Below are 56,025 nucleotides of genomic sequence, written 5' to 3'. Positions count from 1 at the left end.
GCCGGTGCGCTGCGACGGCTTCGCGACGAGGTTCGCGAAGACCTGCACGATCAGGATGCCGACGACCAGGGCGACGAGCACCTGCCAGCTGGCGATCCCGAGCGCGAAGAGCGAGCCGGCGGTGACGTACCCGCCGACGGAGTGGACGTCCGACATCCAGAACGCGAACACGTTGTAGCTGGTCCAGGTCTGCTTCCGCAGCGGGGCGAGGTCCTCGTTCGTGAGGGCCGGGTCGTACCCGGGCTTGATCAGGCCGGCGCCCGCCGGGGCGGTCGGCGTGAGGGGGGCGTGGGGCGCTGCGACGGGTGTCGCGACTTCTGTTGCCATGACGTCCTCCGGAGTGGGAGAGGGTGAGGTCGGCGTCTGCCTGGGCACGAAGCTACGGACCTCGGTCGCGCCGCCCGTTTCCCCTGTGTGACGACCGTGTGACATCACCCCCGCCTTGGAACGATCGTTCCGAAGTGGCGGGAGGGTTCGGCGCAGGACACCGGTGTTCGTCCGTCGCCGACGGGAGGCGCTCGGCAGGATCACGAGGCAGGTCGCGATCTCCGCCTCCAGGGGGAGGCGGCCGGCTCCGGCGTCCCCGTACGGTGGGCGGCGATGATCGAAGTACAGCACCTCTCCAAGCGCTACGGCCCCAAACTCGCGGTCGACGACGTCTCGTTCGTCGTGCACCCCGGCAGCGTCACCGGCTTCCTCGGCCCGAACGGCGCCGGCAAGTCGACGACCATGCGCATGATCATGGGGCTCGACGAGCCGACCTCCGGTACGGCGACGGTGAACGGCCGCCCGTACCAGAGCTACCGCGACCCGCTCCGGCAGGTCGGCGCACTGCTCGAGGCGAAGGCGGTGCACTCCGGTCGGAGCGCGTACAACCACCTCCTCGCGCTCGCCGCGACGCACGGCATCCCGAAGCGGCGGGTGCACGAGGTCATGGACATGACCGGCATCGAGTCCGTCGCCCGCAAGCGGGTCGGCGGCTTCTCGCTCGGCATGGGGCAGCGGCTCGGGATCGCCGCAGCGCTGCTCGGCGACCCGCAGACCCTGATCCTCGACGAGCCCGTGAACGGCCTGGACCCCGACGGGGTCCTCTGGGTCCGACAGCTCGCCCGTCGGATGGCCGGAGAGGGCCGGACCGTGTTCCTCTCCAGCCACCTGATGAGCGAAATGGCCCAGACCGCCGACCGCGTGGTCGTGCTCGGTCGTGGCAAGGTGCTCGCCGACGCCCCGATCGCCGAGTTCGTCGCCGGTGCCGGTGACCACGCGGGCAACGTGAGCCTGGCGCGCGTCGTCGTCCGCACCCCGATGCCGGACCAGTTGTTCACCGCCATCGGCCCGAACGCGACGGTCACCCAGCGCGAGGACGGCTCGTTCCTCGTCGTCGGACCGGACGCACCGACCGTCGGCGACATCGCCGCCCGCGCCGGCGTCGTCCTGCACGAACTCACCCCGACCGGCGCGAGCCTGGAAGAGGCCTACATGGCCCTCACCCGCGACGACGTCGAGTACCGATCGGAGGGAGCCCGATGAGCGCCCCGCAGAAGACCGACCAGCCGACGACCCAGCAGCACCGCCACCGTGGGGACCTGTCCTCGCGCGACGTGCACCTCGGCTACACCCGACTCGTCCGCAGCGAGTGGATCAAGTTCCGGAGCATCCGGTCGACGTTCTGGTGCTACGCCGTCATCGCCGTCCTGACCCTCGGCCTGGCCGTCCTGCTCGGGTCCGCCTTCGAACCGGGACGGGCCGAGCAGAGCACCGTCGGCGCGAACGCCATGATCGTCAGCATCAACACGATCAGCGTCTACCTGACCGCCCTGGTCGTGGGCGTGCTCGGTGTGCTCATCATCACCGGCGAGTACGCCACCGGACAGATCCGGTCGACCTTCACCGCCGACCCCGGTCGGCTCGGCGCCCTGGTCGCGAAGGCGACCGTCCTCGCGGTCACCACCTTCGTCGTCAGCGCGGTGGCGAACTGGATCGGCGTCGCGATCTCGACGGCCCTGCAGGTCGGCAAGGGACTCGAACCCGACCTGGCCGACCCGTCCGTCTGGATGCCGATCCTCGGTGCGTCGGTGGACGTCACCCTGCTGGCACTGCTCGCCTTCGGTATCGGCCTGCTCGTCCGTTCGAGCGCGGGCGGCATCGCGATCACGCTCGGCATCCTGCTGGTCCTGCCCGTGGTCATCAGCCTCGTCGCCGGGCTGGCGAACCTCGACTGGCTGAACGACGTGACCCAGTTCCTGCCCGACGCGGCCGGTGCCCACCTGTACCAGTTCGACTCGGGTGCCCCCGCGCCGAAGGGCATCACGCTCAACGGCTGGAGCGGTGCCGGTGTGCTCCTGGCCGAGGTCGTCGTCGTGAACGCCCTGGCGATGACCGTCGCCAAGCGCCGCGACGTCTGACCCGGACGACACCGGCAGCACCACACCAGCAGCACCAGCAGCACGGGAGGCCCGTGGCGACTCCGCCACGGGCCTCCCGTGTCCCTGCCCTCCCCGTCCGGCATCGTCACACCGGCCCGGTCGGCACCTGTCCCGCCCGGAGCATCGCGCGCTCCAGCAACTCGACGTCGATCCCCACGTGCTGCCGTGCGATGCGCCCGGCGTCCGCCACCCGTCCCGCACAGACTGCCTCGACCAGTTCCTCGTGGTCCCGCAGCGCCCGGGCCTCCATCGCCGCCATCCCGTCGACGGTCCCCCAGAGGTGCGCCGGAGCCGCGATCGAGATCTGCGACTCGAGCGACGCGAGCGTGGTGCGGAGCACGTCGTTCTGCGCTGCGTCGATGATGCTGCGGTGCAGGACCGCGTCGGCCTGCTGCTTGGCGAACCCCGAGGTCGCGGTGCGGAAGGCCTCGAGTCGTTCCCGGAGTCCGGCCGCCTGGTCCGCGGTGATCCGTTCGGCGGCGGCTGCGGCGAGCGCACCGTGCAGGATCGCGATCGCGTCGGCCGTGTCCTGGATCCCCGCCCACCGTGCCAGGAGCGTGCGCCCCACCGAGTCCGAGGCGGCGCCGGCCTCCTGGTCGCGGACGAAGGTCCCGCCGCCCCGGCCGCGTCGGGTCTCGAGCAACCCGCGGTCGACGAGCCGGGCGAGCGCGCCGCGGACCGTGACGCGGGCGACCCCGAGCAGGCCGGCGAGTTCGCGTTCGGGTGGCAGCCGGGAGCCGGGGAGGTACTCACCGACGGCAACCGCGGTCACGAGCCGGTCCTCGACCTCGTCGACCCGGGTCTCCGTCGCGCGATCGGTCACCGGCACCCCTTCCGCCCTCCACCCTGACCCCGGTCGCCCGGGTGTCCTGTTACGGCCACGTTAAACGAGCGGAAAAGGTCTTGCCTGGGACCTTTGGACGGGCCATGCTCACCCCATGTCCCGCATCACCGAGAGCACGATGCCGTTCCAGGACGGCGAGACCTGGTACCGGATCACCGAACCCGACCGCCCCGTCCCGGGTGCGCTGCCCCTCGTCGTGCTGCACGGCGGCCCGGGGATGGCCCACGACTACCTCCGGAACCTCGAGGCCTTCGCCGACGAGACGGGTCGGACGGTGGTGCACCACGACCAGTTCGGTTGCGGCCGGAGCAGCCACCGCCCCGACGCCCCCGCCGACCTCTGGCAGCCGCAGCTCTTCGTCGACGAGTACCTCGCGCTCGTCGCACACCTGGACCTCGGCGAGCACCACGTCCTCGGGCAGTCGTGGGGCGGCATGCTCGGAGCCGAGATCGCCGTCCGACGACCGGGCGGCATCGCGAGCCTGTCGATCTGCAACTCCCCCGCATCCATGCAGCTGTGGGTCGACGGGGCGGCGGAACTCCGTGCGCAGCTGCCCGACGACGTGCAGGACGCCCTCACCCGGCACGAGGCCGCGGGCACCGTCGAGGACCCGGAGTACCTCGCCGCCACCCAGGTCTTCTACGAGCGCCACGTCTGCCGAGTGGTCCCGATGCCCGCGGACTTCGTGGCCTCCGAGGAGCAGATGGAAGCGGAGCCGACCGTCTACCACACGATGAACGGGCCGAACGAGTTCCACGTCATCGGCTCGCTGCGGGACTGGTCCGTCATCGACCGCCTCGACCAGGTGGACGTCCCGACCCTCGTCGTCGCCGGTGAGCACGACGAAGCGACCCCCGCCACCTGGCAGCCGTTCGTGCAGCACATCACGGACGCACGCCAGCACGTCTTCCCCGGCGCCAGCCACTGCACCCACCTGGAGCAGCCGCAGGAGTTCCGTCGCGTCATCGGCGCCTTCCTGGCCGAGCACGACGCCCAGCCCACCGGCTGACCCGCCCATCCCTGCACCGTCCCTCCTCCCCGAAACGGAACCCGACATGTCGCAGCAGCACAGCGAGCTCTCCGCACAGCAGCAGCTCGAGGCCTACGGCTACAAGCAGGAGCTCAAACGCTCCGTCTCCACCACCGACCTGCTCGTCTACGGGCTCGTCTTCATGGTGCCGATCGCCCCGTGGGCGATCTTCGGCACCGTCTACAACGCGTCGTCCGGCATGGTGCCGCTCGTCTACCTGGTCGGCCTCGTCGCGATGATCTTCACGGCCCTGGCCTACGCCCAGATGGCGAAGTCGATCCCCCTGGCCGGCAGCGTCTTCTCGTACGTCGGCCGTGGTATCCACCCGACGGCGGGCTTCTTCGCCGGCTGGGCGATCCTGCTCGACTACCTGCTCGTCCCGACCCTGCTCTACGTGTTCGCGGCCGAGAGCATGGTCGGCATCTTCCCGGGCACCCCGCGGTGGCTGTGGGCGCTCGTCTTCGTGGCGATCAACACCGTCATCAACCTGGCCGGGGTGTCGTCCCTGAAGCTGGCGAACCGGATCTTCCTGCTCATCGAGCTCGTGTTCGTGGTCGTCTTCGTCGTCATCGCGATCGTCGCCCTGACCGGTGGCACGGTTCCGGGAGCGTCCTTCAGCACCGACCAGGTGTTCGACCCGGCGAAGGTGTCGGCTCCACTGATCGCCTCCGCGCTGTCGATCGCGGTGCTGAGCTTCCTGGGCTTCGACGGCATCTCCACGCTGTCCGAGGAGTCCACCGGCCGCCGCGGCGGCGCCGGTCTCGCGATGATCCTGGCGCTCGTCATCGTCGCGTTCCTGTTCGTCGTGCAGACCTGGCTCGCCAGCGCCCTCGCCGCCGGCCGTGACTCCTTCTCGGACAGCGAGGCGGGCAACGCGTTCTTCACGATCGTCGAGCAGGCGTCGTCGAGCGGGTGGGCGACGGCGTTCTTCGCGGTCAACGTCCTGGCCGTGGGCATCGCGAACGCCATGGCCGCGCAGGCTGCGACGAGCCGCCTGCTGTTCTCGATGAGCCGTGACCGGCAGCTGCCCGCCTTCCTGCACAAGCTCAACGGCCGTCAGGTCCCGCAGAACGCGATCCTCGTCGTCTCGGTGCTGTCCGCGATCCTGGTGCTGTTCTTCGTCGGGCAGATCGACACGATCTCGTCGCTGGTGAACTTCGGTGCCCTGTTCGGCTTCATGCTCCTGCACGTGTCGGTGTTCGTGCACCACATCGTGAAGGGGAAGTCGCGCAACTGGCTGCAGCACCTGGTCGTGCCGCTGATCGGGTTCCTGATCATCGGGTACGTGCTGCTCAACGCGGCCGTCGAGGCGAAGGTCGGCGGCATCGTCTGGCTCATCGTCGGCGCCGGCGTCTTCCTGTACTACCGCTCCACCGGCCGTTCCACCGATGTCGGTTCCGAGGAGCCGGGCACCCTGGGTGAAGGCGACCCCACCGGCGCGCCCGCCAGCAGCACGACCGCCAGCCCGATCTCGACGGACGAGGACCACCGATGACCGCCGACCACCACCTGCCGAACACGCTCGGCCGTCCCGGGTACTCCGCCGACCGGGAGCCCGTGCTGACGATCGCCCCCGGCACCGGCGAGACGATCGGCTTCGAGACGACCGACGCCGTCTACGCCGAACTCGACGAGCACCACGACATGGCCCAGCTGCAGGCACCGATCAACCCGGTGACGGGTCCGGTGTACGTCGAGGGCGCTGAACCGGGCGACACCCTCGCGGTGACGATCCACGACATCGAGCTGACCACGCACGGCTGGTCGGTCTCGCTGCCCGGCTCCGGAGCGTTGCAGCACGTGATGGGCGACCGGGTGTTCACCCGCCGCTGCCCGATCGAGGACGGCGTCGTACGGGTCTCGAACAGGCACGCCTTCCCGGTCCGGCCGATGATCGGCTGCATCGGCACCGCACCGGCAGAGGGCGAGAACTCCACGATCATGCCCGCGTACGCCGAGGGCGGGAACATGGACGTCACCGAGGCCCGCCCCGGCTCGACGGTGTACCTGCCGGTCCGGGTACCGGGCGCGCTGCTGTCGATCGGCGACATCCACGCGATCATGGCCGAGGGCGAGTCCTCGTTCGTCGCGATCGAAGCGCAGGGCACCGCCGTCGTCTCCGTCGACCTGGTCAAGGGCGGCCCCGCGCTCCGCGCGCCACGCATCGAGACCGACGACGAGTGGCTCTTCGTCGGGCTCGGCGAGCCGGTGCAGGAGAGCATCCGCCGCGGGTACGAGGACGCCTTCGCGTTCCTCGTCGACGAGCACGGCTGGACCCCGGACGACGCCTACGCGGTGCTCAGCGCCGTGGGCGACTCGAAGCTCGGCGGGCCGACGGGGTCCGGCGCTCCGGACCCGCTGCACCCGTTCGATGCGGTCGGTGCCGTCACGCTGCACCGGGTGCCGAAGGCGGTGCTGACCGCCGCGGACTGACCCGGCGCCGTGCCGGACGGGAGGCCCGGATCACGTGACCGACGTCGGTCACGCGGTCCGGGCCTCCCGTCCGTCGGCGCGCTACCGCACCCACGTCCCACCTCACCGCCGCGCGTCACGTGATGTCGCAACTCACCGCACGCAGATCGTCCGGGTGCCGAGATGCTGGCGTCTCGACCCGCGAGATGCCGGCATTTCGGCATCTCGGGCCGGACCCACGCGCACGACGCGAGGCGACGTGCGCGACGCGACGCGACCCGCCCGTCGAGCGCCGCGCACGCGCGTCAGGACACGTGTGCCCCGAGCAGGGTCCCGGCGCCGTAGGTGGCAGCGAGTGCGAGTGCTCCCCCGAGCACGACGCGGACGGTCGCCCGACCGCGGGGTGCGCCACCGAGGGTCGCGCCGGTGGTGCCGGTGACGGCGAGCGCGATGAGGACGGCGACGACGGTGACGAGGATCTGGCTCGACGCCGGGGCGAGCAGCATCGCGAGGAACGGCAGGGCGGCACCGACGGTGAAGGTCGCGGCGGAGACCCAGGCGGCGCGCCAGGGGCTGACGACCTCGTCCTCGGCGTCGCGGAGGGCGGCGGCGGCACGGCGGCCCCGGACCTCGGGGCGCACGAGTTCGGCGGCGACGGTGTCGGCGACGTCCGGGGAGACCCCGAGCCCGCGGTAGTGCGCGGCGATGGTGGCCTGGTCCTCGGACTCGGCCTCGAGCTGTGCCTGGTGTGCGGCCTGCCCGGTGCGCTGGGCGTCACGGGCGCCGCTGACGGACACGTACTCGCCGAGCGCCATCGACACGGCGCCACCGACGAGGGCAGCAGTACCCGCGGCCAGGACCGGTCCGGCGGCCGCGCCGGTCCCGGCGACACCGACGAGGACGGCGGCGACGGACACGATGCCGTCGTTGGCGCCCAGGACCCCGGCGCGCAACCAGTTCAGGCGGGCGGCGCTCGTGGCGTCGTCGTGCCCGGTGACGGGGAGCGCGAGGTCAGCAGCGGTCGACATGAGGAAAGGAAAGCACTTGTCAGCTGATCGCACCAGCAAGGGAAGGCTGCCCTGACCGGGCATTTCGTGGTGAGGGCAGCCTTCCCTCAGCACGGCCTGCGCATGAGGAGCACGATGGATGACGCCACGACCGAGTCTCACCGAGGAGGACCATGTCCGCCGTGCCCGCCCGCACCGATCCCGTCCGCTACGTCGCCATCGGGGACAGCTTCTCCGAGGGTGTCGGCGACGACGGGGACGTCCCGTTCCCCGGCTGGGCGGGGCGCCTGGCAGTCGGCCTGGCGGACCACCTGTCCCGGCCGGTGTCGTACGCCAACCTGGCGATCCGCGGTCGTCTGCTCGCGGGGGTCCTCGACGGGCAGCTGGACGCCGCCCTCGCCCTCGACCCGGCACCGACGCTCATCACCTTCTGCGGCGGCGGCAACGACATGCTCCGCCCCGGCTACGACGTCGACGTGCTGCTCGGACGCCTGGCCGAGGCCGCGGACGTCGTCGCCGCCCATGGGATCCGGCTCGCACTGCTCAGCCCCGCGGACCCGAGTGCACGGCTGCCCCTCGGACGGCTCATCAACGCCCGCGGTGACGCCTGGGCCGAGGCGCTGACCGGGTTCAGTCGCGAGCGCGGGCTGCCGTTCGTCGACGTCTCACGCGACGCGCACCTCGGCCGCGCCGAGTTCTGGTCCGAGGACCGCCTGCACATGAACCCGCTCGGACACCAGCGGGTCGCCGACCTGGCACTGCACGCGATCGCCGACGGTCCGGAGGCCGCGGTCCCGCGCGTGCCGGACCCGACGAAGACGTCGGTGGGCGAGGAACTCCGGTACTACCGCGACCACGTCGTCCCGTGGGTCCGGCGTCGAGTGACGGGTCGGTCCTCCGGGGACGGTCGGGCCGCCGGGCAGGGCGACTGGGCGCCGGTCGTGCCGTCCCGGCCGGGAGGCGCGGGTCAGACCACGTAGGTCCGCGTCGGTCGGCCGCTCAGCGCGTGCGGGAACGGCTCGCCGACCGGCCGGAACCCCGCGCTGCGGTAGAGGCGGAGGGCGGGGGCGTTGTCCTCGAGCGCGTGCAGCATGCAGTGCTCGTGTCCGGCGGCGCGGGCTTCCTGCACCGCGGCGACGAGGAGCGCCCGGCCGAGACCGCTGCCCTGCGCCGACGGATCGACGGCGAGCAGGCTCAGGTACGCGGCGTCCGACGGGCTCGCTCCCCCACCGCTGCCCGGTGTCGTGACGAGGGCGAAACCACGGACCGCGCCGTCTGCCCCCGGCGCGACCACGAAGGCGACGCGTCCGGCGGCGAACTTCTCCGCCGCTCGTGCCCGGACTGCCGGGTCCTCGGGGCGACCGTCACGTGCGGCGACCGCCGCCACCCAGAGGTCGATGCAGGCGGCATCGAACTCCCGCGACCCTGGCTCGGCGACCCGCACGGCTGTCGTCGACTCCATCACCCGCCCACCCTACGACCGAGCCCCTGCGTGGCCTCGCCGGTCAGCCCTGCGTGCCCTCGCCGGTCGGCGGGGCGCCGGCCGGACCTCCGGCGGTCAGTCCGTCACGCCGACGCGGGCTCCCGCACCCGGAACGACGCTCCGCGGTGCTCCTCCGGCAGCCGGTCCCCGCGCCCGGACAGCTTGTTCCGCAGTGACCCCTCGCGGTACCCCTCGGGGTAGGCACCGCGGGCCCGGAGCTCCGGGATGACGAACCCGATGACGTCCTCCCACGTGCCCGGAGTCACCGCGTACGCCAGGTTGAACCCGTCGACGTCGGTCTGCTCCTGGATGTCGACGAGCCGCTGCGCGATCGTCGCCCCGCTGCCGACCTCGACCGGGCCGAGGCCGCCGATCGCCGTCTGACGCGCGATGTCGCGGACCGTCCAGGTGGTGCCGTCCTCACCCGTCGCGGCGGACAGGTTCGCGGCGGCCGACTGGATGGCGTTGGACTCGATGTTGCCGAGCGGTTCGTCCAGGTCGTACTGCGACAGGTCGACGCCCATCCAGCCGGAGTTGAGCACGAGCGCGCCCTCCTCGGACGCGTACGAGAGGTAGTCGCGGTACTTCGCCTGCGCGAGCTCGTCGGTCTCGTCGGTGATCACGGTGAGCAGCGTGTAGACCTTGGCGGCGTACCGGTCGCGACCAGCAGCCTCCAGTGCGTCCCGGATCTTGCCGACGGTCACCGCGAGCTGCGGCAGGGTGGGCGCCCCGACGAACACGGCTTCGGCGTTCTCGGCCGCGAAGCGGATGCCGCGCGGTGACGCACCGGCCTGGTAGATGACGGGTGAACGCTGCACGGAGGGCTCGGACAAGTGGATGCCCGGCACGTCGAAGTGCTTGCCGTGGTGTTCGATCGGGTGCACCTTCGCCGGATCGGTGAAGACGCCGGTCTCGCGGTCCTCGATGACGGCGTCGTCCTCCCACGAGCCCTCCCACAGCTTGTAGAGGACCTCGAGGTACTCGTCGGCGACGTCGTACCGGTCGTCGTGGCTGAGCTGGTCGGTCTGCCCCATGTTGCGTGCGGCGCTCGGCAGGTACCCGGTGACGACGTTCCAGCCGACGCGGCCCTTCGTCAGGTGGTCGAGTGTCGAGATGCGTCGGGCGAACGGGTACGGGTGCTCGTAGGCGGTGCCGGCGGTGATCCCGAACCCCAGGTGCTCGGTCACGGCCGCCATCGCCGACACGAGCAGGATCGGGTCGTTCACCGGCACCTGCGACCCTGTACGGAGCGCCGCTTCGTTCGTGCCGCCGTACACGTCGTACGTGCCCAGGACGTCGGCGATGAAGATGCCGTCGAACGCACCGCGCTCGAGCGTCTTCGCCAGGTCGGTCCAGTAGGACAGGTCGTTGTAGTGCCGGGAACGGTCGCGCGGGTGGCGCCACAGTCCGGAGGACTGGTGGGCGACGCAGTTCATGTCGAACGCGTTGAAGCGGATCTGCCGGGGCTCGCGGTTCGTGGTCACGACGCGACCGTACGACGGGTACCGGGGGTGCGTCACGGACCGTGACGCCCCGTGACGCCGACGTCCGCCGCCCCGCGCTCGGTGCGCTGCGCGCGGGGCCGACGACCGCGTCAGGCCTTGTCGTGCAGCGTCACGTGGTAGCCGTCCGGGTCGGCGAAGGTGAACGTCCGACCGAACGGCCCGTCGATCGGCGCGGCGACGATGCGGTGGCCGTCGGCCTGCAGAGCGTCGTGCATCGCCTGGACCTCGGTGCCGTGCAGCCAGAGCGCGACGCCGACGCCGGGCTGGTCCGCCGCGGCGAGGTCGGTTCCGGGGACGATGTCCCGCAGCGCGAAGGCGACCGGTGTCGTGGTGAAGACCACGGCGTGCGGGGGGCCGGCGGGCGAGCGGACCAGGCCGAGGTACCGCTCGTAGAACGCCTGCGACGCGTCGAGGTCGCGGACCTGCAGGGAGACGAAGTCGGGGCCGGTGACGGGCATGGGGTTGCTCCTTCTGTTGATGTCAGGCTTCTGACATGGACGAGCGTATGTCAGACTTCTGACATGAGTCAAGACGGACACGGCGTTGACCTGCCGACCTCGATCGGGTACCTCCTCAAGGAGACCGCGAGCGCGCTCCGTGCGTCGATGGAGGCCGTCCTCAGGCCGCTCGGCATGACCGTGACGCACTACGCCTGCCTGGAACTGCTCGCCCAGCGCCCGGGTTCGTCGAACTCCGAACTGGCCCGCGGCACGTTCGTGACCCGGCAGTCGATGAACGTCCTCCTGCGGACACTGGAGCGGGACGGAGTCGTCACGAGGCCCACCGAGGCCCGTGCCGGCAGGGTCATGCCGGCACGACTGACCGATCGTGGGCGGCGGGACCTGGCCGCGGCGACCGCTGCCGTCCGCTCCGTCGAGGACCGGATGCTCGGCGACCTCGACGAGGACGACCGCGCAGCCGCCAGACGACTCCTGCGGAGCATGGTCCGGTCGCTCCGCAGCGATGGAGCCGACCGGCAGCCCGACCCGGCTGACGTCGCCGACGTCGCCGACTGACCGGCGTCGGAGGCGGGCGCGTCAGACGGGAGACACGGCGACGGGAGGCACGGCACCCGCTGGCACCGCACCTCCCGTCCGGTGGGCTGCCGCCGATCCGCGCCCTCGGCGCGGGACGCGCCTCAGCGCGCCGCGACCGCCTGCTGCGCCGCCGTCTCGGCGGCGACCCAGGCGAGCATCCCGCACTTGACGCGCATGACGAACTTCGAGACACCGTGGAACGCGACGAGGTCCTCGAGCACGTCCTCGTCCGGCTCGCCGGCACCGCGGGAGCGCATCATCGTGCGGAACTCCTCGGTCAGGGCGAGGAGCTCCGGAACGGTCCGCCCGACGGCCATGTCGGTCAGGACCGAAGCGGACGCCATCGAGATCGAGCACCCGTCCCCCTGCCAGGCGACCTCGGCGATGCGGTCGGTGCCGGGCTCCAGACGCAGCCGCACGGTGATCTCGTCCCCGCACGTCGGGTTCCGTTCGAAGTGCTCGGCGTCGGCGTGCTCGAGCGGGCCGTCACCGTGCCGGGCCTTGGCGTGGTCCAGGATGACCTGCTGGTACAGGCTGTCGAGGCTGCTCACGAGGCGTCCTCCGCGTCGGCGCCGAAGTACCCGCGGATCTCGCTGACGGCGGTGACGAAGCGGTCGACGTCCTGCTCGGTCGTGTAGACGTAGGTGCTCGCCCGGCTGGTGGCGGTCAGGCCGAGCCGGCGGTGCAGCGGCTGGGCGCAGTGGTGGCCCGACCGGACGGCGATGCCCTGCGCGTCGAGGTACTGCGACACGTCGTGGGCGTGCACCCCGTCGACGACGAACGAGGCCAGGCCGCTGCGCGCGACCCCGGCGGGCGGCCCGACGACGGTGATGCCCGGCACCGCGGTGAGCCCGGTGAGCATCCGCTGCGCCAGGTGCTCCTCGTGCGCCTGCACCCGCTGCATGCCGATCCGTTCCAGGTACCGGACGGCCTCGGCGAGCGCCACGGCCTGGGACACGGGTTGGGTCCCGGCCTCGAAGCGCTCGGGTGCCGGCATGAAGTCGGTGTGCTCCATCGTCACGGTCGTGATCATGGACCCACCGGTGCGGAACGGCGGCAGCGCGTCGAGCAGGGCCTGGCGCCCCCACAGCACGCCGATGCCGTTCGGTCCGAGCATCTTGTGCCCGGAGAACGCGGCGAAGTCGACGTCCAGTGCGCGCACGTCGAGCGGACGGTGCGGCGCGGACTGGCAGGCGTCCAGGACGACGAGGGCCCCGACCGCGTGCGCCGCGGCGACGACCTCGGCGACCGGGGCGATCATGCCGGTGACGTTCGAGACGTGGGCGATCGCGACGACCCGGGTGCGGTCGGTGACGTGCGCGAGTGCGTCGGCGGCGCTCCAGCAGCCGGTGTCGTCCACCGGCACCCAGCGGAGCGTCGCACCGGTGGCCGCGGCGAGCTCCTGCCATGGCACGAGGTTGGCGTGGTGCTCGGCCTCGGTGACCAGGATCTCGTCCCCGGCACCGATCCTGAACCGGTCGGCCTCGGGACCACCGCGGCCGGCGCTGGCGTTCCGGATGCCGTACGCGACGAGGTTGAGGGCGTCGGTGGCGTTCGCCGTCCAGACCACTTCGGACGGGTTCGCGGCGCCGATGAAGCGGGCGACGGTGGCCCGGGCGTCCTCGTAGGCGTCGGTGCTCAGCGCGGCGAGGGTGTGTGCGCCGCGGTGCACGGCGGCGTTGTCGTGCTCGAGGAAGCGGCGTTCGGCGTCGAGGACCTGCACGGGTCGCTCAGCCGTGGCCCCGGAGTCGAGGTAGGCGAGCGGCTGCCCGTTCACCTCGTGCTGCAGGATCGGGAAGTCGGCCCGGATGCGGGCGACCTCGTCCTCGGTGAGCGGCTCGACGGAGTCGTCCGTCGGCGCTGGTGCAACGATCGTCACGGTGCTGGCCCTCCTGTGCGTCTCCGGCAGACAACCCGTCAATCGTGGTCGTTCTTCCCGGTGCAGTCCAGTCGGGCCAGCGCCGCGCCGGGCTACTCGTTGCCGACGCGCTTGTCCGCCTCGTCGCGGGCCTTGTCGATCTTGTCGTCGTACTTGCCGCCGGTGGCCTTCTTCACGGCGTCGGCGACACCGTCGAACACCTTGTCGCTGACGCCCTCGGCCTTCTCGCTCTTGAGCGCGTCCTGGACCTTGCCGTCCCGCAGGAAGGACTGGGCCTTCTTCGTGATGTCGTCGAATCCCGCCATGACCGGCTCCTCACCTCGCCGCGGTGCCTGGTGCTCCGCGTCCTGGCGCCGATGCTAACCACGGCACGACCGGTCGGTCCGGCTCGTCCACCGGATGCCCAGCAGCGTCCCCGCGAGGGCCGACGGCCGGGTCGTCAGGCCATCTGGGCGCTGCGGCGGCGGGCCAGCACGTACCCGACGGCGACCGATCCGCTGACGGCCAGGAGGGACGGGATGAGGATGTCGGTCCCCTGCTGCGTGAACTCGACGACGAGCACGAGCGCCGTGAACGGTGCGCGCATCGTCGTCGCCAGGAACGCGGCCGCCCCGATGAACGCGAACGAGGCGATGCTGCCGCCGTCCACCGGCCAGAGCAGCAGCCAGGCGGCACCGAGGAACCCGCCGAGTGCCGAGCCGATCGCGATCGACGGCGTCAGGGTGCCACCGACCGCGCCGGCGCCGATCGTCGCGGCCGTGGTGACCGTCTTCAGCAGGCCGAGCACCAGCAGCGCCAGGAGTGGTGTCATGCCGAGCAGGGTCGGACCGTCGAGGTCGGCGTTCATGGCCGCGATGCCGAGTGCCCGGCCGTTGCCCATCACCTCGGGGAACGGCACCGCGACCAGGCCGACGAGTGCGAAGACGACCGGCAGCACCACGAGGAGCTTCCACCCGGTCGGGGCGATGCCCTGCAGCCGGTTCGTCGTCTTGACGAACCCGACACCGGCGAAGCCGAGCAGCGGCCCGACGACGACCGCCCAGACGAGCAGCGACGGCGAGAGGTGCATCGCGGGCACGTGGTAGAGCACCTCGTCCGGGATCACCAGCCGCGCGACGAACGCCGCCACCGCACTCGTCACGAACGCGGGCAGCGCGGTGGCGAGGGTGAGCTCGCCGAGCAGGACCTCCACCGCGAACAGCGCCCCACCGAGCGGGACGTCGTACACCGCCGCCAGGCCGGCCGCCGCTCCGCAGGCCACCAGCACCTTGGTCTCTCGCCGGCTCAGACCGGCCCGGACCGTGAGCAGCTGGGCGGCCCAGGCGCCGATCTCCCGCGGTGCGACCTCTTTGCCGATCGAGGCGCCGAGCCCCACCGCCAGGATCTGCACGCCCGCGTTGCCGAGCGTCACGAGCGACGGCATCCGCTTGCCGGCGACCGCCGCGGGTACGCCGACGACGGGTCGTCCCCAGCGTCGGATCGCCCACCACGCGACCGCGGTCAGGACCCCGGCGGCCAGGATCGCCAGGAACCGGTTCAGGCCCGACGGTGCATCGGCGGCCTCGTGGTGGCCGGCGAAGGGGTACCCGAACGCGACGAACTGGATGAGCTGGAGCGCGAGCCACACGGCGATCCCCGCGGCCCCGCCGGCGACCCCGACGAGCCCGGTGACCACGGCGAGCTTCAGCACCCAGGCCGGGCTGGCGTGACCGTTGTGTGGCATGTCGGCAAGCGTAGTGGGAGCGCTCCGCCGGGACGGCCGGGAGGCTCGGCTCGCCCCCGCGGTCCGGTCCCGACCTGCGGATGGTGATGGGCCTCCCGGCCTACTGGTGGCGCCCTGCCGGCCGACGCGCTGTCGCGGTCAGAACCAGCGTTTGACCTTGAACACCGTGTACAGGACCGCCGCGAACAGGACCATCGCGAGGATCGACAGCGGGTAGCCCCACGTCCACGACAGCTCCGGCATGTGGGTGAAGTTCATGCCGTAGATCGCCGCGATGAGCGTCGGGGCGAACAGGATCGCCGCCCACCCGGAGATGCGCTTCGTGTCGTCGTTCTGCTTCTGCGCGGCCAGGGTCGAGTCGACCGTCAGCGCGTTCTGCAGCAGCTGCCGGAAGGTGTCGAGACGCTCGACGACCCGGATGACGTGGTCCAGGACGTCGCGGAACCGCCGCTGCAACTCGACCGGCAGGTGGTACTTCTCGGCGCCGCGGTGCAGGTCCTCGATCATCCGGATGAGCGGGCGCGCTGCCCGCTGGAAGTCGACGACCTCGCCGAACAGCTCGTAGACGCGGCGGGACACCCCGGCGCTGCCCGAGAACAGCTGGCCTTCGATCTGGTTGATGTCCTCCTCGAGACCGTCGATGACCGGGCGGTAGTCGTCGACGATCGAGTCCATCAGCGCCCAGAGCTGCGCCTGCGACCCGGCGGTGACCAGGCCCGGCTTGCCGCTCATCCGCTGCAGGGCGCGCGGCACGGTCCTGGGTCCGCGCGGGTCCGCCTGCACGACGGCCAGGAAGAAGTCCTCACCGACGAAGGCGTGCACCTCGCCGAACTCGACCTCTTCCTCGGCGTCCCGGTACACGGCGGGCTTGAGCACGGCGAAGAGGGTCGAACCGTAGCGCTCGAGCTTCGGCCGCTGGTGCCCCTCGGCGGAGTCCTCGACGGCCAGCTCGTGCAGCCCGAGGGCCACCGCGACGTCCCCGAGCTCGACGGCGTCGGGCCGGTCGAGCACGATGCACGCCGAGGCACCGTGCTCCTCGATCATCCGGAAGCTGTCGTCGAGCGTGCCGCTCGCCGTCGGCGCGATGCGGTCCACGTACACGGTGTTCAACTCGACGGTCACGGCACCACCGTACGCACCCTGGGCAACCGGTGGGCGAACGGCAGCGGGACGGCGTAGCGTCCGGAGCTGCTCGACGCGGCGTGGATCCTGTCCGTGCAGTTCGGGTACCTGTGGCTCAGCGAACCGGTCATCGTCGCGCTGCCCGGCGTGCTCGCCTGGGCGTTCGTGGTGCTGGGGCGCACGACGCCGTCCGGCCGAGTCGAGGCGATCGTCACCGACGGGACGTTCGGGCTCCACCTCGGCTGGGTGTGCGTGGCGACGGCGGCGAACACGGCCGCGGTCCTGTCGGCAGCGGGCTTCCGGGGTCTCGGCCTGGGCCAGGACGTCTGGGGTGTCGTCGTCGCCGCGGTCGCTGGGCTCGTCGGCGTCCTCGTGGCCGTCACCGGACGTCGGCGCATCTCGCCGACGCTCACGCTCGGCTGGGGGCTCGCGTGGGTCGCGGTCGCCCGACTGGACGGGCCCCTGGCGCGGCCCGCCCGGCGCGGCCCCGCCCGACGCAGACGCGAAAGCGACAGATCGACACGAGAGATCTGCGCCGATCTGTCGCTTTCGCGTCGCTGACGGGCCCGGCAGGACTGGAGGCGCGGCCCACCCCGCCCCGCCGGCGGGCCCCGGTGGGCTCAGCGTGCGGCGGCCACCAGCCCGTGCGCAGCGGCGACGGCTCCGTTCGTCACCCGGCCCGCGTGCACGTTGAGCCCGAGCGCGAGGGCGGGATCGGACTCGAGCGCGCGCTCCCACCCCTGGTCCGCGATCGCCACCGCGTAGGGCAGTGTCGCGTTCGTCAGCGAGATCGTGCTGGTGCGGGGTACCGCGCCCGGCATGTTCGCCACGCAGTAGTAGACGGCGTCGTGCACCGCGAACGTCGGGTCGTCGTGGGTGGTCGGCCGCGAGCCCTCGAAGCAGCCGCCCTGGTCGATGGCGATGTCGACCAGGACCGATCCGGGTCGCATGTCGGCGACCATCGCGTCGGTCACGAGCTTCGGTGCCGAGGCACCCGGGATCAGCACCGACCCGATGACCAGGTCGGCGTCCGCCACGGCCGCGGCGATCGCGAGCGGGCTCGAACGAAGGGTCGTCACCCGTCCGTCGAAGCGCGCGTCGAGGGCACGGAGGCGCGGCAGGCTGATGTCGAAGACCGTCACCTCGGCGCCCATCCCGAGGGCGATCGTCGCGGCGTGCTCACCGGCGACGCCGCCGCCGATCACCACGACACGGCCCTTCGGTGTCCCCGGGACGCCACCGAGGAGCAGGCCACGTCCGCCGTTCGCGCGCATCAGGTGGTTCGCACCGACCTGCGCGGCGAGCCGGCCGGCGATCTCGGACATCGGCGAGAGCAGCGGCAGGGAGCGGTCCGGCAGCTGCACGGTCTCGTACGCGATCGCGGTCGCGCCGGACTCGACGAGCGCCGAGGTCAACGGGCGGTCGGCTGCCAGGTGCAGGTAGGTGAAGAGCACCTGGCCCTCGCGGATCAGCGGGTACTCGGCGGCGACGGGCTCCTTGACCTTCAGGACCATCTCCGCCTGGTCCCAGACCCGACGGGCGTCGGGCACCACGGTGGCGCCGGCGCCGGTGTACTCGTCGTCATCGAAGGCCGATCCCGTCCCTGCTCCGGCCTGCACGAGCACCTCGTGTCCGTGCATCGTCAACTCGGCGACCCCGGCGGGGGTGACGGCGACGCGGAACTCGTTGTTCTTGATCTCGGTGGGGGTGCCGATGCGCATGACGGACTCCTTCGTGGGCAGTTGCTCGGTCCCCACTATTCAGCCGCGTGTTCGTTGCTGGTGCGGTCAGGCCGAACGATCGCCCGGGTCGAAGGTGTTCGGTGTCACGATGTTCGGCGAGGCGGCGCTCGGGAGCGCTCCCACCGAATGCTGCTCAGTGACGCGGTCGCGATCGCAGCGTGTCGCTCGGCAGCTCGCCGAAGCGGGACCGGAACGCCGCCGAGAACCGCCCGAGGTGCCCGAAGCCCCACCCGCGGGCGATGTCGGCCACCGAGGTCTCGTCCCGCTCGGCACGCCGCAGGTCTTCGCGCGCACCGTCGAGTCGCACGGACCGGAGCAGTTCACCCGGGGTCTGGTCGAGGTGGCGGCGGAGCGACTGCTGCAGACCGCGCGGACTGAGACCGGCGGCCGCGGCGATCTCGGGAGTCCCGATCGACTCGCGGGCGTGGGCGTGCACGTAGTCGAGAGCACGACGGAGGCGCTGGTGCTCCGGCCCGGTGCCGGAGACCGCGGCGCGCCAGCTGCTGCGACGCGGGAACGCGCGGACGGCGGCGGTCGCGAAGGCCTCGGCGATGTCCCGGCGGGCGATGGCGGACAGCTCGGTGTCGACCTGCAGCCACGTCGAGGAGTGTCGGCGGACGGTCTCCTGCCAGACGCGCAGGCCGTCCTGGTCCGGGCGCTCGAGCGGTTCGAACGCGAAGGTCTCGTCGCCGACCAGATCGGTCAGGAACTTCCGGTCCAGGTGCACGAGGTTCAGGCCGATGTCACGGTGGTGCAGGTCGTAGGTCTCCGACGGCAGGACCATCGGCACTCCCTGCACCAGGTCGACGGAGCGTCCGTTGAACGTGATGGTGCTGCTGCCGCTGCGGAGCCACGCGACGATGACGTCGTCGGACTGGCTCTGGCTGCGCAGGTCGACGCCGAACCGAGAGGTCCGGAGCGACATCCGCTCGTCGGTGACACCGGCGAAGTCCCACAGCGTCTCGGGGCGGGTGCGGCGGATCACCGGCGCCTTCAGGTCGTAGTCGGACGTGAAGAACGCCATCGCCTGGTCGATGTCCGTCCCGGCCAGTCGTCGGTAGGAGCGGGTGTCCTGCCGTTCGACGGGTCGTTGCCGCGTGGTGCCGGAGGAGCGGACGGCGGACGGACCGGCTTCGGGAGGGAGCACCATGCTCCGACCGTAGATCAGACCACCGACAGCCGGACCGGGACGCTCACCCCGGAGCGAGGGCACCGACCTCCGGACCGGGTGTCAGTTCTGCAGGATCGCCTGCCCCACGCTCTCGTCGAGGATGAGGTCCGTCACGAGCCCCGCCGCCAGCGCTCCGCGCAGCGACGCGGCCTTCTCCCGCCCGGCGACCACGCAGATCCGCCGCGGTGCGCGCTTGATCGTGTCGAGGTCGGGGGCACCGGCCCGGGCGTTCACCCCGATGTCCTTCCACGACCCGTCCGCCCGGTAGAACACCGTGGAGACGTCGCCCACGACCTGCGCGGTGACGAGCTCGTCCTGGTCGGCCGGGTCCAGGTACCCGCCGGAGTACACGTGCGACGGCACCGGTGCCTGCGGGGCGCCGACACCGAACACGACGACGTCCATCCGTTCGTGCAGGTCGAGCACGCGGCGGATCGAGCGTTCCCGGAAGAGCGCGGCCTTCGTGGCGGGGTCGTCGAAGAACGCGGGCACCGGGAACTGCTGCACGAGGGCGCCGTACGCCTCACCGAAGCGCCGGAGGATCTCCGAGGCGTAGACGATGCCGGTCGTGCGGGTGTTCGCCGCACCGTTCACCTGCACGATCGTGGAGCCGTGCGTCGTCTTCGGCACGAGGTACCGGCTGACGGCGCTGACCGTCGAGCCCCACGAGATGCCGATCACCATGTTCGACTCGATGTACTGCGTCAGGATCCGGGCAGCAGACAGGGCCACACGCTCCAGCCGGTCCACGTCGCTCGTGTGGTCCGGCACCGGGACGACGTGCGCGTGCACGCCGAAGCGTGCGCGGATGCTGCGGCTGAGCGCGGCGGCCTGGTCGAGTGGCGAGCGGATCTGGATGTCGACCAGTCCGGTGTCCCGTGCGTACTTCAGCAGTCGGGACACCGACGAGCGGGACGTGCCGAGCTCGTCGGCGATGGCGTCCATCGTCAGGTCCTGCAGGTAGTAGAGGTGCGCGGCCCGCAGGGCCTGCTGGGTGCGCACGGGCTGGGCGGCATCGCTCATGGATCCGAGCATGCACGGACGTGCACGCCGTCTGCAACCCCGTCCGTGCCTCCAGTCGGCGCTGGCGCACCACGGGACGGAGGCGCGACAACCGTTCTGCACGTCCGTGCACGCAGGTTGCCCAAGCGTTCCGACGAGCGCACGATCGATGGAGTACCAACGGAATCGACCCCAGAAAGCGATGCGAACGACGATGTCGAAGAAGACGCAGCCCAGGAACACGGTCACCGCCCTCACCGGACGCCCGAACGCACAGGTCCTCATCGTCGGGGGCGGGATCAACGGCATCGCCACCTTCCGCGACCTCGCCCTGCAGGGTGTCGACGTCGCCATCGTCGAGCGCAGCGACTACGGCTCCGGCGCCTCCGCAGCATCGAGCCACATGATCCACGGCGGCATCCGCTACCTGGAGAACGGCGAGTTCCGCCTCGTGCGCGAGAGCGTGCAGGAGCGCAACGGCCTGATCCGCATCGCCCCGCACTACGTCAAGCCGCTGCAGACGACCATGCCGGTCTTCTCCACCTTCTCCGGGATCATGAACGCCCCGCTGCGCATGCTCACGCACAAGCAGCGCTCCACCAAGGAGCGCGGCGCGATGCTGATCAAGATCGGCATGACGATCTACGACTCCTTCTCGCGTGACGGTGGATCCGTGCCGAAGCACGTCTTCCGCACCAAGAAGGCCGCGCTCGAGGACATGCCCGCGCTGAACCGCGACCTGAAGTACACCGGCACCTACTACGACGCCTCCGTGCACGAGCCGGAGCGCCTGGCGCTCGACGTCCTCAAGGACGGTCTGGCCGCCGGCACCGGCACCGGTGCCGACGCGACCGCCCGTGCGACGAACTACGTCGAGGCGGTCGGCGCCCGCGACGGCGGTGTCCTGCTCCGCGACCGCGAGACCGGCGAGGAGTTCGTGTTCACCGCGGACGTCGTCGTGAACGCGTCCGGCCCCTGGACCGACCTGACCAACGAGGCGTTCGGCGGCGGCACGAAGTACATGGGCGGTACGAAGGGCTCCCACATCGTCGTCGACAACCCCGAGCTGCTCGAGGCGACGAAGGGCCGCGAGCTGTTCTTCGAGAACAACGACGGCCGCATCGTCCTCATCTACCCGCTCAAGGGCCGGGTCCTCATCGGCACGACCGACATCGACGCCGACCCGTCACAGCCGGTCGTCACGACCGACGAGGAGATCGACTACTTCTTCGGGCTCGTGAAGCACGTGTTCCCGCAGATCGAGGTCACGCGCGACCACATCGTCTACAGCTACTCGGGCATCCGGCCGCTCCCCCGCCACGAGGACACCGCCCCCGGCTTCGTGTCCCGCGACTACCGGATCGTCGACACCCCGATCGCCGGCCTGCCGGACACCACCGTGCTGTCGCTCGTGGGCGGCAAGTGGACGACCTTCCGTGCCCTCGCCGCACACCTGTCGACCGACGTCACGACGAAGCTCGGCATCACCCGCAAGGTCGACACGACCGGCATGCCGATCGGCGGTGGCAAGGACTTCCCCACCACCGACGGGCAGCGAGCCCTGTGGATCAAGTCGCACCGCGACGGCCTCGCATCCGAGACCGTCGACCGTCTGCTCGACCGCTACGGCACCCGTGCCGCCGAGGTCGTCGACGCGCTGGTCACCGGTCCGGTCGAGCCGCTCGAGTCCGACGCCACGCTCACCCGCGCCGAGGTCCGGTACTTCGCCGAGCACGAGCAGGCCGTGCACCTGGTCGACGTGGTGCTGCGCCGCACGAACCTCGCGTTCGTCGGTGGCGTCACGATCGACCTGCTCGACGAGCTCGCTGACGTCATGGCCGAGACCCTCGGCTGGACGGCGGAGGACCGCGCCGACGAGGTCCAGCGCACCCTCGACGTGCTGCGCGAGTCGCACCGCGTCATCGTGCCGTTGACGTCGGCGTCGCAGCTCGCCTGACCGTTCCGCAACACGTGGACCCGGACGGGAGGCTCGGACCGGCCCCGTCAGAACCGCTCGCCGGTCGGGTCCTGCGCGCTCAGGTCCGCCAGGTCGTCGCCGCCGATCGGCTCGCCCGCCCAGTCCACGAGGCGCCACCCGTCCGTCGTCGAGCCCTCGAGCTCGACGACGCCGGTGTTCTCCAGGTGCCGGTTCCGGCCGAGGTCATTCGGGACGTTCTGCGCCGTCACCGCGGCCCAGATCCGGATCGCGGCACCGTGGCTGAAGGCCGCCGCGACCTCGGCGCCGGTCGCCTCGATCTGCCGGACGGCGTCGTCGTAGCGGCCGAAGAAGGCGTGGCCGTCCTCGGCGCCGGGCATCCGCTCGTCGAGGTCCCCCGCGGCCCAGGCGTACGCCGCGGCGAGGTAGGTCTGCACCGACACGGTGTCGCGCTTGCCCTGCAGCTCGCCGGCCTCGATCTCACGGAGGCCCGGCAGCACCACGGGCTCCAGGCCGAGCGCACGCGCGAGCGGTGCGGCGGTGATCTGCGTCCGGACCATGGTCGAGGCGAAGAGCCGCTCGATCACCCGGTCGCCGAGGGCTGCGGGCAGCGCGTCCGCCTGCTCCTGCCCGAGGTCGGTCAGGCCGGGCCCGGGGACTTCGGCGTCGAGCAGGCCGGTCACGTTGGCGGGGGTCTGTCCGTGGCGGACGAGCAGCAGTCGCATGGCCTCACCCTACGGACCGCCCTGCCGGGTCCGGTGACTGCTACGGTCTGGCCGTGGCGATCGAACCGGACACGAAGAACTGGACCTGGGTCATCGAGTCGGCCTGCCCGGACTGCGGCTTCGACGGCGGCACGACGACGATCCGCGGCGTGCCCGAGCTCATCGACGCGAACACCGCAGGGTGGCCGGAGCGGTTGCGCCGCGACGACGTCCGGCAGCGCCCGGACGACGCGACCTGGTCACCGCTCGAGTACGGCGCCCACGTCCGCGACGTGCACCGGAAGATGACCGAGCGCCTCGAGCTGATGCTCACCGAGGACGACCCGCTCTTCCCGAACTGGGACCAGGACGCCACCGCCGTCGCCGAGCGCTACGGCGAGCAGGACCCCGCGGCGGTCACCGAGGAACTGACGGCCGCCGCCCGTCGGGCCGCCCGGGCGTTCGCCGCCGTCCGTGACGACCAGCTCGACCGCACCGGACGTCGTTCCGACGGCAGCGGCTTCACGGTCGCGACCCTCGCGGTGTACTACGCGCACGACCCGGTCCACCACCTGTGGGACGTGCGGCACGCGCGCTGAGTGATCCGGGCCTCCCGGCCGGCCAGGACCACTGACGGACCGGGCCGCCGACGGGTCAGGCCAGCGCGTCGAGCAGCGCCCTGGCCGTCGCTGCGTCCGTGACCAGCTCGTTGACCAGACGGCCGCGCACGGCGCTGATGATGCTCGGCACCTTGACCGCGCCGACGGCGACGCCGACCGCGTGGGGCACGGCGGCGAGCACCTCGCGAGAGGTCCGCACCATGCGGTCGCTGCCGGGGAACTCGATGGGTTCACCGTCCGGGCCGGTGAAGTTGAGGCAGACGTCGCCGGTCGCCCGGTCGAACACGTCGTCGTCGACCGGCAGCCCGCGGGCCATCGCGTCCCGCGTCACGACCGGCGCGCCGATCCCCAGGATCGCGCCCTTCGCTCGGCTCCACAGCCCGACGACGTGCTGGAACGCGGGGTCCTCGTCCAGGGAGGCCCGGAGCGCCTCCGACGGCAGGGCCTGCGCGAACAGGAACGTCGGGATCGCACCGGACCGCTCCGCGGCCGCGCGGGTGATCTCATTGGTCTGGAACCACTGGTTCGGGTCGGCCTGACCACCGACGGTCGGGACGAGCTGCACGCCGGGCATCGCCGGCATCGCTCCGCGCGCGATCGCGTGCACGGTGCTGCCGGACGACATCAGCACGGCGTCGCCCGGGGCCAGGCGCATCCCCTCGACGGCGGCGGCGACCGGTTCGGCGAGGTCCACGCCCAGGGTCGCGGTGTGCGTGACGGCGGCGAGGTGCACGGCCTGGAGCCCGAGCACCACCTGCAGTCGCTCGGCCAGGGCGACGGTCTCGTCCTGGAACGGGTCGACGACCTCGATCCGGACCAGGCCGGCACGGCGGGCCTCGGACACGAGTCGGCTCACCGTGGGGCGGGACACCCCGAGACGCGTGGCGATCTCGTTCTGCGTGGCGTCCTCGAGGTAGTACATCCGCGCGGCCTGGTAGACGGTGTCGAGCGGGAACCGGGACCGCTGGCCCTCAGGGGCGGGCGTCGCCGACCCGGGCCGGTCCGGACTGACCGGAGTGGGAACGGCCGGCGCCGATGCGGACGGGGTTCTGTCAGACATCGAGCGCGGGCCTCCCGGGTGCGGTGCCGTCGGGCGTGCGGACGGCACCGCGATCGTAACGCCGCCCGCGCTACCGGATCGTGAAACCACCGTCGACCCGGAGGTCCGCACCGTTCACCATCGCTGCGGACTGGCCCGCGAGGAAGAGCACGGCCGACGCGATCTCGGCCGGGGTGGCGAACCGCCCGGTCGGGATCTCGTCCTGGTGGCGCAGGCCCGCGTCGTTCGCCCACGCCGAGCGCCCGAGCGCGGTGAGCACGACGGTCGGCGACACCGTGTTGACCGTCACTCCCCGACGTCCCCACTCGAGCGCGAGCACCCGGGTGAGGCCGAGGACGCCGGCCTTGGACGCGCAGTACGCGGCGTGTCCGTCGAGCCCGACGTGCGCAGCCTGCGACGCGATGTTCACGATGCGCCCGTACCCGGCGTCGAGCATGTGCCGCCCCACCGCCTGCGCCACCCGGTGGGTGCCGGTGAGGTTGACGTCGAGCGTCCGTGCCCAGGCGTCGGCGCCCAGGTCCTCGGCCGCTCCGAGGGCCACGATGCCCGCACTGTTGACGAGGACGTCGACACGGCCGGTGGCGGCCATCACGGTCGCGACCGCGGCATCCACCGAAGCCTGGTCGGTCACGTCGCAGGCCGCACCGAGGTGCCCGGTACCGACGAGGTCGGCCGCGACGGCGGCAGCAGCCTCCGCGCGGACGTCGACGACGGCGACACGGGCGCCGCGCTCGGCGAGCGCGTGGGCGATGGCCTCGCCGATGCCGGAGGCGCCACCGGTCACCACCGCCACCCGGCCGGCGAAGGCGTTGGTGTGGTCGACGCGGACCGGGCCGGAGCGGAGGGCCGCGGCGATGTCGTCTGCTGCAGGGTCGTGGTTCGAGGAGTGGGACATGAGTGGGTAACATACCCGATGTCACATAGTCCCGCGATCGAGAGCGAACATGTCAACGTCGACGGAACCCCTCCTCCCTCGCGCGCGTCCGACCGATCCGGGCGGGCTCGACCGCCTCGGGACACCCCGTCCCCTGGCCGCTGGGCTCCTCGGGGTCCTCGTCGCGGGGTGTTCCTTCGGCTGCTCGCTCGCCGGCTTCGTCCCGATGGGTGCCATCAGGCCGGCGCTCGCACCGCGGCACCGGGGCGCCGCGGTCACATGGACCTTCGTCGGCCTCTACGCCTGCGCCTTCGTCCTGGTCGGCCGACTCCGCGTGCCGCCGGCCCCGACGACCGATGCACAGCCCTGAGACAGATGACCACCACGCCACCCACCCACCCAGCCACCCACCCACGCGTCCCCGAGGAGGACCCCACCATGACCACGATCTGCGACGACCCCGAGGACTTCGCCGAGGACCAACTCAGAGGCTGGCTCGCCCTGTACGCCGACCGGGTGCGCGGCGTCACCGGCGGGGTGGTGACCCTGCCGACCGCCGGTGCGTCACCACAGGTCGCAGTCGTCGTGGGCGGAGGCTCGGGGCACTACCCGGCGTTCAGCGGGCTGGTCGGACCCGGGCTCGCGACCGGCGCCGTCGTCGGCAACCTGTTCACCTCGCCGTCGGCCGCGCAGGTGTACTCGGTCGCGAGGGCCGCCGACCAGGGCCGCGGGGTCGTGCTGTCCTTCGGCAACTACGCCGGAGACACGATGAACTTCGGGCTCGCTGCGGAGCGGCTCCGTGCGGCCGGCATCGACACCCGGATCGTCGTCGTCACCGACGACGTCGCCTCGGCCGACGAGGCCGACCGTCGCCGCGGCATCGCGGGTGACTTCGCGGTGTTCAAGGCGATGGGTGCCGCCGCGGCCGCGGGCGCGTCCCTCGACGAGGTCGAGCGGATCGGTCGGCACGCGAACGGACGGACCCGAACCATCGGCGTCGCCTTCTCCGGGTGCACCCTGCCGGGTTCGGCCGGGCCGCTCTTCACCGTGCCGGCCGGACACCTCGGCCTCGGGCTCGGCATCCACGGCGAGCCGGGCATCCGGGACGTCCCGTTGCTCCCGGCACGAGCCCTGGCCGAGTTGCTCGTCGAGCGTCTGCTGGTGGAGTCCCCGCTCGACGCAGCGGTGCGTGACTCGACGGCGCCCCGTCGGGTCGCAGCCGTCCTCAACGGCCTGGGGGACACGAAGTACGAGGAGCTGTTCCTGCTGTGGGGCCGGATCGCTCCGCTCCTGACGGCCGCGGGGGTCGAGGTCGTCGAACCCGAGGTGGGCGAACTCGTGACGAGCCTGGACATGGGCGGCTGCTCGCTCACCCTGCAGTGGCTCGACGACGAACTCGAGCGCCTCTGGCGGGCCGATGCCCACACGCCGGCGTACCGCAAGTCCGCCGCACCGGTCGCGGCGCTGGTCCCGGCGGACGTCGCGACCGAGGCGGCGACCACCGCGTCCGTCGTCCCGGACGCGGCCCCGGCCTCCCGTCGAGCGGGCGAAGCAGCACGCGCCGTGGTCCGGGCGATGGACGCACTGCTCCGCGAGCAGGAACACGAACTGGGTCGCATCGACGCGGTGGCCGGTGACGGGGACCACGGACGCGGGATGGTGAAGGGCGTCGGCGCCGCTCGCCGGGCAGTCGAGGGCATCGACGGGTCCGCCGGGGTCGGCTTCCTGCTCGGACGCGCGGGAGAGGCCTGGGCGGCCGAGGCCGGCGGGACGTCCGGCGTCCTGTGGGGTGCGGCGCTCGAAGCGTTCGGCGCGTCGATCGGAGACGACGCCGACGAGGTCACCCCGTCGATGGTGGTCGACGCCGCGCGGGCCTTCGCCGAGGCGATCGTCCAGCTCGGGCGGGCGCAGCGCGGGGACAAGACGCTCCTCGACGCACTGTTGCCGTTCGTCGACGTGCTCGACGAAGCGGTCGCGGCTGGACGACCGCTCCCCGATGCCTGGGCCGCCGCCGCCGAGGTCGCCGTCCGGCAGGCGGTGGCGACCGCTGCACTCACTCCGCGGGTCGGCCGCGCCCGCCCGCTCGCCGAGAAGAGCCTCGGGACGCCCGATGCCGGTGCCGTCTCGATGGGGATGGTCCTCACCCGGATCGGCGAGGTCCTGACCAGCCGGGTCGAGCAGCCCGACACCACCGCCAGCACCACCACCACCACCACCACGAACAGAGGAGTGCACGCATGACGTTCCGCATCGCGATCGGGTCCGACGACGCCGGCTTCACGCTGAAGGAGGTGCTGCGCGCCGACCTCGCCGCCGACCCGCGCGTGGCCGAGCTCACCGATGTCGGGGTCGACGCCGACGGCCACACCGCGTACCCGCACGTCGCCGTCGAGGCGGCCCGCCTCGTCGCCGCGGGCCACGCCGACCGGGCCCTGCTGGTCTGCGGCACGGGCCTCGGCGTGGCGATCAGCGCGAACAAGGTGCCGGGCATCCGAGCGGTCACCGCACACGACCCGTTCAGCATCGAGCGCTCGGTGCTGTCCAACGACGCCCAGGTGCTCTGCCTCGGGCAACGCGTGATCGGGTCCGAACTCGCCCGACGCCTGGTCCGGGAGTGGCTCGGGTACACGTTCGACCCCACCTCGGCGAGCGCCGGGAAGGTCGACGCGATCCGGTCCTACGAGCGCTCGGACGACTGAGACCACGGACGCTGTGCTCCGGCCGCAGGGGCGGCCGGAGCACAGCGTTCTGTCGGCTGTCGGACGTACGGTTCTGCCGACTCCGATGCTCCACCGAGGTCTGCCGTTCCACCGAGGGGATCGACCCATGAAGAAGTCCGCCTGGCTGCCAGCCCTGATCGCACCCGTCGTCGTGGCCGGTGCCGTGGCCGCTCCCGTCATCGCGCAGGCCGCGTCCACCCCGATCGCCGGCGACGACCCGACCGCGGCGGCCGTCATCGCCAGCATCGCGAAGTCGTCCGACGCGCAGTACTCGGGCAAGCTCGCACAGACGAGCGACCTGGGACTGCCGGAACTCCCCGCCGGTGCCGGCGGCTCCTCGCTCGAGGGCGATGCCTCGGACGCCCTCAGCCTGCTCACGGCATCGCACACCGCCCGCGTCTACGTCGACGGACCGAGCAAGCAGCGCGTGCAGGTCACCGAGCAGCTCGCCGAGCAGGACCTGATCCGCAACGGCAGTACCGTGTGGACGTGGGACTCGAAGGAGCGCGCGGCGACGAAGACCACGCTGCCCAGCCGGTCGGCCGAGTCCCCCGCCAGCGGCACGGCCACTCCGACGGACGTCGCCGAGCAGGCCATCGACGCGATCACGCCGACCACGACCGTCTCGAAGCCCGTCGTGGTCTCGGTTGCGGGGCACGACGCCTGGTTGCTCACCCTCACCCCGAAGTCCGCGGACACCCTGGTCGGTTCGGTCCAGCTCGCGGTCGACCAGCAGACCGGGCTCCCGCTCCGCGCGGCCGTCACGGCCACCGGCGCGGACGAACCGGCGTTCCAGGTCGGGTTCACCAGTCTCGAGTACGGTGCACCGGCAGCGCGACTGTTCGACTTCACCCCGCCGACCGGTGCCGACGTCGACTCGAAGGACTTCTCCGACCCCCGCCCGGGCTCTGGTGCGCGCCACCACGGGTCTGACGGCGCCGACCGCCCGACCGTCTCCGGCAGCGGCTGGGACACCGTCGTGGCGCTGCCCGCGGGGAGCGCCGACCAGGCCGGCCTCGGGTCGGACGCGTCGGGCCTCCTCGACCAGCTGACGACCGCGGTGGCCGGCGGTCGAGCCGTCCAGACCTCGCTCGTGTCGGTCTACCTGACCGACGACGGCCGGGTCCTGGCAGGCGCGGTGCCGGTCACGGCCCTGGTCGCCGCGGCGAAGTGACGACGGGTACGGACGCAGCCGCGGCGCCGCAGACCGGCACGGCAGCGGCGGCGGGACCGGAGACCGTCACCGACCTCGCGATCCGCACCGACGGACTCCGCAAGGTGTTCCACAAGCAGCGGGCGGTGGACGGCATCGACCTGGCCGTCCCCCGCGGTTCGGTCTTCGGGTTCCTCGGGCCGAACGGCTCCGGCAAGACCACCACGATCCGGATGCTCCTCGGGCTCTCCAGCGCGACCGGAGGCACGATCGAGGTGCTCGGCGAGTCGATGCCCGCGGCGCTCCGCTCGGTGCTCCCCCGCGTCGGTGCGCTCGTCGAGGGTCCGGCCTTCTACCCCTACCTGTCGGGCCGCGCGAACCTGTCCCGGTTCGACGCCGCCGACCCGACCTCGGACCCGCGCAGCCGGAAGGACCGGGTCGCGCACGCACTGGACCGCGTCGGCCTGACGCACGCCGCCGACAAGAAGGCGCACGCGTACTCCCTCGGCATGAAGCAGCGTCTGGGGCTGGCGAACGCCCTGCTCACCCCCCGCGAACTCCTGGTCCTCGACGAGCCGACGAACGGCCTCGACCCGCAGGGCACCCGCGAGGTCCGCAACCTCATCCGCTCCCTGGCCGACGACGGCACCACGGTGTTCGTGTCGAGCCACCTGCTCGCGGAGATCGAGCAGGTCTGCACGCACGCCGCCGTGATGCGGACCGGGCAGCTCGTCGCGCAGGGCACGCTCGACGACCTCCGCTCCGCCGGTGCCCGCACCGTCACGGTCCGCACCCCGGACGTCGGACAGGCAGCGGTCGTCCTGGGGCGCCTCGGTCTGGCACCGCGACGGGACGGCGGGTCGGACGTCCTCGTCGCCGACCTGGTCGCCGACGTCGCACCCGAGGCCATCACCGCGGAACTCGTCCGCGCCGACGTCCGGGTCCGGGGCCTCGCCGTGGGTGGCGGGACGCTCGAGGACCTGTTCGTCGCGCTCACCGGAGAGGGATTCGATGTCGCAGGCTGACCCCACCCCGACCACTGCCGAGCGACCGTCGACGGCCGGCGGCGTCCCCGCTCCCGCCCCCGTGCGGCGGTCGCGTGCCTTCGCCCTGCTCGGCTCCGAACTCGCGCTCGTCTTCCGACGCCGCCGTACCTGGGCGATGCTCGGGGCGCTGGCGGCCGTGCCGATCCTGATCGCCGTCGCCGTCCGCCTGACCACCGGTGAGGATAGCGGCGGCCCGGCGTTCCTCGGTGACATCACGAACAACGGCCTGTTCGTCGCCTTCACCGCCCTGACCGTGTCGATCCCGCTGTTCCTGCCGCTCACCGTCGGCGTCGTCGCGGGCGACACCGTGGCGGGCGAGGCGAGCCACGGCACCCTGCGGTACCTGCTCGTCGCGCCGACCGGCCGGGTGCGTTTCATCCTGGTGAAGACCGCCGGCGCGATCGCGTTCTGCCTCGCCGCGACCCTGCTCGTCGTGCTCGTCGGTGCGGCGATCGGAGCGGTGCTGTTCCCGATCGGTCCGGTGACGCTGCTGTCAGGCACGCAGGTCGGCGGCTGGTCGTACTCCGCACGCGCCCTGCTCCTCGCGCTCTACGTCACCCTGTCGATGCTCGGACTGGTCGCGATCGGGCTGTTCGCCTCGACGCTGACGAACGTGCCGGTCGGGGCGATGGCGGCGACCGTGGTGTTGGCCGGCGTCTCGCAGGTGCTCGACCAGCTGCCGCAGCTGGACTGGCTGCACCCGTACCTGTTCTCGCACCTGTGGCTCGGGTTCGGCGACCTGCTCCGCGACCCGATCTCGTTCGACTCGTTCGGCAGCAACGCACTGCTGCAGCTCGGCTACCTGGTCGTGTTCGGCGCGCTGGCGTACGGCCGCTTCGCCAGCAAGGACATCCTCAGCTAGGCGCCCGAGTACGGAGGCGCCCGAGGACGCCCTCCGCTCCACGGCGAGGGCGTCCTCGATCGGCACGTCAGCTGGTCGAGACCGCGCCTTCGGCCCCGCGGGACGCCGGCGAGCCGCTCTCGAGCGTGCCGTCGGCCTTCTCCTCGGCGTACCGGTCGCGCAGATCGCGGGCCTTCTCGGACCGGTACCAGTCCTGACGGGCTCCGGTCTCGACCGGCTGCATGCCGACGACGACCTTGCCGCGGGAGTGCATCTCGGCGAGGTCCTCGTACGCGTCCACGATGTACTCGAACGGGTAGAAGCCCGAGATGAGGATCTGCACGCGGCGGTCCTCGACGGCCTTCGCCAGGAACAGGATGAGCTCCTTCGCCTCCGGGTCGGACGCGGGAGCGCGGAGGAACCGCAGCTCGGCGTCCCGCCGGGCCTCGGACGAGACGAAGCGCTTCTCGTCCACGCCCAGGCGGAGGGCCAGTTCGTGCGCGGCGTCGTCACCGTGGTTGTCGATGAACGCGGTGACGGCCCGGCCGTTCGCGATCTCGGCGATCCGGGCCTCCTCACCGTCCCCGTAGGCGACGGGCAGGATGCCGATCTGGCGGAGGTAGTCGTGGTTGCGCGGGCTGCCGAGTCCGATCACGGTCGCGCCGGCGTCGCGGGCGAGCTGGCACTGGATGTGGCCGACACCACCGGCGGCAGCGCTGATGACGACGGTGTCGTCCGGGCCCAGGCGGAGCTTCCGGACCACGTCGACGGCAGTGCAGCCCGCCAGGTAGAGCCCGCCGGCGACCTCCCACCCGACGTGTGTGGGCTTGATGACGACCGCTTCACGGGGCACCACGACCCATGTGGCGTGCGAGCCGCCCTCAGGTGCGTGGCCCATGACCTCGTCGCCGACGCGCAGGTCCTTCACGCCGTCGCCCCGGGCGCGGACGATGCCGGCGAGGTCGACGCCCTGTCGCGCGGGGAAGTCGACCTGGACGTGGTCCTGCAACCTGCCCTCGCGGAGGAACCGCTCGATGTGGTTGAGGCCGGCGGCGATGACCTCGACGACGACCTCTCCGGGTCCGGGCTCCGGCCGTTCCTGTGGCACGACCTCGACCACGTCGAAGTCGCCGTACCGCTCGTACTGCACTGCGCTACCGGTTCGCATGAGACCCTCCTCGGGACGTCGTGCGTTCCGTCCTACTCGCCTCAGCCACGGCTCCGTCCGCGGATGTGGGGTACTCGCAGGGACCGACCCGGATCCGGGGACCGGCCCGGATCCGGGGACCGGCCGTGGACGGCGGGACGTCGGGAAGGCGGACGGGACGACCGGGAGGCGGACGGGACGGCCGGGAGGCGCCGGGCGGGAGGCGCCGGGCGGGGCCGCCACGTGCCTCCCGGCCGTCAGGTGGTTCGTCCGGACCTGCCGGTCACGACGGGCCGAACGCCTCCGCGATCCGGGTCGCGGCGGCCGCGTCGAGGTGCAGGGCCTGCTGGTCCGCGTCGGCGCGGGGCAGGCGGACGGGCGTCGACCAGAGCGAGCCGTCGGCTGCCAGGTCGACCACGAGCGCGCCGGTGCCGATGAGCGCGGTCTCCTGCTCGTACGGTCCGGCGACGTCGTTGTCGTTCGCGACACCCGGCGCCACGAGCACCGGCACCCCGCCGATCGACCCGGCGAAGTGGTGGTGGTAGTGACCGCCGAGCACGACGCGGACGTCGGTCCCCCGCAACACGTCGGCGAGGTCCTGCGGGTTCCGGAGCTTCAGGGCGTCGTGCAGCGCGGTCGGCGCGGGCAGTGGTGGGTGGTGCAGGACGACGACGGAACCGTGGTCGGACGGCTCGGCGAGCACGGTGCGCAGGTGCTCGAGCACCGACTCGTCGAGTTCGCCGTACCCCGCCCCCGGCACGCTGGTGTCGACGGTGACGACGCGCCGACCGGCGACGATCGACTGACCCCGCACCGGCACCGAGGGGTCGTGGTGCTCCATGGTGTGCATGAGCGGTTGTCCGCCCTCGCCGAGGACATGGCCGTCCACCAGGACCTGCCGGAAGCCGGCGCGCTGGTCGTGGTTGCCGGGCACGGTGACGAAGGCGGCACCGTGCCGTTCGGCCCAGCTGCCCACCGTCTGCCGGACCGTCTCGTAGGACCGGGGCGAGCCGTCCTCGGACACGTCGCCGGAGATCACCACCAGGCCGACGCCCGGAACGGTGTCCAGGTGCTCGAGCAGCGCACGGAGCGCCGCCGTCGTGTCGACCGTGCCCTGGTGCAGGGCGCCGTCGCCCGTCAGGTGCGTGTCCGACAGGTGCAGGATGCGGAGTGTTCCGGGTGCGGGAGGCTGCATGTCGCACACCGTAGCCGGGCCGTGCACCAGCGGACCGTCGGCAGGGTTACCGTTGTCCGGTGATCGACCTGCGCTCCGACACCGTCACCCGTCCGACCCCGGCGATGCGCCGCGCGATGGCGGAGGCCGAGGTCGGCGACGACGTGTTCGGCGAGGACCCCGAGACCACCCTGCTCGAGCAGGAGGTCGCGGAGCTCCTCGGGCACGAGGCCGGCCTGTTCACCCCGTCCGGCTCGATGGCGAACCAGCTCGGTCTGCGGCTGCTCGTCGGTCCGGGTGAGGAACTGCTCGCCGACGTCCAGGCCCACGTCGTCCGCGCCGAACTCGGGGCGGCGGCGGTGTTCTCCGGCATCACGACCCGGACCTGGGCGTCGGAGCGGGGCCGGCTGGTCGCCGAGTCCGTGCAGGAGATCGCCGAACCGAACGCGGGCGCCTACTCGGTGTCGACCACGGCGATCGCGGTCGAGAACACCCACAACTTCGGCGGCGGCACCGTCCAGCCGCAGCTCGAGGTGCGTGCGGTGCAGGACTTCGGTCGCGCGCACGGCATCGGGCTGCACCTGGACGGCGCCCGGCTGTGGAACGCCCACGTCGCGTCGGGCACCTCGTTCCGGGAGCTCGCCAGCGGCTTCGACACCGTGTCGGTCTGCATGTCGAAGGGTCTCGGCGCGCCGGTCGGGTCGGTGCTCGTCAGCACGGCCGAACGGATCGCGGCCGCCCGCATCTGGCGGAAGCGCTACGGCGGGGGCATGCGGCAGACCGGCATCCTGGCCGCCGGTGCCCGGTACGCCCTGCACGAGCACGTCGACCGCCTGGCCGAGGACCACGCGAACGCCCGGACGATCGCGGCAGCGCTCGACGTCGACCCGGCCACGGTGGACACGAACATCGTCTTCGCCGAGGTGTCCGACCCGGCGGCCTTCGTCACGGCTGCAGCGGCGGCCGGTGTCCGGGTGATGCAGCTCGCGCGGACGACGGTGCGGATCGTGACACACCTCGACGTCTCGGCCGAGGACGCCGAGCAGGCGGCCCGGGTGCTGGCCGCACTCCCCCGCTGAGGCGCGACCGCGTACCGCTCGCGTCAGCGACGCCGGCGGCCGGTCCGTCAGACGGCCTCGGTAGGGTCGGCACGTCGGAAGGGGTCCACCGTGGCCGGAGCAGGCATCAGCGTCCGCGACTTCGTCATGCGCTTCGGTGACCGCAACGTCGTCGACGGGCTGACGTTCGACATCGCCCCCGGTGAGACGTTCGGCCTGCTCGGCAGCAACGGCTCCGGCAAGACCACGACGATCCGCGCGCTCCTCGGCATCACCGCCCCGACCACCGGCACCCTGACGATCGACGGCGAACCCTACCGGCCTGCGACGGGCGGCATCGGGTACCTGCCGGAGGAGCGCGGGCTCTACCGGAAGGAGACGGTCATCGACGTCATGACGTACTTCGCGGCCCTCCGCGGCATGCCCCGCGGCCCGGCGACCCGGTGGGCGACGGACTACCTCGAGCGTGTGGGCCTGGCGGACAAGGCGAAGGTCCGCATCGACAAGCTCTCCGGCGGGCAGCAGCAGAAGGTGCAGCTCGGCATCACGATCATGGACCGGCCGCGGCTGCTGATCCTCGATGAGCCGACGAAGGGCCTGGACCCGGTGAACCGCCGGCTGCTCCTGGACCTGGTCGACGAGCGGAAGGCCGACGGCGCGACGGTCGTCCTCGTCACCCACCACATGGACGAGGTCGAGCGGCTCTGCGACCGGATCCTGCTCCTCAAGGACGGGGTCGCCGCCGCGTACGGCACGATCCCCGAGGTACAGGACGCCTTCGGCGGCGCCGTCGCGAAGGTCGCCCTCAGCGGGCCGGTCCCGCGGTCCGACCGCTACCGGCTCGCCCGCCACGAGGGCCACGTCGCGTACCTGGTGCCCACCGCGGCGGCGGCGGCCGACGGGTCGGACATCCTCGCCGAACTCGTGGCCGCCGACGTCCACGTGACCGGCTTCGAGATGCGCCGGATCCCGCTCGACGAGATCTTCGTGCAGCTGTACGGGCACGACGCCGACGCGGACGCTGCCCGCGCCGACGGCCGGACCGGCGGGGCCGCCGGAGCCGTCCCGGTCGGAGCAGCGCGTTGAACCGCCTGGGCACGGTCGTCCGGTTCGAGTTCGTCCGCGCGGTGAAGAAGCCGGCGTTCTGGATCGGCACCCTCGCCCTGCCGCTCGTCGTCATCGTCGTGTCGCTGCTCGTCGGCGTCGGGCAGGCCGCCGGCACGGACTCCGCGATCTCCAGCGGCTCCGCCGCCCGTACACCGTTCCACTACCTCGACCGGTCCGGGCTGGTGTCCGAGACGGTCGCGGCGAAGTGGGGCGGAACCCCGTCCACCGATCCCGCTGCGGACCGGGCAGCCGTCCGCGCCGGACACCTCGACGCGTTCATCGAGTTCCCGACGCGGCCGTCCACCACCCCCGTCACCGTGCTCGGAGCAGACCGTGGGCTGTTCGCCAACACCGGGTACGCGGCCCTGGCGGAGCGGGTGCTCGAGCAGAGCGTCGCCGCGCAGGTCGACGACGCCGAGGCCGTGCACATCCTCCGGTCGCCACCGGACGCGACGGTCACCACCTACGCCGACGGGCGGGTCGCGCCGGGCTGGCTGTCGATCGTGCCGCCGCTGCTCTACGTGGCGGCGTTCTTCGGGCTGGTGATCCTGCTCGCCGCCCGCATGGTCACCGTCGTGGTCGAGGAGAAGGAGAACCGGATCTCGGAGATGATCCTGACCACCGTCACGGCTGGCACGCTGATCCGCGGCAAGGTCATCGCGATGCTGCTCGTGGGCCTCGTGCAGGTCGGCGTGTTCCTGGTGCCCGGGCTGCTGTCGCTGGCCGTCGTGCTGCCGTTGGTCGCCGGTCGGGTCGGCACCGTCGCGCTGGACCCCTGGCGGATGGTCGCGGGGGCGCTGCTGCTCGTCGGCGGGGTGCTGCTGGCGTCGGCGCTGTTCGTGGCGGTCGGCGCGTCGGTGCCGACGATCAAGGACGCGTCGACGCTGCAGTCGGCGGCGCTGTTCGCGGTGATCATCCCGCTCTACGCGGCGTTCTTCGTGATGACGACACCCTCGTCGCCCGTCGCCGCGTTCTTCACGTACTTCCCGACGTTCACGCCGGTGACGGCCATGGTGCGGAACGCCGTGGGGTCCCTGTCGGTCGTCGAGACCATCGCGTGCATCGTCGAGGTGTTCGTCGTCGCGGGCGTGCTGCTCTGGTTCGCGGAGTACCTGTTCCGGCACTCGGTCGCCCAGTACGGGTCGAAGGTCAGCCTGAAGCAGATCGCGGGCTGGCGGCGGACCCGCGCACGCTGACGCCCGTCTCCGTGAGGCGCCCCCGGGCCTCCCGTCAGCCGACGGTGACGGGAGCGGCGGAGGGCTTCCGGCCCTGTGCCATCCAGACGAAGAACCCGGCCAGGGTGAAGGCGCCGTAGACGACGTACATCAGACCCGAGGCGTAGTACCCGGCGGAGAACAGCAGCGGCACGCCGACCAGGTCGACCGCGACCCAGATGAGCCAGAACTCGACCCAGCCCTTCGCCATGCCGTAGGTGGCCAGGAGTGATCCGACGAAGATCCACGCGTCGCTCCACACCGGCTCGTACGAGCCGAGGGCGCGGAACACCGGGGTCAGGACCGCGGTGCCGCCGACCAGCGCGACGACGAGCAGTGCGCGGGACCGCCAGGAGGCCCACTTCGGCTCGAGCACGGTGGTCGCCTCGTCCGCGCGGTGCGTCCAGCGGTACCAGCCGTAGACACTGACCAGGATGAACATGACCTGGCGCCCGGCCTGGCCGAGCAGGTTGACGGGGTTCGGGGTGTCGAAGAGCGCGCCCATGAAGACGGTGAAGAGGAGCGCGTTGCCCGCGATGCCGACCGGCCAGGCCCACACCTTGCGGCGCATCCCGCCCAGGGCGCTGAGCAGCCCGAAGACGTTGCCGATCACCTCGCGCCAGAGCACCGTCTGGTCGCCGATGACGAGCTGCGCGTCGAACAACCACCGCACGATGCCCATGTGACCTCCTCGATCCGACTCGATGCAACTGCACAGACCTCGTCGGCATTCCGGCACAGACCTCGGCGGCATTCCGGCACAGACCTCTTCGGAAGCGGGGTACAGGAGTGTCCGCCGCGCGGAGGACCGAGAACCCCCTCGTTCTGGGGTGGATGCTTTCGTACATTCTCCTGTCCGCAGTTTGGGGGACCCGGTACGTTCGTCCACAGGACAACCCAGCCCGAGCATCCCTCACTCCTGGGCACACGGGTCGTCCTCCGGCACCGGTCAGCCGCGTCCTCCCGCCAGCACGGGAGGTCGGTGACAACCGTCCCGTCGGGCTCTCCCGAACGCCCGAGACGACTGCAGCGCTGCCCAGCGCAGGAACGGACAGAACAATGCACAAGATCGTGACCGGCACCATCGCGAGCGCCGCGGGTGTCGCACTGCTGCTCGGCGGAGCGGGCTCCTTCGCCCTGTGGAACGCGAGCGCCAGCAGTGCCGCCACGGCCGTGTCCTCCGGCACCCTGACCCTGACGGCGAACGACGACGGTGCGTGGACGGACGTCACCAACGGCCGCTCGGACGCCATCGACCCCGCCTCGGTCCTCATGGTCCCGGGCAACACCTACCGGTTCACGCAGACGCTCGTGATCGAGGCGACCGGCAAGGACCTCCGCGCGGAGCTCACCTACGCGAAGCAGAGCATCACCGGGGACGCCGATCTGGTCGCCGCGACCGAGAAGACCCTCGACGTCACGTCGTCGACCGCGTCGGTCGCCGAGACCGCGGACCCGACCGTCTTCACCGTGACGCCGTCGGCGAGCACCTCGACGGTCCGTGTGACCTTCACGATCACCCTGCCCGAGTCCGCCACCACCGGCCAGGACGGCACCGTCGACGTGGGCGCCCTCGCGTTCACCCTGACGCAGACGGCCATCGGCTCGACGGGTTCCTGACCCGGCTCCGACCGACGGACGGCGGGCCCCTGATCCGCTCGTCGTCCGTCACCACGCGCCCGGCACCGGGGCACCGAACGAGGACCACGACGTCCAGGGGGACGCGCATGACGAGGACCACGCCGACGACGGGACGCCACCGCGCGCCCCGTCGACGGCGCTGGGCCTGGCCACTCGGTCTCGGACTGGTGCTCGCCGTCGCGGCCGCGGTCGTCGGGAGCGGCGGCACCTACGCGCTCTGGAACAGCACCTCCGAGACGCCGGCATCGACGGTCCGCTCCGGCACGGCCGCACTCGCCGTGGCTCCCCTGACCGCGATGTACAGGACTCCCCTGGCCCCGGGACGGAGCACGACCGGCACCTTCTCGGTCCGGAACAGCGGGTCGGTGCCGCTCGCCATCCGGACGCAGGTGACGACGCTGCACGTCGCCTACGCCTCGGTCCCGGACAGCGCGGTCCTCGACGAGCTGACGCTCCGTCTGGCCCCGGTGGCACGCGCGGCGGACTGTCGGCCAGGCCTCGGCGGCTACGCCGCCCGCCCGGCCGCGTTCGACACCGGCAGCGGGCACTTCACGCTCCCCATCGGTGCCTCGGCGACCGGTTGCCTCGAGATGGTGCTCGACGCCGACGCACCCCAGACCGTGTCCGGCGCGGTGACCGACTTCACCGTCACGATCACCGGGACGCAGGTGGCACCGTGAACGCGCGCGTCCGGTCCCTGCTGGCCGTGCTGCTCGTCGCCGTGTTCGTCGGCGGAGGGTCCTCGGTCGCCTGGGCACTGTGGACCACGACCGGGACCGCCGCGTCGAGCGCCACCAACGGCAAACTCGCGGCGGCGATCTCGGGCACCACGGCGATCACGACGACGTTCACCGCCGGGGCCCCGACGGTCACCCGGCCGGTGACCCTCACCAACGCGGGCAACATCCCCGGCACCACCGCGACGACCGCCGTCGTCGCCGACGGGTCGACGGCGCTCGCCCGGGCCGTCGACGTCGCGGCCTGGCCCGTCCCGACGACCGCCGACTGCACGGACTCGGCCGCCGTCGGCCCCGGGGGCGTCAGCGGCACCTGGGCCGCACTGCCGAGCCTGACGTCGGCGCTCGCGCCTCGGACGGCCGCCGTCTGGTGCATCCGGTCGACCCTCGTCGCCGGCGCCCCGACCTCGGCCACCACGAACATGCACCTCGCCCTCACCACGACGAACGCCAGCTGGGTGTCGTCGACGGTCTGGGGCGGGTTCTACCTCAACTCCGGCCAGGACCTGCCGTCCCTGACGTGCACCGACCCGACGCAGGGCTCCAACTACGTCGAACTCACGTGGGACCAGGGTGACCGCGCCGTGGGCACGGTCTACGCCGCCTTCGTCGGCGACGAGCAGGTGGGTGACCGGCAGACCGGGGACTACCCGCACATCACCCTGGCTCCGGAGCAGGTCACCCCGAGCGCTCGGGGCGCTGCCACCGTCACCGTCGTCGTCCGCGCGCTCGACGCAGCCGGGCAACCGACCGCGGACGTCGTCGGCAGCGGTCAGGTGACCCTGTTCACGCTGGACACCGGCCCGAAGATCCGGTGCGGCGCATGACCATGCTGACCTCGGACGCCCCCCGCCGGACGGGAGGCACGTCCCACTCCCGCCACGCGGCCCGCCCGGTCGCGCCACCCGCCCGGAGCGGCCTGCTCGCGGCCCTCCGCGCGCTCGGGATCGGAGTCACCACGGGCCTGGTGCTGCTGGTCGCCGGGCTCGCCGTCGTGCTCGTGGTGCTGCCGAAGGCAACCGGTTCGGTGCCGCTGTCCGTGCTCACCCGGTCGATGGAACCGACCCTGCCGCCCGGCACCCTCGTCGTCGTCCGACCGGTCGCCGCCGCGGACGTCCGGATCGGGGACGTCGTCACCTACCAGCTCCAGTCCGGTCGACCCGAGGTCGTGACGCACCGGGTCGTCGCGATCGGCTCCTCGTCCGACGGCAGCCGACGGTTCGTCCTCCGTGGCGACGCGAACGACGCCGTGGACCCCGACCCCGTCATCCCGGCACAGATCCGCGGCGAGGTCTGGTACAGCGTGCCGTGGCTCGGGACGGTCAACCAGGTGGTGAACGGCTCGCGGACCTGGCTCCTGCCGACCGTCGCCGGCCTGCTCCTGGCGTACGGCATCGTGATGATCGCGGCCGGCACGGTGTCGGCGGTGCGCCGACGACGCCGTCGGGCCCGCCGTCGGGAGCGCGGGGTGGACCACGTCCGCCGTCCCGCTCAGCAGGCGGAGACGGCCTCCCGCGCCGGATGACCGGCCTCGGCGAGCGCCGCCTGCGCGTCCCGGAAGGACGAGTATGGCACGTGCACGCCGCGGACGTCCCGGTAGTCGGTCAGTCCTGGTCCCGCCCAGTAGACGACGCCGTCATCCCCGACCGCGGCCAGGGCATGGCGGATCGCCTGCGCCGGGTCCGGCAGTTCCACGACCCGTGCCGTTCCCGGGACACCGCGCGCACCGCGGAGGATCGCGGCACGGATGCCGTCCGGGTCCTCGAACCGCGGGTGGTGGTCGGCGACCACGACGACGTCCGCCAGTGACGCTGCCACCGTGCCCATGGCCTCCCGTTTGCTCGGGTCACGGTCGCCGTCGGCGCCGAGGACGATGCCGACCGGCCCGGTGGCGAAGGCACGGATCGCCTCCAGGCTCTTCGCGAAGGCGTCCGGGGTGTGGGCGAAGTCGACGAAGACCCGCGGTCCGGTCGGGCTCGACGCATCGGCCATCCGCCCTGGGACGACGACGTCGAGCGAGCCACCGGCCGCCGCCACGAGGTCGGCGGCCGGGATGCCCGCGGCACGGAGCATCGCGACGGCGAGACCGACGTTCGCCGCCATGTGCCGGCCGAGCAACGGGACCACGGTCGTCATGCTGACGTCCGAGCCGTCGATCCGGAACCGTGTGCCGTCGGCGTGCTGGTCGAGGACCGTCACGTGCCAGTCCGCGACCGTGCGGGGTTCGCTGGTGATCGTCTCGACCGGGATCCCGGCCTCGGCGACGACCGCGCGACCGGCGGCGGAGTCGAGCGAGACGACACCGCGGGCGGCACGGTCCGGGCGGAACAGCCGCAGCTTCGCGCGGAGGTACTCGTCCATGTCGGCGTAGTCGTCGAGGTGGTCGTGGCTGAGGTTCGTGAACCCGGCGACGTCGAAGTGCACGCCGTCGACACGGTGCCGCGAGAGCCCCTGGGCGCTGACCTCGATCGCGGCGCCGTCGACGGAACGCTCCCGGGCCCGGGCGAGGAAGGCGTGCAGCTCGGTGGCCTCGGGGGTGGTCAGGCGGCTCGCAACGACCTCGTCCGCGATCCGACGCTCGGCCGTGGACGTCATCGCCGTCGTCCACCCGAGGCGCCGCATGATGGCGTCGAGGACGGAGACGGTGGAGGTCTTGCCGTTCGTACCGGTGACGCCGAGCAACGGGAAACCGAGGTCCGCGGTGACGGAGACCGTCCGGGCGACGGCTCCGAGGACGGCTCGTGGGTCGCGGACGACCACGGTCGGCAGACCCGAGCGGGTCGCTTCCCGGGCCCCGGTCTGGTCGGTCAACACCGCGACCGCACCGCTCGCGCGGGCTGCACTGACATGACGGACCCCGTGCCCGTGCCGACCGGGCACCGCGACGAAGAGCCACCCGGGGCGGAGGTCCTCGGTGGCGACGGCTGCCCCGGTGACGTGCACGTCCGCGAGCACCGACGGCAGCGGACGGGCTCCGGCCGCCGCAGCGACGTCGGTGAGTCGGATCAGCTGCGGGCGGACGGGATCGAAGGCGTGCGACACGGGGTCCTCCTCGTCGGGCTCCACGGCCGTCGGGACGGCGGTGGTCGGGTCGACGAGCATCGGGTCCGACGGACGTCGCGGGTGCGGATCGTCAGGGTGCCGATCTACCGGGCGACGACGTCGGCTGTCGCAGCGCGGCCGTGACCCGGAGGACCAGTCAACGCGCTGTGCACCGAGCGACACCACAGGCACCCGTACCCCGGTGGTGCGCGGGTGGTGGCGGGTCGATCCCCGGCCGGTCGCGGTCTAGGCTCTGGCGGGTGACGGACGGTCGGGTGGACGGGGTGCAGCGCGCACGCTCCCTGCTCGACGACGCGACGGCACGACTCGCGGCGGCGCGTGCCCGGGACGAAGCGCTCGGGGAGTACGTCGAACCGAAGCCGGTGCTCGGCATCCGACGGGACCCGACCATCCGCTCCCTCGGACGGGTCTGGCGGGTCGGTGCACTGCTGCTCGGGTCCTCACCCGAGACCGCCGGCCAGGTCTGGGCGACGGGATCGATCACGCGGGTGACCGAGGCCGGGCGGTCCCAGTTCGTCTCCGTCTCCGCCGAGGTCCGTCGCGCGTACCGGGCGGCTGCGGCGAAGGGGCACTTCGCGCCCGGGGACACCGTGAACCACAGCGTGACGCCGATCCCGCTCGACGCCACGCTCGTCGGTGCGGACACGGCGCTGTTCGTGCGTGACGACGAGCCCCGCGTGCGGTGGTCCGCGACCGCCGGCACCGACGTGCCACTGGCCGACTACCTCGCCGACCGGGTCGGCCTGCTCGTGGACCCGCCGCCCGGCGCGACGGACTAGCGGCGCCCGCCACGGCGCGTGGCTTCCGGGCGACACACCCGCAACGACTGGTCACTGACACACGGCCCTGGACATCAGAGCCAGCCGCTTCCAGCGCGGACTGGAGGGACGGTGCAGGGCCGCTCCGTTCCTCCAGTCCTGTCGCTTGCTCGCTTGCTCGCTTGCTCGCTCGCTCGCTACGGGACGATCACCGCGCGCCCGCGGATGGTGCTGGCGGCGAGGTCCTCGTACGCCTTGGGCCCGTCGTCGAGGGAGTACGTCTGCACCTCGACGTCGACCTTGCCGGCACGGGCGAGGTCGAGCACTTCGATGAGCTCGCTCCGCGATCCCCAGTACGGCACGCGGACAGCCGCGTCGTAGGCGATCGATCCGAAGCCGAACGAGGCGGTGCCGCCACCGATCCCGACGATCGTGACGTCGGAGTCGAGTCCCGCGACCGCGATGGCCGTCGCGATCGTCGGGTCGGCGCCCACGAAGTCGAACACCGCGTTCGCACCGAGGCCGCCGGTGATCTCACGGATCTTCCCGGCCGCGGACGCGTCGCTGATCAGCGTGACGTCGGCGCCGACGTGCTTCGCGAGCTCGAGCTTGTCCTCGTTGACGTCGAGCACGATCACGGTCGCGCCGGACAGTGCCTTGAGGATCTGGATGCCGACGTGGCCGAGCCCGCCGGAGCCGATGACGACCGCGTACGTGCCCGCACCGAGTTTCGGCAGGGACCGCTTGATGGCGTGGTACGGCGTGAGTCCCGCATCGGTCAGCGACACGTTCTGCACGGGGTCGAGGTCGCCGAGCGGCACGAGGTGCCGCGGGTCGTCGACGATCATGTACTCCGCCATCGAGCCCTGGTTGCCGAGACCGGGCGGACGGATGCCGAGGGCGTCTGCGTTCGTGCAGTAGTTCTCGCGTCCCGTCGAGCAGTTGTGGCAGTAGCCGCATCCCCACGGACCGTAGACCGCGACTGCGTCGCCGACCTGCAGGGCCGTGTCGACGCCCTCGCCGAGCTCGTGGACGACACCGGCGCCCTCGTGGCCGAGGGTGAGCGGCAGTGGGTAGTGCTGGTCGCGGTAGGCCTGTTCGGGCAGGCTCATCACGTAGTCGTCTGAGTGACAGACGCCCGCGGCAGTGACCTTGAGCAGCACCTGGCCAGGGCCGGGGGTGGGGATCGGGATGTCGACGACCACCGGCGGCTTGCCGACCTCGACGTATCGCAGTGCCTTCATGTGGGGACCTCCTCCGCGGGAGCGAGTGGCCTCCGTTGACCGACACGTGTCGCTCGACGCGCGGATCCCATGATGCTCCGCCCCGGTGCCTGAGGCTCGGAGGTGCACCGCTCCGGAGCGTTCCCGCCATCACACGGGTCTCCCGGGGTGTGGATGCGGCATGCCCGCTGTCCCCGGCCGGCTCCCCGGTAGGGTCTGATCGTGGCTCTGATCAACGACGAATCCACCGACCGCTACGACCTCCGCGAGTTCCGCCCGCAGACCGACGACCAGGGGGCGCCGGACGCCACCACCCGCGCCTGGATGGACGCCGTGGGCGTCGGTTTCCACGAGCCTCCGGAGTCCGACGAGGGCGCCGCCCGGATGGTGTCGCACTTCGTCGCCGACCAGGAGACGTTCCTCGGCGTGTACGTCAACCGGCCCGTCGCCGGGTCCGTCGACGAGACCTGGCCCGCCGGCACGTTCACCTGGTTCCCGAAGGACCTCAGCTGGGGCGATGGGACCGCGATCCGGACCCAGGCCGTGTCCGCCGTGACGGTCCGCCCGACCGAACGTCGCCGCGGGATCCTCCGCCGGATGATGACGCGTGCGCTCGAGCGCGGGGTCGAGGAGGGCTACGCCGTCGCCTCGCTCACCGCCTCCGAGGGCACCATCTACCGCCGCTTCGGATTCGGCTGCGCCATCCGTGAGCGCGCCGTGCACGTCCGCCGTGACCGGGCGCTGCCGTTCCTCGCCCCGACCACCGGCACGGTCGTCATGGTCACCACGCAGTGGTTGGCAGACGGCGTCGGCCAAGAAGTCTTCGCCCGCTTCCATGCCCGCACGCCGGGCTCGATGGTGCGCAACACCGGCACCTGGCCGATCGTGTTCGGGGAGCTCGGTCCCGACGGTCAGAAGGCCAAGGACGTCCGGGCCGCCGTGCACCGCCCCGACGACTCCGACGAGGTCGACGGCTACGTCACCTGGCGGGTCGTCGAGGGCAAGACCGGCGAGGACACCCGCGTCGAGATCGTCGACCTGGTGTACACGACCGACGCCGCGTACCTGTCGCTGTGGGAGTTCCTGCTCTCCATCGACCTCAACGACGTCGTCGTCTACAAGCGGTCCCGCTCGGACGACCCGATCGTCGCCGCTCTGGCGGACGCTCGCTCCTACGACGTCGACCACGAGGAGGACCACGTCTGGCTCCGCGTCCTCGACGTCGCCGCGGTGCTGCAGTCCCGCCCGTACGCGGCCGACGGCTCGCTCACCATCGCGGTCACCGACTCGCTCGGGCACGCGTCCGGCACGTACCGGCTCGACGTCCGGGAGGCCCGTGGCACCGTCACGCGCCTGGCATCCGACGCGGACGTGGCCGGCTCCGACATCGCGCTCGACGTCGCCGACCTCGGGGCGCTGCTGATCGGGTCGGTGTCGCCGGTGACGCTCGCGGCGGCGGGGCTGCTGCGTGCGGCAGACCCGGCGGCGCCGATGCTCCTCCGCGCGATGCTCACCCCGCCCCGGACCCCGCACGGCATCACGTACTTCTGACGCGCCGGGGGCGGGCCGCCGCCGCACGGCGTCGCGTGCCGTCGCACAACAGGAACCGACCCGAACCACGGCATCTCGTGGTTCGGGCCGGTTCCTGTTGTGCGGGTCCGGCCTGCGCCACGGGCAGGCAAGGAGGGACGGGAGGCTCGCCCTACGTCCGGCGGCGCACCCGCGGGTCGACGACGGCGTAGACCAGGTCGACGACGACGTTCGCGGTGACCACCAGGAACGCCGAGAACACCGTGAAGCCGACGACGACCTGCAGGTCCAGGGTGTGCACCGCGTCGATGAGCAGCGCCCCGAGCCCCTGCATCGAGAACACCTTCTCGGTGATGACCGCGCCGCCGAGCAGGGTCCCGAGGTCCAGGCCGAACAGCGTCACCACGGGCAGGATCGCCGTCCGCAGCCCGTGCCGCACGACGACCTGACGCTCTCGCAGGCCCTTGGCACGGGCCGTCCGGACGAAGTCCTGCCCCATCGCCTCGAGCATCTCGCCGCGGGTGAGCCGGGCGTAGATCGCGGCACTGATGAACGCGAGCACACACCACGGCAGCACCAGGTGCGTCAGCCAGCCGACCGGGTCCTCCGTCAGCGGCACGTACCCACTCGTCGGCAGGATCCCGAGCACGAACCCGAACAGCAGGATCGACAGCAGCCCGATCAGGTACGCCGGCGAGGACACCCCGGCCACCGCGATCGTCATCAGGGTGCGGTCGAGAGCCGAGCCGGGTCGGAGCGCCGAGGCGGTCCCACCGAGCACACCGGCGACGAGCCAGAGGAGCGCGGCACCGATCGCGATCGACGCCGTCACCGGCAGCCGGTCGACGATGAGCGTGGTGACGCTCTCGTGCAGCTGGAACGAGTACCCGAAGCAGGGCGCGGCGCACTGCACGGCCGAGACGCCGCTGCCGAACGACCGACCGGTGAAGATCCCGCCGAGGTAGGCCGTGAACTGCAGGATCCACGGCTTGTCGGTTCCGAGGAACGCCTGCACCTGCGCCAGCCGGTCGGGGGTGCAGGGCTTGTCGCAGATCGCCCGCGCCGGGTTCGTCGGCAGGAGCATGAACAGGGCGTAGGTGATCGCAGCGACGACGAGCAGCACGACGACGGCGCCGAGCACGCGGAACAACACGAAGCGCAACGCGGTCATCGGGTGCCTCCTCTCGGGTCCAGTGCGTCGCGGAGGGCGTCGCCGAGCACGTTGAACGCCAGGGTGACGAGGAACAGGGCGGCTCCGGGGAAGACGAGGTACATCGGGTCGGTCTGCACCCATCCGACGGCGTCGCCGATGCTCCGCCCCCACGACGGCGTCGGCGGGGTGACACCGACGGCCAGGAACGACAGCGCCGCCTCGGCACCGATCATCGACGGGATCGAGATGGTGGCGTAGACGGTGATCGTCGCGGCCAGGTTCGGCAGGAGCTGGGTCCGGATGACGTGCCAGCGGCCTGCCCCCATCGCCGTCGAGGCGACGACGTAGTTCCGCTCGCGGAGGGACAGGGTCTGCCCGCGGATCACGCGAGCGACCGCCGGCCAGCCGAAGAACCCGATGACGAGCACGACCAGCACGGGCTTCGGGAACGAGGTCGGCACGATCGCGGTCAGGGCGATCATGAACACCAGCGACGGGAAGCCGAACATCACGTCGACGACCCGGCTGAGCACCCGGTCGTACCAACCGCCGAAGAAGCCGGTGGTGACGCCGACGAGCACGCCGATGACGAGCGACACCACGGTCGCGGCGAGCCCGATGCCGAGCGACGTCCGCGCGCCGTAGGTGACGATCGCGAAGAGGTCCCGACCGGTCAGCGGTTCGACGCCGAACCAGTGCTGCGCACTCATCCCACCGAGGGGACCGCGGGGTGCGCCGAAGTCGTTGAGGGCGTCGACGTGGTAGCCGTACGGGTCCTGCCCACTGATCCGGGCGATGAGCGGCGCGGCGAGGGCGACCACGACGAAGACGGCGATGACGACCGCGGAGACCACGGCCCACCGGTCACGACGGATGCGGCCGACGAGGGCACGGAAGCCGGTGCCGGAGCCCGGAGCCAGACGGACCGGACGGTCGACGACGTTCGCGGTCATGCGACCACCCCTTCCCATCCGCGCCAGGCGCGGCGGCGTTCCGCCTGCCGGGCGGGGTCGGCGACGGGTGCGGCGGCGAGCAGCATGCGGGTGTAGTCCTCCTGCGGGTCATCGAGGACGGCCTGGGTCGTACCGTGTTCGACGATCCGCCCGTGGTGCAGCACGGCCACACGGTCGGCGAGCTGTCGGACGACGGCCAGGTCGTGGCTGACCAGCAGGCACCCGAACCCGAACTCGTCCTGCAGGTCCCGGAGCAGGTCGAGCACCGCTGCCTGCACGGTCACGTCGAGCGCCGAGGTCGGTTCGTCAGCGATGAGCAGGGCCGGCCGGAGCGCCAGGGCCCGTGCCACGGCGACGCGCTGTCGCTGCCCGCCGGAGAGCTGGTGCGGGAACCGCTCGGCCCACGACGGGTCGAGCTGCACGGCCTGGAGCAGTTCCCGGACGCGTGCCGGTCGGTCGGCGCTCGGCTCGTGCACCAGGAGCGGCTCGGCGATGCTCCATCCGATGCTCTGCCGGGGGTTCAGCGACGAGGCCGGGTCCTGGAACACGATGCCGACGCGCTTCCGGATCTCGCGGAGACGACGGCCGCGGGCGGTGCGGAGGTCCTGCCCGTCGACGTCCACCGTCCCCTCGACCACCGGGACGAGGCCGGCCAGGGCACGACCGATCGTGGTCTTGCCGGAGCCTGACTCCCCCACGAGCCCGAGGGTCTCGCCGGCGTGCAGCTCCAGGTCGATGCCCGAGACGGTGGGCTCGCCGCGGCGCGAGTACCGCACGCCGACGTCGCGCAGGCGGGCGACCACCGGCCGGGAGGCGCGCCCCGCGTCCTCGATCGGCACCGCGCCGAGTCTCGCGTCCGCGGACAGATCGTGGCTCCCCGGGGCCGCGTCGTGTCCGCCAGAGCGAGTCTCGGCCGAGGTGCCGTCCGTGGCGGAGGTGGGACGCGCCTCTCCCCGCGAGCTCGGCCGCCCCGCCGCTCCGCGAGCTCCGCGGCGCGGCGGGACCGGCACGAGGGGGCCCAGGGCGGGCACGGCGGCGAGGAGCGCACGCGTGTACTCGGCCTGCGGGTGCGCGAACAGCTCGACGACCGGGCCGTGCTCGACGGGGTCGCCACGGCGCATCACGAGCACCTCGTCGGCGACGTCCGCCACCACACCCATGTCGTGCGTGATGAGCAGCACCGCGAGCCCGCGGTCACGGCAGAGGGTCCGGAGCAGGTCGAGGATCCCCGCCTGCACGGTGACGTCGAGCGCTGTGGTCGGCTCATCCGCGATGAGCGCGACCGGGTCACCGGCCAGTGCCATCGCGATCATCGCGCGCTGCAGCTGCCCGCCGGACAACTCGTGCGGGAAGGCCTTCCGGATCCGCGCCGGGTCGTCGAGGCCGGCGGACCGGAGGAGCTCGTCCACCCTCGCAGACACCCCTGCGCGGTCGAGGGACGTCGGGTGCGCCCGCACCGCTTCGGCGATCTGGGTCCCGATCGACAGCACCGGGGTGAACGAGTTCATCGGTTCCTGGAACACCACGCCGATGCCGGCACCGCGGACCTGGCGGAGTTCCTCGACGGGTGCACCGACGAGCTCCTCGCCGCGGAACCGGGCGCTGCCCTCGACGCGCGCCTGCGGTGGCAGGAGTCCGAGCACGCTCATGGCACCCACGGACTTGCCGGAGCCGGACTCCCCGACGAGCGCGAGCACCCGTCCGGGCGTCAGGTCGAAGGAGACGTCACGGACGACGGGCTCCGCGTCGCCGAACGCGACGCGGAGCCCACGGACTTCCAGGATGGGACCGGTCACCGCTTGAGCGAGACCTTGAGGTAGTTCGGGTACGCCGGGAAGTCGGCGATCTGGAAGTTCTGGACGTCCGAGCCGGCCAGGAACGACTGCTTGGCGTACATCAGTGGCACGACCGGGGCGTCGGCCATGATCGTCTTGTCCGCCTTCGCCCAGGTCTTCTGCGCGTCGTCCTGGTCGACCGTGGCGCTGGCCTTCGCGATGAGCGCGTCGACCTCCGGGTTGCTGTACTTCGAGACGTTGTAGCCACCGCCACCGATCTGCGACGAGTCGTAGAGCGGCTGCAGGTTGGCGTTCGCGCTCGGGAAGTCGGGCTGCCAGCTCGACAGCGACAGGTCGAAGTCGGTGCCGTTCGTGGTGGCCTGCGTGAACGAGTCGTAGTCGAGCGGCTTCAGCGTGACCGTGATGCCGGCGCGCTTGAGTCCGGCCTGCAGGGCCTGTGCCTGGGCGAGGAACGTCGGGTCGTTCTGCGTGACGAGCGTCAGCTTGAGGTCCGAGACACCGGCCTGTTCGAGCAGGGACTTCGCCTTGTCGACGTCACCCGTGGCGCTCGTCTTGTAGAGGTCGTAGTCCTGACGTCCGGCGATGCCCGGCGTGATCAGCGTCGAGGCGTACGTGCCGGCGAGGGCACCGCCCGCGGCGATCCGGAACGACTTCCGGTCGACCGCGTACTGCAGGGCCTGACGGACCTTGAGGTCCTTGAGTTCGCCGCGCTGCGTGTTGATCGCCATGTAGCTGATCGGCCCGGCTTTCGACGTGGCGAGGCGGTCCTGCGCGGACGGGTTGCTGCGGACCTGGTTGAGCTCGGCGGCACCGAGGTAGATCGCACCGAAGGAGCTCTTCGCGTCACCGTTGTCGGCGATCAGCGTCTGCGTGACCGTGGACGGGTCCTGGCTCTCCTTGAAGACGATCTTCGAGGGGCCGGCGGTGCGGACCTCGTCGGTCTTCGCGGACCAGGCCTTGTTGCGGACCAGGGTGACCTGCGAGCCCTGCTGGTTCGACTGCACCTGGTACGGGCCGGACGCGACCGGCTTGAGGTCGTACGCACCGGTGTCGGTGCCCTCGCCCTCGGGGACCGGGGTGAACGCCGGCATCGACGCGAGCCACGGCCAGTCGCCGTACGCGTCGTTGAGCTTGAAGACGATGGTCTTGTCGTTCGGGGTCTCGATGCTGTCGAGGCTCTTGCCCTCGAACGGCCCCCGGTAGTCGCTGCCGCCCACCAGGAGGGACTTGTGGTAGCTGAGGCCACCGGACAGAGTCGGCGCGAACGAGCGCTCGATCCCCCACTTGATGTCCTTCGTCGTGATCGGCGTGCCGTCCTGGAACTCGACGCCGTCCTTCAGCGTGTACGTCCAGGTCTTGCCGCCATCGCTCGCGACGCCGGTGTTCGTGGCGAGGTCCGGGACGACCTTCGCGGTCTTGCCCGGCTCGACGTCCCACGTGGTGAGGCGACGGGCGACGAGGCCCATCGAGGTGATGCCGAGGCTCTGGCTCGTCGCGGGGTCGAGGTGGAACGCGGTCTGGGACGTGAGGATGTTGAGCGTGCCGCCCTTGTCCGTCCCGCCGCTCGCGTCGTCGGAGGCGTCGCCGCCCGAGCAGCCCGTGAGGACCAGGGCCGCTGCGGCGGCGACAGCCGCGGTGATGGTCAGGCGCTTCGGACGTCTCATGACGACGGGTCTCCTTGTTCGGGGGTGCCGGGTGGGCGGCGTCCATCCTGGCACCGCGCCCGGATCCGTTCCGAATCCCGCGCGTGCGGGACGACGCACGACGAAACACTCCAAGTCGTCGGCGTCGTCCGCCATTCCCGAACGGTGGTCGCGATCTGGGGACCGTGCGGTCTCCAGAGACGGCTCAGCGGTCGAAGAAGTCGCCGATCCCGGGCCACTGGAAGCCCTCGCCGAGGTTCCCGACCTGTTCGCCGAGACCACCGAGCGCCTGCTCCCCCTGCGCTGCGACACCCTCGACGCTGCCACCGAGGTCGCCGAGGTCGCCGAGGTCGCCGAGACCGCCGCCGACCGTGTCGCCGAGGCCGGCCGCGACACCCTCGAAGTCCACGCCGAGGTCCGCCGCCTGTGCCAGCACCGGTCCCGCGGCCGCGCTGATGACCGCACCGCCGGCGACCGCGACCGCGAGACCGCCGACCGCCAGAGCACCGCCACCGATCGCTGCGCCACCGAGCACCTTCCGCATCGTGCCCGGTCGGCTCGTCTCGCCCCGGGTCGCGGCTCGGGCGAGGCCAGCCGCGGACGCGTCGGTCGACCGGTCGTGCTGCGGGACCTCGGCGTTCAGCCGCTGCAGGACCTGCTGCCGCTGCTCCGGGGCGAGTCGGGCGAACGCGTCGTGGTGCGCCTGCTCGAGGCGCTCGGGGTCGGCGGTCTTCAGCAGGTAGTCGTACTTCGCGATCGCAACGCGGTCGGCCTCGTTCGCGTGGGCGCGGCCCTGCCCTGCGCCCGGCTGTTGCGGCGCGGATCGCTGCTGCTGGCCGTACGGCTGCTGCTGGCCAGAGCGCGGGTGGCCCGACTGCTGGTGCTGCTGGCCCCCGCGGTCGTCGCCCGTCAGCTTCTCCGCCGCGGTGCGCACCAGCCCCCGCCAGTCCGTCCCGCCGGGTCGGCCGGGTTGCCGGTACTGCTGCACGCCCCCGGGCTGCTGCCCGCTGCCGGGCTGCTGGCCGGAGCGCTTCTGGAGCTGCTTGTCGATGACCTTCGAGGCCATGCCGAGGATGCGGTTCAGGTTCGCCATACCTGACCTTTGCGTTCTCACATGTACGGTCCCGGCGACGACCCGGTGGACCAGCGGTGCAGTCCCCCGACATCCCCTGTGAGGACCGCCGCGGTCCCACTCGTGAACCTCCTCACTCCGTGTCGACGTCTTCCGGCGCCGTCAGTCCCACGCTGCCGGCCTCGTCCCGGCACGGTCGCCGGAGCGGCGCGGTGAGTTGCCAGGCGAACACGCCGCAGAGCCCGACGGTGCTGAGCAGGACGAGCGCGAGGAACGGTACGAGATGCGATCCGATGACGTCCATGCCGCTGTGCCCTCCGAGCCGTGATGCCACTGGAATACGTGTATCACGCCGGTAGGCTTGTCGTCGAGCGCGCGACCGCCGGACCGCGCTCAGAGCGGACGAGTGAAGCCCGGGACTGCGACAACAGTCCCGGGCTTCGGTTCGCTCTCCGAGTGGAGGGCCAGGGGAAGCGCACTTCCCCCGAGTTCAGCACTCGGGCGCAAGTGTAGCCGAGCCCGCTCGGCGGCACACCCCTGGCCTGACGCTCCTCGTGTCCGCCGGCGATGACACCAGGAGGTCTCGATGTCCCACGACGACGAGCGCCGGCCCAGGCGTCAGGTCCCGTGGCTGGGGATCGCGAGCTTGCTCGTGACCCTCGCGCGGTTCCTGCACGACCTAAGCCGCAAGGGCCAGTGACGAGGGCGCCCCGCACCGCACCCAGCGGCGCGGGGCGCTCCCGTCCGACGGGGTCAGCCGAGCACACGCTCCAGGAACGGGTTGCGGAACCGCCCCTGCGGATCGAGGTCCCGCGCCAGCGCCGCGAACGCGCCGAGCTGCGGGTAGACCTGGTGCAGCCGCTCCGAGCTCGCCGCGGTGACCTTCCCCCAGTGCGGGCGGGGAGCGAAGGGCGCGAGGGCGTTCTCGATGAGGGGCAGCGCGACGGCCACGTCCTCGGTCCGCCGACGGAACGTGAAGTGGAACGCGACGGAGTCCTGCCCCGAGCTCGGCGCGAGCCAGGCGTCGTCGGCGGCGATGCGCCGGATCTCGGAGACGAACAGCACGGGTGCGATGGCGTCCCCGATGCGCCGGAGGGCCTGGATCGCGGGCACGGCGGCGCTCGCGGCGATCATGTACTCGGCCTGGATCTCCTGGCCCGCGGACGGCGTGAACGACGACCGGAAGTGCGGCAGTCGCTCGTGCCAGGGTCCGGGCACGCCGCCCTGTTCGGTGACGCCGACGGTCTCGCTGCCGGGCACGGGGTGGATCGGTTCGGCGCCGGCGACGGCACCGAGGGCGGCGAGGTCGATGACCGCGTCGTCGCGGTCCTCGCGTCGCTTCGTCCAGATCTGCCGGATGCCGTCGTCGGTGTACCCGGTGAACATGCTGACGCTGTAGCCGGCCGACATGATCGACTCGAACTGCGCGTCGACGACGTCCCAGCCGACGCCGGTGTGCACGGTCTGCGCGACGCGGTAGGTCGGTTCGATGGCCAGGTGCACCGCGACGACGACTCCGAGTGCGCCGAGGGCGACCCGGTGCGCGTCGAGCCGCGGGTCGTCCGCACCGACGACCTCGACGTCGCCGGAGGCCCGGACGATCTCGAGTCCGACGACGGACTGGGCGAGCGACGCGTTGCCGACGCCGGAACCGTGGGTGCCCGTCGCGACGGCGCCGGCGACGGAGATGTGCGGCAGGGACGCGAGGTTCGCGAGGGCCCAGCCACGGGCCTCCAGGCCGACGGCGACCTGCGCGTGCGTGAGACCGGCGGCGACGCGGGCCACGCGCCGGTCCGAGTCCACGTCGAGTTCGGGCGGGAGGCCCGTGAGCGTCACCTGCACCGCGTCGGTGTCGGCGATGGTGTTGAACGAGTGGCGTGACCCGAGCGCCGTCAGTCGCGCGGTCGAGGCGACCAGCCGCTGGAGTTCGTCCACGCTCGTCGGTTCCGCCAGGCGGCTCGCCGAGTAGGTGACGTTCCCCGCCCAGTTGGTGCGGGTGGGGGCTGCAGTGGTGGTGTCGTCGTCGATCACGTCGCTCATCGTAGGCCTCCCGACCGGCTCAGAAGCCCCGGTCGAGCCGGTGCCAGGTCTGCTGCGTGCGGACCTCGTCGCGGAAGCCGCGCAGCGTGGTGTGCTCGTCGATGACCAGGAACTCGGTGCCGATCATGGTGGCGAGGTCCTCGATCACCTGGATGCCGACGGACGTCGTCATCACGGTGTGGTGCGCGGCACCGGCGGTGAGCCAGGCCTCGGCGGACACGGGGAACGAGGGCTGCGGCTCCCAGACGGCCCGGCCGACGGGCAGGTTGGGCAGCGCCTCGGTCGGCGGGACGACCTGGACGACGTTGGCGGTGAGGCGGAAGCCGTCGCGGGTGTCGCTCAGTGCGGCGACGACCGCGGGGCCGGCGTCCGCGGTGAAGACCAGGCGCACCGGGTCGTCCTTGCCGCCGATGCCGAGCGGGTGGATCTCCAGCGTCGGCGTCGCGCTGGTGAGCGTCGGGGAGACCTCGAGCATGTGGGCACCGAGGATCTTCTCCGCGCCCGGCGTCAGGTCGTACGTGTAGTCCTCCATGAGCGAGGCGCCGCCGGGGAGTCCGGCGCCGGCGACGTTCATCGCGCGGACGAGGACGGCGGTCTTCCAGTCCCCCTCGGCACCGAAGCCGTAGCCGTCCGCCATCAGCCGCTGGACCGCCAGGCCGGGCAGCTGCTTGAGCGTGCCGAGGTCCTCGAAGTTCGTGGTGAAGGCGGCGGAGCCGTTCTCGGCGAGCAGGGCGCGGAGGCCGAGCTCGATCGCGGCGCCGTCGCGGAGGGACTGGCGTCTCCCACCGTGGGCCCGGAGCTCCGGCACCAGGTCGTAGGCGCTGTCGTACTGCGCGACGAGCGCGTCGACGGCGGCGGTGTCGGCGGTGGCGGTCTCGACGGCTGCGACGAGGTCGTTGACGCCCCAGGTGTTGACCTGCACGCCGAGTTCGATCTCGGCCTCGGTCTTGTCGCCCTCGGTGACGGCGACGTAGCGCATGTTGTCGCCGAAGCGGGTGAGCTTGAGCTCGCGGATGGCGGCGGCCCCGGCAGCGGCGCGGGTCCAGTCGGACACCCGCTGCTGCACGCGCGGGTCGGACACGTGCCCGACGGCGGTGGCGTGCCGGACACCCATCCGTGCCAGGGCGTACCCGAACTCACGGTCGCCGTGCGCGGCCTGGTTGAGGTTCATGAAGTCGAAGTCGATGTCCGCCCACGGCAGCGCGACGTTCGCCTGCGTGTGCAGGTGCAGCAGCGGCTTCGTCAGCGCGTTGAGCCCACCGATCCACATCTTCGCCGGGCTGAACGTGTGCATCCACGTCGTCACACCGATGACCTTGTCGTCGGCGCTGGCCTCGATCAGGGCTCGACGGATCCCGTCGGCGTCCTTGAGGACGGGC

General features: G+C 72.0%; 55 protein-coding genes (2 of these 55 running past the window's edge). 25 read left to right on the top strand and 30 right to left on the bottom strand.

Annotation, left to right across the window (positions count from 1 at the left end):
* Positions 1-327: the 5' portion of an NCS1 family nucleobase:cation symporter-1 gene (locus DEJ31_RS12415; RefSeq protein ID WP_111122011.1), read on the bottom strand. The gene continues 1,233 nt to the left of window position 1, outside the view; only the first 327 of its 1,560 coding nucleotides appear in the window; it begins with the start codon at positions 325-327; its stop codon lies beyond the left edge, outside the window.
* A gap of 273 nt (positions 328-600) precedes the next feature.
* Between DEJ31_RS12415 and DEJ31_RS12410 the strand changes: the two genes are divergently transcribed.
* Entirely contained in the window at positions 601-1,530 is a 930-nt protein-coding gene (locus DEJ31_RS12410) for an ABC transporter ATP-binding protein (protein WP_111122010.1), read from the top strand.
* Positions 1,527-2,405 (top strand): ABC transporter permease subunit, encoded by an 879-nt coding sequence (locus tag DEJ31_RS12405; protein ID WP_110902533.1) that lies wholly within the window; start codon positions 1,527-1,529, stop codon positions 2,403-2,405. The genes DEJ31_RS12410 and DEJ31_RS12405 overlap by 4 nt, the downstream gene beginning before the upstream one ends.
* A gap of 106 nt (positions 2,406-2,511) precedes the next feature.
* Here DEJ31_RS12405 and DEJ31_RS12400 read toward each other — a convergent pair whose 3' ends face one another.
* Positions 2,512-3,249 carry a FadR/GntR family transcriptional regulator gene (locus DEJ31_RS12400; RefSeq protein ID WP_111122057.1) on the bottom strand — a complete coding sequence of 246 codons (738 nt, stop codon included), beginning with the start codon at positions 3,247-3,249 and terminating at the stop codon, positions 2,512-2,514.
* Positions 3,250-3,364: 115 nt separating this feature from the next.
* On the opposite strand from DEJ31_RS12400, the gene DEJ31_RS12395 reads away from it, so the two are divergent.
* Genes DEJ31_RS12395 through DEJ31_RS12385 form a run of 3 tightly spaced genes read left to right on the top strand, consistent with a single transcriptional unit; the run spans position 3,365 to position 6,733 of the window.
* Entirely contained in the window at positions 3,365-4,279 is a 915-nt protein-coding gene (locus tag DEJ31_RS12395) for a proline iminopeptidase-family hydrolase (RefSeq protein ID WP_110902532.1), read from the top strand.
* Positions 4,280-4,325: 46 nt separating this feature from the next.
* Positions 4,326-5,795 (top strand): APC family permease, encoded by a 1,470-nt coding sequence (locus tag DEJ31_RS12390; RefSeq protein WP_258366287.1) that lies wholly within the window; start codon positions 4,326-4,328, stop codon positions 5,793-5,795.
* Positions 5,792-6,733, top strand: coding sequence for an acetamidase/formamidase family protein (locus DEJ31_RS12385; RefSeq protein ID WP_111122009.1), 942 nt, complete (start codon positions 5,792-5,794; stop codon positions 6,731-6,733). The genes DEJ31_RS12390 and DEJ31_RS12385 overlap by 4 nt, the downstream gene beginning before the upstream one ends.
* A 284-nt stretch (positions 6,734-7,017) precedes the next feature.
* Here DEJ31_RS12385 and DEJ31_RS12380 read toward each other — a convergent pair whose 3' ends face one another.
* Entirely contained in the window at positions 7,018-7,740 is a 723-nt protein-coding gene (locus tag DEJ31_RS12380) for a VIT1/CCC1 transporter family protein (protein WP_111045244.1), read from the bottom strand.
* A 152-nt stretch (positions 7,741-7,892) separates the two neighbouring features.
* Between DEJ31_RS12380 and DEJ31_RS12375 the strand changes: the two genes are divergently transcribed.
* The gene (locus DEJ31_RS12375) at positions 7,893-8,699 is read left to right on the top strand and encodes an SGNH/GDSL hydrolase family protein (RefSeq protein ID WP_111122008.1); all 807 of its coding nucleotides are present in this window, start codon (positions 7,893-7,895) and stop codon (positions 8,697-8,699) included.
* On the opposite strand, the gene DEJ31_RS12370 is transcribed toward DEJ31_RS12375, so the two are convergent.
* The 3 genes from DEJ31_RS12370 to DEJ31_RS12360 all read right to left on the bottom strand — a co-directional run bounded on the left by DEJ31_RS12370 (position 8,687) and on the right by DEJ31_RS12360 (position 11,165).
* Positions 8,687-9,181, bottom strand: coding sequence for an N-acetyltransferase (locus tag DEJ31_RS12370; RefSeq protein ID WP_111045246.1), 495 nt, complete (start codon positions 9,179-9,181; stop codon positions 8,687-8,689). The genes DEJ31_RS12375 and DEJ31_RS12370 overlap by 13 nt on opposite strands.
* Positions 9,182-9,285: 104 nt before the next feature.
* The gene (locus DEJ31_RS12365) at positions 9,286-10,686 is read right to left on the bottom strand and encodes an LLM class flavin-dependent oxidoreductase (protein WP_258366286.1); all 1,401 of its coding nucleotides are present in this window, start codon (positions 10,684-10,686) and stop codon (positions 9,286-9,288) included.
* A gap of 110 nt (positions 10,687-10,796) precedes the next feature.
* Positions 10,797-11,165: a VOC family protein gene (locus DEJ31_RS12360; RefSeq protein ID WP_111045247.1), complete on the bottom strand. Its 369-nt coding sequence runs from the start codon at positions 11,163-11,165 to the stop codon at positions 10,797-10,799.
* A gap of 63 nt (positions 11,166-11,228) precedes the next feature.
* On the opposite strand from DEJ31_RS12360, the gene DEJ31_RS12355 reads away from it, so the two are divergent.
* Positions 11,229-11,723, top strand: a complete 495-nt coding sequence (locus DEJ31_RS12355; protein ID WP_111045248.1) for a MarR family winged helix-turn-helix transcriptional regulator — start codon at positions 11,229-11,231, stop codon at positions 11,721-11,723.
* 122 nt (positions 11,724-11,845) lie between these two features.
* Here the strand turns inward: DEJ31_RS12355 and sufU are convergent, their stop codons facing one another.
* The 5 genes from sufU to DEJ31_RS12330 all read right to left on the bottom strand — a co-directional run bounded on the left by sufU (position 11,846) and on the right by DEJ31_RS12330 (position 16,468).
* Positions 11,846-12,295, bottom strand: coding sequence for a Fe-S cluster assembly sulfur transfer protein SufU (gene sufU, locus DEJ31_RS12350; RefSeq protein ID WP_111078978.1), 450 nt, complete (start codon positions 12,293-12,295; stop codon positions 11,846-11,848).
* The gene (locus DEJ31_RS12345) at positions 12,292-13,623 is read right to left on the bottom strand and encodes a SufS family cysteine desulfurase (protein ID WP_375537626.1); all 1,332 of its coding nucleotides are present in this window, start codon (positions 13,621-13,623) and stop codon (positions 12,292-12,294) included. Before DEJ31_RS12345 ends, sufU begins: the two co-directional genes overlap by 4 nt.
* A 92-nt stretch (positions 13,624-13,715) precedes the next feature.
* Positions 13,716-13,928: an antitoxin gene (locus DEJ31_RS12340; RefSeq protein WP_110902524.1), complete on the bottom strand. Its 213-nt coding sequence runs from the start codon at positions 13,926-13,928 to the stop codon at positions 13,716-13,718.
* Positions 13,929-14,062: 134 nt separating this feature from the next.
* Positions 14,063-15,346, bottom strand: a complete 1,284-nt coding sequence (locus DEJ31_RS12335; protein WP_111122007.1) for a chloride channel protein — start codon at positions 15,344-15,346, stop codon at positions 14,063-14,065.
* Positions 15,347-15,484: 138 nt separating this feature from the next.
* Positions 15,485-16,468 carry a magnesium and cobalt transport protein CorA gene (locus tag DEJ31_RS12330; RefSeq protein WP_258366285.1) on the bottom strand — a complete coding sequence of 328 codons (984 nt, stop codon included), beginning with the start codon at positions 16,466-16,468 and terminating at the stop codon, positions 15,485-15,487.
* Between the two features lie 93 nt (positions 16,469-16,561).
* Here DEJ31_RS12330 and DEJ31_RS12325 point away from each other — a divergent pair, with 93 nt between their 5' ends.
* Complete coding sequence (locus DEJ31_RS12325; RefSeq protein WP_181433523.1) at positions 16,562-17,029, top strand: hypothetical protein; 468 nt, start codon at positions 16,562-16,564, stop codon at positions 17,027-17,029.
* A gap of 59 nt (positions 17,030-17,088) precedes the next feature.
* Here the strand turns inward: DEJ31_RS12325 and ald are convergent, their stop codons facing one another.
* From ald to DEJ31_RS12310, 3 genes are all read right to left on the bottom strand, one after another.
* A complete protein-coding gene (gene ald / locus DEJ31_RS12320; RefSeq protein ID WP_111122053.1) occupies positions 17,089-18,189 on the bottom strand; it encodes an alanine dehydrogenase in 1,101 nt (366 codons plus the stop codon).
* Between the two features lie 154 nt (positions 18,190-18,343).
* Positions 18,344-19,360: a helix-turn-helix domain-containing protein gene (locus tag DEJ31_RS17720; protein ID WP_146243149.1), complete on the bottom strand. Its 1,017-nt coding sequence runs from the start codon at positions 19,358-19,360 to the stop codon at positions 18,344-18,346.
* An 81-nt stretch (positions 19,361-19,441) separates the two neighbouring features.
* On the bottom strand, positions 19,442-20,404 hold the full coding sequence (locus tag DEJ31_RS12310) for a sugar-binding transcriptional regulator (RefSeq protein WP_110904392.1): 963 nt from the start codon (positions 20,402-20,404) through the stop codon (positions 19,442-19,444).
* 193 nt (positions 20,405-20,597) lie between these two features.
* Here DEJ31_RS12310 and DEJ31_RS12305 point away from each other — a divergent pair, with 193 nt between their 5' ends.
* Positions 20,598-22,340, top strand: coding sequence for a glycerol-3-phosphate dehydrogenase/oxidase (locus DEJ31_RS12305; RefSeq protein ID WP_181427473.1), 1,743 nt, complete (start codon positions 20,598-20,600; stop codon positions 22,338-22,340).
* A gap of 47 nt (positions 22,341-22,387) precedes the next feature.
* Here the strand turns inward: DEJ31_RS12305 and DEJ31_RS12300 are convergent, their stop codons facing one another.
* Positions 22,388-23,044, bottom strand: coding sequence for a histidine phosphatase family protein (locus DEJ31_RS12300; RefSeq protein ID WP_111045254.1), 657 nt, complete (start codon positions 23,042-23,044; stop codon positions 22,388-22,390).
* Between the two features lie 53 nt (positions 23,045-23,097).
* Between DEJ31_RS12300 and DEJ31_RS12295 the strand changes: the two genes are divergently transcribed.
* The gene (locus DEJ31_RS12295; protein ID WP_111122005.1) at positions 23,098-23,622 is read left to right on the top strand and encodes a DinB family protein; all 525 of its coding nucleotides are present in this window, start codon (positions 23,098-23,100) and stop codon (positions 23,620-23,622) included.
* Between the two features lie 55 nt (positions 23,623-23,677).
* On the opposite strand, the gene DEJ31_RS12290 is transcribed toward DEJ31_RS12295, so the two are convergent.
* Positions 23,678-24,703 (bottom strand): sugar-binding transcriptional regulator, encoded by a 1,026-nt coding sequence (locus tag DEJ31_RS12290; protein ID WP_111122004.1) that lies wholly within the window; start codon positions 24,701-24,703, stop codon positions 23,678-23,680.
* Positions 24,704-24,773: 70 nt separating this feature from the next.
* Positions 24,774-25,598, bottom strand: coding sequence for a GolD/DthD family dehydrogenase (locus DEJ31_RS12285; protein ID WP_111122003.1), 825 nt, complete (start codon positions 25,596-25,598; stop codon positions 24,774-24,776).
* Positions 25,599-25,647: 49 nt separating this feature from the next.
* On the opposite strand from DEJ31_RS12285, the gene DEJ31_RS17430 reads away from it, so the two are divergent.
* From DEJ31_RS17430 to DEJ31_RS12255, 6 genes are all read left to right on the top strand, one after another.
* Entirely contained in the window at positions 25,648-25,947 is a 300-nt protein-coding gene (locus DEJ31_RS17430; RefSeq protein WP_220033244.1) for a hypothetical protein, read from the top strand.
* Positions 25,948-26,015: 68 nt separating this feature from the next.
* Positions 26,016-27,818: a dihydroxyacetone kinase family protein gene (locus DEJ31_RS12275; RefSeq protein ID WP_111122002.1), complete on the top strand. Its 1,803-nt coding sequence runs from the start codon at positions 26,016-26,018 to the stop codon at positions 27,816-27,818.
* Positions 27,815-28,276, top strand: coding sequence for a ribose-5-phosphate isomerase (locus tag DEJ31_RS12270; protein ID WP_110904378.1), 462 nt, complete (start codon positions 27,815-27,817; stop codon positions 28,274-28,276). Before DEJ31_RS12275 ends, DEJ31_RS12270 begins: the two co-directional genes overlap by 4 nt.
* A gap of 127 nt (positions 28,277-28,403) precedes the next feature.
* Complete coding sequence (locus DEJ31_RS12265) at positions 28,404-29,471, top strand: outer membrane lipoprotein carrier protein LolA (RefSeq protein WP_181433522.1); 1,068 nt, start codon at positions 28,404-28,406, stop codon at positions 29,469-29,471.
* The gene (locus tag DEJ31_RS12260) at positions 29,468-30,475 is read left to right on the top strand and encodes an ABC transporter ATP-binding protein (RefSeq protein WP_111122000.1); all 1,008 of its coding nucleotides are present in this window, start codon (positions 29,468-29,470) and stop codon (positions 30,473-30,475) included. The genes DEJ31_RS12265 and DEJ31_RS12260 overlap by 4 nt, the downstream gene beginning before the upstream one ends.
* A complete protein-coding gene (locus DEJ31_RS12255; protein WP_258366284.1) occupies positions 30,462-31,358 on the top strand; it encodes an ABC transporter permease in 897 nt (298 codons plus the stop codon). Before DEJ31_RS12260 ends, DEJ31_RS12255 begins: the two co-directional genes overlap by 14 nt.
* Positions 31,359-31,425: 67 nt before the next feature.
* Here the strand turns inward: DEJ31_RS12255 and DEJ31_RS12250 are convergent, their stop codons facing one another.
* Together DEJ31_RS12250 and DEJ31_RS12245 are read right to left on the bottom strand one after the other, a co-directional pair.
* The gene (locus DEJ31_RS12250) at positions 31,426-32,505 is read right to left on the bottom strand and encodes an NADP-dependent oxidoreductase (RefSeq protein ID WP_111121999.1); all 1,080 of its coding nucleotides are present in this window, start codon (positions 32,503-32,505) and stop codon (positions 31,426-31,428) included.
* 262 nt (positions 32,506-32,767) lie between these two features.
* Positions 32,768-33,679, bottom strand: coding sequence for a metallophosphoesterase (locus DEJ31_RS12245; RefSeq protein ID WP_111121998.1), 912 nt, complete (start codon positions 33,677-33,679; stop codon positions 32,768-32,770).
* 59 nt (positions 33,680-33,738) lie between these two features.
* On the opposite strand from DEJ31_RS12245, the gene DEJ31_RS12240 reads away from it, so the two are divergent.
* The 3 genes from DEJ31_RS12240 to DEJ31_RS12230 all read left to right on the top strand — a co-directional run bounded on the left by DEJ31_RS12240 (position 33,739) and on the right by DEJ31_RS12230 (position 37,019).
* A complete protein-coding gene (locus DEJ31_RS12240; RefSeq protein ID WP_111121997.1) occupies positions 33,739-34,737 on the top strand; it encodes a low specificity L-threonine aldolase in 999 nt (332 codons plus the stop codon).
* Between the two features lie 90 nt (positions 34,738-34,827).
* Positions 34,828-35,802 carry an ABC transporter ATP-binding protein gene (locus DEJ31_RS12235; RefSeq protein ID WP_258366283.1) on the top strand — a complete coding sequence of 325 codons (975 nt, stop codon included), beginning with the start codon at positions 34,828-34,830 and terminating at the stop codon, positions 35,800-35,802.
* Positions 35,799-37,019, top strand: coding sequence for an ABC transporter permease (locus DEJ31_RS12230; RefSeq protein ID WP_111121996.1), 1,221 nt, complete (start codon positions 35,799-35,801; stop codon positions 37,017-37,019). The genes DEJ31_RS12235 and DEJ31_RS12230 overlap by 4 nt, the downstream gene beginning before the upstream one ends.
* Before the next feature lie 34 nt (positions 37,020-37,053).
* On the opposite strand, the gene pnuC is transcribed toward DEJ31_RS12230, so the two are convergent.
* Complete coding sequence (gene pnuC / locus DEJ31_RS12225) at positions 37,054-37,719, bottom strand: nicotinamide riboside transporter PnuC (protein ID WP_110904371.1); 666 nt, start codon at positions 37,717-37,719, stop codon at positions 37,054-37,056.
* 377 nt (positions 37,720-38,096) lie between these two features.
* Here pnuC and DEJ31_RS12220 point away from each other — a divergent pair, with 377 nt between their 5' ends.
* The 4 genes from DEJ31_RS12220 to DEJ31_RS12205 all read left to right on the top strand — a co-directional run bounded on the left by DEJ31_RS12220 (position 38,097) and on the right by DEJ31_RS12205 (position 40,940).
* On the top strand, positions 38,097-38,657 hold the full coding sequence (locus DEJ31_RS12220; protein ID WP_110904370.1) for an alternate-type signal peptide domain-containing protein: 561 nt from the start codon (positions 38,097-38,099) through the stop codon (positions 38,655-38,657).
* Between the two features lie 107 nt (positions 38,658-38,764).
* Positions 38,765-39,358: a TasA family protein gene (locus DEJ31_RS12215; protein WP_111121995.1), complete on the top strand. Its 594-nt coding sequence runs from the start codon at positions 38,765-38,767 to the stop codon at positions 39,356-39,358.
* Positions 39,355-40,242 (top strand): hypothetical protein, encoded by an 888-nt coding sequence (locus DEJ31_RS12210; RefSeq protein ID WP_110904368.1) that lies wholly within the window; start codon positions 39,355-39,357, stop codon positions 40,240-40,242. The genes DEJ31_RS12215 and DEJ31_RS12210 overlap by 4 nt, the downstream gene beginning before the upstream one ends.
* On the top strand, positions 40,239-40,940 hold the full coding sequence (locus tag DEJ31_RS12205) for a signal peptidase I (RefSeq protein WP_258366282.1): 702 nt from the start codon (positions 40,239-40,241) through the stop codon (positions 40,938-40,940). Before DEJ31_RS12210 ends, DEJ31_RS12205 begins: the two co-directional genes overlap by 4 nt.
* Here DEJ31_RS12205 and DEJ31_RS12200 read toward each other — a convergent pair.
* Entirely contained in the window at positions 40,907-42,517 is a 1,611-nt protein-coding gene (locus DEJ31_RS12200) for a Mur ligase family protein (protein ID WP_111121994.1), read from the bottom strand. The two genes, DEJ31_RS12205 and DEJ31_RS12200, sit on opposite strands and share 34 nt — an antisense overlap.
* Positions 42,518-42,717: 200 nt before the next feature.
* On the opposite strand from DEJ31_RS12200, the gene DEJ31_RS12195 reads away from it, so the two are divergent.
* Positions 42,718-43,257: a hypothetical protein gene (locus tag DEJ31_RS12195; RefSeq protein WP_110904366.1), complete on the top strand. Its 540-nt coding sequence runs from the start codon at positions 42,718-42,720 to the stop codon at positions 43,255-43,257.
* Between the two features lie 176 nt (positions 43,258-43,433).
* Here DEJ31_RS12195 and DEJ31_RS12190 read toward each other — a convergent pair whose 3' ends face one another.
* Entirely contained in the window at positions 43,434-44,480 is a 1,047-nt protein-coding gene (locus DEJ31_RS12190) for an NAD(P)-dependent alcohol dehydrogenase (RefSeq protein ID WP_111044072.1), read from the bottom strand.
* A gap of 201 nt (positions 44,481-44,681) precedes the next feature.
* Here DEJ31_RS12190 and DEJ31_RS12185 point away from each other — a divergent pair, with 201 nt between their 5' ends.
* A complete protein-coding gene (locus DEJ31_RS12185) occupies positions 44,682-46,010 on the top strand; it encodes a GNAT family N-acetyltransferase (RefSeq protein ID WP_111121993.1) in 1,329 nt (442 codons plus the stop codon).
* Positions 46,011-46,161: 151 nt separating this feature from the next.
* Here DEJ31_RS12185 and DEJ31_RS12180 read toward each other — a convergent pair whose 3' ends face one another.
* The 8 genes from DEJ31_RS12180 to araA all read right to left on the bottom strand — a co-directional run.
* Complete coding sequence (locus tag DEJ31_RS12180; RefSeq protein WP_111121992.1) at positions 46,162-47,160, bottom strand: ABC transporter permease; 999 nt, start codon at positions 47,158-47,160, stop codon at positions 46,162-46,164.
* Positions 47,157-48,095: an ABC transporter permease gene (locus tag DEJ31_RS12175; RefSeq protein ID WP_110904362.1), complete on the bottom strand. Its 939-nt coding sequence runs from the start codon at positions 48,093-48,095 to the stop codon at positions 47,157-47,159. The genes DEJ31_RS12180 and DEJ31_RS12175 overlap by 4 nt, the downstream gene beginning before the upstream one ends.
* Complete coding sequence (locus DEJ31_RS12170) at positions 48,092-49,891, bottom strand: ABC transporter ATP-binding protein (RefSeq protein ID WP_111121991.1); 1,800 nt, start codon at positions 49,889-49,891, stop codon at positions 48,092-48,094. Before DEJ31_RS12170 ends, DEJ31_RS12175 begins: the two co-directional genes overlap by 4 nt.
* On the bottom strand, positions 49,888-51,555 hold the full coding sequence (locus DEJ31_RS12165; RefSeq protein WP_111121990.1) for an ABC transporter substrate-binding protein: 1,668 nt from the start codon (positions 51,553-51,555) through the stop codon (positions 49,888-49,890). The genes DEJ31_RS12170 and DEJ31_RS12165 overlap by 4 nt, the downstream gene beginning before the upstream one ends.
* Before the next feature lie 184 nt (positions 51,556-51,739).
* On the bottom strand, positions 51,740-52,627 hold the full coding sequence (locus tag DEJ31_RS12160) for a cation-transporting ATPase (protein WP_111121989.1): 888 nt from the start codon (positions 52,625-52,627) through the stop codon (positions 51,740-51,742).
* Between the two features lie 112 nt (positions 52,628-52,739).
* Entirely contained in the window at positions 52,740-52,910 is a 171-nt protein-coding gene (locus DEJ31_RS17250) for a hypothetical protein (protein WP_181427357.1), read from the bottom strand.
* A gap of 449 nt (positions 52,911-53,359) precedes the next feature.
* Positions 53,360-54,637 carry an FAD-binding protein gene (locus DEJ31_RS12155; protein WP_258366281.1) on the bottom strand — a complete coding sequence of 426 codons (1,278 nt, stop codon included), beginning with the start codon at positions 54,635-54,637 and terminating at the stop codon, positions 53,360-53,362.
* A 28-nt stretch (positions 54,638-54,665) separates the two neighbouring features.
* Positions 54,666-56,025: the 3' portion of an L-arabinose isomerase gene (araA, locus tag DEJ31_RS12150; protein WP_111121987.1), read on the bottom strand. Its footprint extends 170 nt past the window's final position; only the last 1,360 of its 1,530 coding nucleotides appear in the window; its start codon lies off the right edge, out of view; the stop codon is at positions 54,666-54,668.

This window comes from Curtobacterium sp. MCPF17_031 (assembly GCF_003234035.1).
In the GTDB taxonomy this organism is placed as follows: Bacteria; Actinomycetota; Actinomycetes; order Actinomycetales; family Microbacteriaceae; genus Curtobacterium.
This window is presented reverse-complemented; position numbering and strand designations above follow the sequence as displayed.

Excerpts from the sequence above, each read along its gene's own strand:
- DEJ31_RS12255 (WP_258366284.1), top strand. The coding sequence starts at position 30,462 with ATGTCGCAGGCTGACCCCACCCCGACCACTGCCGAGCGACCGTCGACG.
- DEJ31_RS12175 (WP_110904362.1), bottom strand. The coding sequence starts at position 48,095 with ATGACCGCGAACGTCGTCGACCGTCCGGTCCGTCTGGCTCCGGGCTCC.
- DEJ31_RS12390 (WP_258366287.1), top strand. The coding sequence starts at position 4,326 with ATGTCGCAGCAGCACAGCGAGCTCTCCGCACAGCAGCAGCTCGAGGCC.
- DEJ31_RS12250 (WP_111121999.1), bottom strand. The coding sequence starts at position 32,505 with ATGCGAACCGGTAGCGCAGTGCAGTACGAGCGGTACGGCGACTTCGAC.
- DEJ31_RS12370 (WP_111045246.1), bottom strand. The coding sequence starts at position 9,181 with ATGGAGTCGACGACAGCCGTGCGGGTCGCCGAGCCAGGGTCGCGGGAG.
- DEJ31_RS12275 (WP_111122002.1), top strand. The coding sequence starts at position 26,016 with ATGACCACGATCTGCGACGACCCCGAGGACTTCGCCGAGGACCAACTC.
- DEJ31_RS12300 (WP_111045254.1), bottom strand. The coding sequence starts at position 23,044 with ATGCGACTGCTGCTCGTCCGCCACGGACAGACCCCCGCCAACGTGACC.
- DEJ31_RS12340 (WP_110902524.1), bottom strand. The coding sequence starts at position 13,928 with ATGGCGGGATTCGACGACATCACGAAGAAGGCCCAGTCCTTCCTGCGG.
- DEJ31_RS12310 (WP_110904392.1), bottom strand. The coding sequence starts at position 20,404 with ATGAGCGATGCCGCCCAGCCCGTGCGCACCCAGCAGGCCCTGCGGGCC.
- DEJ31_RS12355 (WP_111045248.1), top strand. The coding sequence starts at position 11,229 with ATGAGTCAAGACGGACACGGCGTTGACCTGCCGACCTCGATCGGGTAC.
- DEJ31_RS17250 (WP_181427357.1), bottom strand. The coding sequence starts at position 52,910 with ATGGACGTCATCGGATCGCATCTCGTACCGTTCCTCGCGCTCGTCCTG.
- DEJ31_RS12335 (WP_111122007.1), bottom strand. The coding sequence starts at position 15,346 with ATGCCACACAACGGTCACGCCAGCCCGGCCTGGGTGCTGAAGCTCGCC.
- DEJ31_RS17430 (WP_220033244.1), top strand. The coding sequence starts at position 25,648 with ATGTCAACGTCGACGGAACCCCTCCTCCCTCGCGCGCGTCCGACCGAT.
- DEJ31_RS12285 (WP_111122003.1), bottom strand. The coding sequence starts at position 25,598 with ATGTCCCACTCCTCGAACCACGACCCTGCAGCAGACGACATCGCCGCG.
- DEJ31_RS12305 (WP_181427473.1), top strand. The coding sequence starts at position 20,598 with ATGTCGAAGAAGACGCAGCCCAGGAACACGGTCACCGCCCTCACCGGA.
- DEJ31_RS12290 (WP_111122004.1), bottom strand. The coding sequence starts at position 24,703 with ATGTCTGACAGAACCCCGTCCGCATCGGCGCCGGCCGTTCCCACTCCG.
- DEJ31_RS12270 (WP_110904378.1), top strand. The coding sequence starts at position 27,815 with ATGACGTTCCGCATCGCGATCGGGTCCGACGACGCCGGCTTCACGCTG.
- DEJ31_RS12265 (WP_181433522.1), top strand. The coding sequence starts at position 28,404 with ATGAAGAAGTCCGCCTGGCTGCCAGCCCTGATCGCACCCGTCGTCGTG.
- DEJ31_RS12410 (WP_111122010.1), top strand. The coding sequence starts at position 601 with ATGATCGAAGTACAGCACCTCTCCAAGCGCTACGGCCCCAAACTCGCG.
- DEJ31_RS12165 (WP_111121990.1), bottom strand. The coding sequence starts at position 51,555 with ATGAGACGTCCGAAGCGCCTGACCATCACCGCGGCTGTCGCCGCCGCA.
- DEJ31_RS12360 (WP_111045247.1), bottom strand. The coding sequence starts at position 11,165 with ATGCCCGTCACCGGCCCCGACTTCGTCTCCCTGCAGGTCCGCGACCTC.
- DEJ31_RS12385 (WP_111122009.1), top strand. The coding sequence starts at position 5,792 with ATGACCGCCGACCACCACCTGCCGAACACGCTCGGCCGTCCCGGGTAC.
- DEJ31_RS12220 (WP_110904370.1), top strand. The coding sequence starts at position 38,097 with ATGCACAAGATCGTGACCGGCACCATCGCGAGCGCCGCGGGTGTCGCA.
- DEJ31_RS12395 (WP_110902532.1), top strand. The coding sequence starts at position 3,365 with ATGTCCCGCATCACCGAGAGCACGATGCCGTTCCAGGACGGCGAGACC.
- DEJ31_RS12375 (WP_111122008.1), top strand. The coding sequence starts at position 7,893 with ATGTCCGCCGTGCCCGCCCGCACCGATCCCGTCCGCTACGTCGCCATC.
- DEJ31_RS12160 (WP_111121989.1), bottom strand. The coding sequence starts at position 52,627 with ATGGCGAACCTGAACCGCATCCTCGGCATGGCCTCGAAGGTCATCGAC.
- DEJ31_RS12200 (WP_111121994.1), bottom strand. The coding sequence starts at position 42,517 with ATGCTCGTCGACCCGACCACCGCCGTCCCGACGGCCGTGGAGCCCGAC.
- DEJ31_RS12245 (WP_111121998.1), bottom strand. The coding sequence starts at position 33,679 with ATGCAGCCTCCCGCACCCGGAACACTCCGCATCCTGCACCTGTCGGAC.
- DEJ31_RS17720 (WP_146243149.1), bottom strand. The coding sequence starts at position 19,360 with ATGGTGCTCCCTCCCGAAGCCGGTCCGTCCGCCGTCCGCTCCTCCGGC.
- DEJ31_RS12215 (WP_111121995.1), top strand. The coding sequence starts at position 38,765 with ATGACGAGGACCACGCCGACGACGGGACGCCACCGCGCGCCCCGTCGA.
- pnuC (WP_110904371.1), bottom strand. The coding sequence starts at position 37,719 with ATGGGCATCGTGCGGTGGTTGTTCGACGCGCAGCTCGTCATCGGCGAC.
- DEJ31_RS12380 (WP_111045244.1), bottom strand. The coding sequence starts at position 7,740 with ATGTCGACCGCTGCTGACCTCGCGCTCCCCGTCACCGGGCACGACGAC.
- DEJ31_RS12405 (WP_110902533.1), top strand. The coding sequence starts at position 1,527 with ATGAGCGCCCCGCAGAAGACCGACCAGCCGACGACCCAGCAGCACCGC.
- ald (WP_111122053.1), bottom strand. The coding sequence starts at position 18,189 with ATGCGCATCGGCACCCCCACCGAGATCAAGAACAACGAGTTCCGCGTC.
- DEJ31_RS12190 (WP_111044072.1), bottom strand. The coding sequence starts at position 44,480 with ATGAAGGCACTGCGATACGTCGAGGTCGGCAAGCCGCCGGTGGTCGTC.
- DEJ31_RS12205 (WP_258366282.1), top strand. The coding sequence starts at position 40,239 with ATGACCATGCTGACCTCGGACGCCCCCCGCCGGACGGGAGGCACGTCC.
- DEJ31_RS12180 (WP_111121992.1), bottom strand. The coding sequence starts at position 47,160 with ATGACCGCGTTGCGCTTCGTGTTGTTCCGCGTGCTCGGCGCCGTCGTC.